Source organism: Rhodococcus sp. 5A-K4, assembly GCF_046097995.1.
Lineage (GTDB): Bacteria > Actinomycetota > Actinomycetes > Mycobacteriales > Mycobacteriaceae > Rhodococcus_F > Rhodococcus_F erythropolis.
Genome location: NZ_JBJURM010000011.1, coordinates 1 through 57,671 on the forward strand (window position 1 = coordinate 1; position 57,671 = coordinate 57,671).

Below are 57,671 nucleotides of genomic sequence, written 5' to 3' on the forward strand. Positions count from 1 at the left end.
ACTGCAACTCGTGCCGGACACGCACCAGATCGAGAACCTCACCCTTGAGGCCCTCACCATCCAGCTGCCATGCTTCCCGACTGTCCATGCCCAAAGTCTAATCGAACATACTTTCGATAACCAGAGACATAACGGACAGGTTTCAAGAAACATCGAACTCGAGACCGGTTGATATGTAACTACTTTCAGAAAATCTCAAAACCTGATCATCGACCACCGAGCGGCAGAACTCCCCCGCCGACGGGATAGGGCGGCAGCGTTCCCACAAGCGTCGGTGTCAATGTGGTCGCAGACGGATCTGCACGACCGAGAGTGAATTTCCGAACTTCGGCACCCGTTCCGTTGCTGCCGCTGACGAGGAGATCCGCGCCGGCAGTCGTGCTCGTCGTGGCCACTCCCACACCCGACCCTGGAGCGGTGAACGGGTCGAACGCTGCAACCTCCCGAAACGCCACGTCCGTCGAATGGTGATCTGGACTCTCGAGGTACATCTCGGGTGCACCGTCGAGCCTGGATCCACTCGAAAAGACGCGGATTGATCCTTCTCCTCCGAGCATGCCTGCCACTATCGACTTTGCGCCACCCTCGGCGCCGGCCACCCAACCCGTCGACAGAGACACCCCGTCGCGGTAGCCCTGGCCGAATGCCAAGAACTGTGATGTCGTTACAGGACCATTCGTATGACCTGCGTGTTCATCGGAGTCGCCCTCCGCAGCCGCAGTCGGTTCGTACAGGTCGTAGCGGAACGTCTTGATCAACGACTCCTCGCCCGGACCCGGTGCGGTCACGATGCTCGCTCGACCGGAGTGACTGTCAACCATTCCGGTTGCGAACGTGACTCCGCTACTCGATCCCGGGTACGGCGAGAACGAACCGAATTCTGCGGGTGCGGACCTCTTGTCCGCCGGAAGGTCGGTGGAGTAAATCTTGACCTGCGACTCCATCCCTGGGCCCGAGGCAACGATGATGTTGTCCGCCAGTGCGTTTCCGTCGATATCGACGCCGCCGATGTTCACTCCGCCACGAAAACCCACATCGAAGGGGGCGAATCTTGCCAACTCGTCGGTGAACGGCACGCCGCCGACTGCGTTGTACGCCACCACTTCCGGAGCCGAGCCTGCCCCTGTTCCAGCGACCAGATCAAGCACCATGTCTCCGTTCACGTCCGCCATCGCAACACTCGGGGTGCCTTCGAACGACGGGAAGGGCGTCACAGCGGTGATCAGTTTGTCGCCGTTGGCATCGAATATCTGCACCTTGGCGGGCACGCCGGCCGAACCAGGTACCGCGACGGCATACGTCGATACCTCGGGAATCACGCTGACGGTAGCCATCAAACCGTTGTCCTCGTGGTTGAGTCGGTGGCAGTGAATCACAAAGGTTCCGGTGTACTCGGTGAACTTCGTTCGCAACGTCACTGACGCAGGCTCGAGAGCATTCTCATTCTCGTCAGTCACCGGAGCAGGCACGTTCACATTGTCGATCCCCCAGGGCTGAACCCCTGTAGTCGTCCCTGCGACGGGATCAACTACTTCCATCACTTGGAAGTCGTTCACGTGAATATGCATCGGGTGTTCGTCGTTGTTGAGGTTCGTGATCTTCCATTCTTCAACGGAATTCAGCCGTGGTTGAATCAGCGGGATGTTGGGGAACGTGTTGTCGGCGAATTCGTAGGTGAAGGCCTTCGGATCGCTGTTGCTGGCCTTCTCGTTTCCGAACCCACCGGACACTGTGAGGTTGCGGGTCACGTCGGGCGTCATCGCTGCTGTATCCACGAACGAGGTGTAGGTATCGAGCTTCTGTCCGAACTCGAAGGGAGTCGTCTTCCCTTCGCCCTCGTCTGGCGTCGCGCGGATCAACTGCTGAGTCGGGAACGTGAAGAATCCGTCCGCGTAACTGATCACCGACGGGTCGACGGTGACGGTTCCGAGTTCGGCGCGCGGATTGTCGGTACCGTTGTTGGTATAGAGAATGCCCGGATTGCTCACCGGTTTCGCACCTTCCAGCGGTGGCATCTCCAGCACCAGATCGCCGGACTCCGGCATCGTCACGGCGATTGCATAGCGCGAGGCCGGCGGAATCACCAGCCTGGTTCCGTCCCCGTCCACGGGTGGCCTGACCTCGTCGAACGGGTTTCCGTCCTGCCCCACGATTGCGAACTTCGGATGGGTGCCGGTTGCGGTTTCCGTCAACGTAACCGGCATGTAGGCAAAGTCGCTGATGTTGGCAAGCACCCAGATCTCGGTCTGCCCCGGCTTCAGTTTCAGCGACGGCTGGAACTGACCGTTCACGGTGTACTGCACATCGCGTTGGTTGTCCGGTAGTGAGGGATCGGCCGGAACACTCGTCGATTCACCCACGAAGCTCTGCAGATTGCCTGGAACGAATTGATTCTGTCCACGATGATTGGCCGGGGACAACGGTCCCGCGTACCAGTTGGTGAAATACTGCGCGCCCTCGGTCGTGTCCGAGAAATTCACCGGAGCAAGGCTCGGACGGTACGTCCCGTCGGCTAATTCCGTACCGGCGGGTGGCGTCAACGTACTGACGAATTGGGGCCAGTTCGCGTCGTTGAGCTGTCGGCCCTTTCCTTTGCGGTCGAATACGAAGTTGTACTGCAGTGCCATATCGCGAATCGGAACGTCGTTTGCCGTCACGACAGGCAAATTCCCGTCCGGCCGGCCGATTTCCAGTAGCCCGGCCAAGCCCATGTACGTCTGCTGGGCGGTGAGGGTGTGCCGGTGACTGTGGTACCAGTAGAGACCGTTCGGCATCGTCCCCGGAATCGCGTAGTCGTACACGTTTCCCTGGCCGGCGGGAATGTTGAGCAACACGTTGTCCGCATTGCCGTCCGGACTCACGTGCACTCCGTGCGTGTGCAGATTCAGCGGAGCCGACGTCAGCGCCGGCGGATAGATCGGCACGTCCCCGCCCGCCGGTGTGAATGCCGGATCGTAGAAGTCCTCGATCGTGAGATCCTGCAAATCGTTGTCGTAATGAATGATCAATCGCTCTCCGGGATTGACGCGGAGAGTCGGCGCCGGATAGACGTCACTCGCCGAGGTCGATCCGTCCGACGCCGTACCGCGGATGACCTCGTACCCGAAGAGCAGAAAATTCGACACGGGCGCCGAAGCGGTATCGAGCGGAATCACTCCCTGATGAGCGGACAAGCGCACCTCGAGAACACCATCTCGGCTACTCAGTTTCACCGGCTCCCGGTAGTCGACGGCGGTTCCGTCCGAGCCGTAGTTGGCGCCCACCTCGGGCGCCGATTCAGCGGACGTACACGCGGCCAACGCCATCGTCATGGACACCACTACTGCTGCGGCTAACGACTTTCCTCGCAGTGCGATCACTGGTTTCCCCGTTCCATGGTGGCGTGAGATACGTCCGATCAGCGCTCATCAGCCTATCGAGAAAACATCGGCTGAACAGTACATTCACGACAAATTGCCCGCTTGAGCGCTGCACCTTGCAAGCAGTCTCAGCAAACCGATCAGAAATCGAGAAGCACAGCCAAGGGACCCGCAATTACGTTGAAACACATGAACACACCACAGAAGTCCACTTCCGACCACACGTCGTCAATCCACACATCAGCAGGGAGCGCCCAGATAACCACCGCGCAATCCGTGATCCTCGACGTTCCCGACCTCGTCGCAGCCGAAGCCTTCTACAACGCTCTCGGCGTCGGAGATCGAATCCAGCTACGCGAATCGAACGAACCGACAACCGGGTTTCGTGGGTACACCCTTTCGCTCGTCGTCTCCCAACCGAACATCGTCGACGCCTTCGTCGGCGCCGCACTCGCAGCCGGTGCCGCCGTCTTGAAGCCGGTGAAGAAATCCCTCTGGGGATACGGCGGAGTCGTTCAGGCTCCAGACGGTTCGATCTGGAAGATCGCCACGTCGTCGAAGAAGAACAATGGACCCGCCACCCGCACAATCGACAGCCTCGTGCTGCTGCTCGGCGCCGAAGACGTCAAGGCCAGCAAGCAGTTCTACCTCGACCACGGCCTCGAGGTGTCGAAGAGCTTCGGCCGCAAGTACGTCGAATTCACCAGCGCAGCAAACAATGTCACGCTGGCACTGTACGGCCGAGGCGCCCTGGCAAAGGACGCCGGGCTCGCTCCCGAGGGCACCGGATCGCACCGAATCACCATCACCGGTGCGTCCGAACCCTTCGCGGATCCTGACGGTTTCGCCTGGGAAGTCGCGTCCGCTTGACATCAGGCACAGATCACCGGGAAGGCGATCGGTATCCGACCTCGGAGTTCGGCGCGTCATGCGCCGGGTACGCATGCACCAAGGCGGTACCGAGTTTGGGTACCGCGTGAGTGAGCGAATGCTCGGCGCTGTGTGCAATCGCGTGAGCTTCGGCAAGCGTTGCCCGGGGATCGATGTCGAGTTCTGCATCGGCATGCAGTCGGTGTCCGATCCACCGCATCTTCAGATCACGAACACCGAGGACTCCGGGTTCGTGCATCAATGCATGCTCGGCGCCGTCCACCAACTCCGGTTCGACGCCGTCCATCAACCGCCGGAAGACGTCTCGCGCTGCAGTCCTCAGCACCGCCACGATGGCCACGGTGATGACAAGGCCGATGATCGGATCTGCCAACGGGAAACCCAGCGCAACTCCCCCGGCACCCAGAAGAACTGCGAGCGAGGTGAATCCGTCTGTCCGAGCATGCAATCCATCGGCCACCAGGGCCGCTGAACCGATTTGCCTGCCGACCCTGATCCGATACAACGCCACCAATTCGTTTCCGATGAAACCGATCAAACCTGCCGCCGCTACCCAACCGAGGTGCTCGATCTCGACCGGGTTGATCAATCGCCTCACCGCCTCGACACCGGCGATCACTGCCGACAGTGCGATCATGGCGAGCACGAACAGTCCGGCCAAATCCTCCGCACGCCCGAAACCATAGGTATAGCGCCTGGTTGCAGCGCGCCGACCGAGCGCAAAGGCAATCCAGAGTGGGACTGCCGTGAGCGCGTCGGAGAAGTTGTGAATGGTGTCCGCCAGCAGCGCCACCGAACCCGAGATCGCCACGATCGCAACCTGAGCAACTGCGGTGACTCCGAGCGCGACAAGACTGATCTTGACCGCCCGGATGCCGATTGCGCTCGATTCCAATGCGTCGTCGACACTGTCGGCAGCGTCGTGACTGTGCGGGGAGAACACTTCGCGAACTGCCGATCGAAACCCCTTCGGGCCGTGGACATGGCCGTGACTGTGGCCGTGGCCGTGGCCGTGGCCGTGGGACATCTTTGGTTCGTGCGTCATGACGCACCTTCTTCTTGATCGCTACGATCGACCTTCGCCGAGCGCTCCGGGTGTATCTCCCGAAGTTCACCTTCACTACGGTGATGCCCCGGCAATCCGGGTCCGGCATGCTCCGCATTGAAGACCGCGTCCGTAACCAGTTGGCGCACATGGTCGTTCTCCAGGCGATAGAACACCGTCGTACCATCGCGGCGCGTTCGTACCAACCTTGCCATGCGCAATTTCGCCAGGTGCTGCGACACCGAGGGCGCCGGCTTGCCGACGCGTTCCGCCAGTTCGTTCACCGAGCACTCACGGTCTACCAATGCCCACAAAACCTGCACACGGGTTGCGTCGGCCAGCATGCGGAACACCTCGACTACGAGGTCGACTTGATCATCGGGAAGCTTGCGGCGACAAACACCACTATCTGCGTTCATACGTAGATAGTAGATCATGCTGGACGCCGAAGATGACCTCTCGTCGATTCACCAGTTGTGCAAAGCTTGGCGGCAGAGCCCTTCGCCACTCGCAGACCGGGAGACAACGATGAGTACCGACGATTGGAACGCAGGAATCATTGCGGAATTTCGGGAGAACGAGGGCAAGGTAGGTGGCCCCTTCGAAGGTGCGCCCATGGTGTTGGTCCACCACACAGGACGCAAATCCGGACGCGATTCCGTGAGTCCCATGATGTATCTGGCAGACGAGCAGGATCCGAAGACCATCTACGTTTTTGCATCCAAGGCCGGTGCCCCGACCAACCCCGACTGGTACTACAACCTCGTTGCCACCGACCAGGCAGAGGTCGAGATCGGCACCGAAACATACCCGGTCTCCGTCAGCGAAGTAACCGGCGAGAAGCGTGACCGCATCTACGACGAGCAGGCCAGTCGATACCCGGGATTTGCCGAATATGCGGAGAAGACAGCTGGGATCCGCACAATCCCGGTGGTGGCACTGACTCGCGCGTAAATCCAGGTAGCGCCTCCCTGTCGTTTCCATTCGGAAACGGCAGGGATCGTTTGTACGGAATTAGGTCGCTGAAGAGGCTTTGACCTCAGCCTTCGAATGCCGTCCGAGCAGCACGTATCCGACCCAGGATCCGACAACCACTGTCGCCGCGAGCGCCTGTACCAGGCCTTCGATACTCGCCGGATAGAACACGCCGGTGATGTAGTGCGAGATGAATCCGGTGGACGGCAACTCCGCGATACCGGCCATTCGGCGGGCCCAGTTCTCGAGATTGGTCAGCGGGCAGTCATATCCGACCGCTATCGAACCGGCTCCCCAGACGACTGCAAGAAGGTGAAAACCGATGGTACGACGCCACTTCCACGCCACGAACCCACCCAGCACCACATAGAGGACAAACGCGAAGTGGACGAACACCGTCACTACTTCGATGAGCCGATACACCATCGTCGTCTCCGCTCGTGGCGCGGAAGTCCCGCAACAACCAGACTAATCCGATGTTAGTCCTCGTAGAGGTGATCTACCCGGTGTATGCAGCGGTCGTGCGAGCAGCGGCGGCTGCAGCCGCATCCGGGTCGTCGCCCGATGCGATCGCAGCTTCGGCCCACAGTTCACTGCTTCCCGCGATGAATGCCCTGGCCTCGTCGCTCGCCGACCACTCAGGTGTCTCGAGTGGCGTCGCGATCCCCAGTTCCATGTGGCGAGCCAGCCCGAGCAGTCCCATGTCCCACCCGACACCGACGGCACCTGGACCGTACTCGGCCCACCGATCCGGCGCCACGTCCGCGGCGTGTTCGAAGTCGAACAGCGTTGCACCACTGCCTTTTTCGGCGAGATTCACGGTCACGTAGCTCACATCGCCGCCGTATTCCCAGGTGATGCGAAGTGTTCGAGGAGCATCGCACGCCAAAATTTCGCCGCCGGCGTTGCCCTCGAGCTGATAGTGGCCGCCGATCCTGGCTTCTCCCCCGACCGGCATGAACCATTGGGGAATGCGGTCGAACTCGGTGATCGCCGCCCAGACCGTGCCGATGGGCGCCGCGAGGGTCCGCGACATGCGCAACGTGCGTGTTTTCGACTCGTCACCGCCGAACGGGCTCAGCTCTCGCGCTACCACCTGCAACGAATCAACCGCTCTGTCGACCACGACGCTCCTTGGTTCGGGAAAACTTCAGCTCAGTCGCTGCTGTAGATGTACCGATACTTCTTCTCCAGCGGCGCTCTTGCCGATCGCCTTGCAGAGCGCCACGCGCAGCGGAAGCCAGTGTGGACCGTCACCGGACGGCATCAGCGTCGCCTCGAAGGGATGTTCACCATCGAGAGTCCCGACCACCTTCACAGCGCGCCTGGTTCCCAGAAGTTCCGCCGAACCAGGCACCGTCAGAAATGTCGCGAACGCCCCGTCTTTCTCGATGGGAGCGGTGAAGGCGTAATCGAGCGGTTGTGGAGTCTTGTCAGCGGCCATCTCGTGTCACTGTTCCGCAGCGAGTAGGACGTCGGTGTCGAAACAGGTGTGAGTGCCGGTGTGGCACGCGGCGCCCTCCTGATCGACGATCAGCAAGACCGAATCGCCGTCACAGTCGAGTCGCACTTCGTGGACGTACTGAGTGTGCCCCGACGTCTCACCCTTGACCCAGTACTGCTGGCGCGAGCGCGAATAGTACGTCCCCTTACGGGTTTCCAGTGTTCGCGCGAGCGCTTCGTCGTCCATCCACGCGACCATCAGCACATCACCGGTCGACTTCTCCTGAGCAACCGCGCTGAACAGTCCGGCGTCGTTTCGCTTCAGCTTCGCCGCGATTGCGGGATCAAGACTCATATGACGTTTATACCTTCCACCTGTGACTTCCGTGGAATTCCCCTGCTTGGTCGCCGTAGAATGGAAGTTTCTTCGCTTCTCGCTCTGGAAGAGGATCCGACATGAACCATCAACGTCATGACGGCCCACACCCGGAGTACACCTGCCACCTCGTGAACGCGAGCACCGATCGCGTCCCGGCCCGCCACGTCGTTGTCGGGATCGGCACAGGCCTGAGCAGCAAGAATGTCGTCAGCTACGGATTGACGCTTGCCGCCAAGGAGGATTCAGCACTCCACGTCGTTCACTGCATCACGTCCGAGGACTTGCCTGTCGAAACCGACTCACCACAGTTCGAAACGCGTCTGCACGACGAGATGGTGTCGCAACGCGAACAGACAACCTCGACACTTGCCTCGCACACGGACACCTGGACATACGACTGTACCTACGGCGACCCGGCCGGTGTCATCCTCGCGACCGCGGACAAGTACGACGCCTTCACCATCGTGATCGGCTCACCGCGAAAGGGCGCTGCCTCCGCGGTGAGCCAACTGATACACAGCTCGGTCTCTTCCCGACTGAACCGGCAGAACCGCTATCCCGTGATATCGGTTCCGAGCGGAGTCAGATCGGCGAGATAGCCGAACACGGGGCATGCCCGCCTAGCTGATCGAATAATCCTCGAGCGGAAAGCGTTTCGCTTCGACAAACGCATTGCGTGTAGACGTGGGCCGCAGGATCGCAGCCTCCCCGTGCTGATTGAAGTAGTAGCTCCGCGCAGTCTGGCAACTGCCGCCGTAAAAGACGGAGTCCGCGAGGTTCTCCGTCATCCGGTCCAGGAACTCGGCGTTGGCGGTTTCGGTGACCTCGAACGTCTCCGCGCCACGCCGCTTCACCTCGCCGAACAGTCGATCCATGTGCTGCATCTGGGATTCGATAGTCGTGAAGTAGGACAACCCGCTGTACGAGTACGGACTGGCGAGCGTGAGGAAATTGGGGAAGTAGGGAACCGTGACCCCCTCATAGGCCTGGAAACGGTTGTCGCGCCACCACTTACCGAGGTTTCGGCCCTCACGGCCGATAACCTCGATGGCCGGAAAGTTCACATCCCAGAGGTTGAATCCCGTTGCCAGCACCAGCGTGTCGATCTCGGTCTTGCGGCCGTCGGCCGTGACGATTCCGTCGGCAGCAATGTGGTCGATCGACGTGGTTTCGAGGTGCACGTTGTCTTTGGTGAAGGTACGGAAATAGCTGTTCGAGAATGTGGGTCGCTTGCACCCGAAGTCGTAGTCCGGTGTGAGTTGCTCGCGGAGATGCGCGTCACGGACCTGCGATCGCAGAAACGCTCGTGATGCGGCTGCAGCGCCCTTGTTCAACAGTTTGACCTGCTTGTAATGCAGGACCGCACTGACCATGATCATTTCGAGTATCGACGAACTGACAGCGCGGGCGATTCGCTGGGTGAGCGGAATGCGCGAGAACAGCTTCTGCACTGCGCTCGGAATGGGGACGTCGATCTTGGGAACGACCCAGATCGGGGTGCGTTGGTAGACGGTCAACTCTGCGGCCTGCCGCGCCACCTCGGGGATCAACTGCACGGCGGTGGCGCCGGTTCCGATGATTGCAGTCTTGGTGCCCGACAAGTCGTAGGAATCGTCCCAGGCGGTGGTGTGGATGATCTTGCCCGCAAATTCGTCGATACCGGAGATGTCCGGTCGATGGGGCTGCGAGAGGAAACCCGTCGCAGTCAGGAGGTACTTGGCAGTGATGTCCGGTGCCCCCTCCACGGAGACCACCCAGTGCGAGGAATCTTCGTCCCAGCGGGCTCCGTTGACCACGGCACCGAACGTCATGTGCTTCCGCAGGTCGTACTTGTCCGCGACATGATCGGCGTACTTCTTGAGTTCGGCACCCGGTGCGAAGAGCCTGGACCAGTTCGGATTGGGCTCGAACGAATACGAGTAGGTGACCGACGCGATGTCGACAGCCAAACCGGGATAGCGGTTGACGTGCCAGGTTCCACCCAGATCGTCCTCACGCTCGAGGATCGCCAGGTTGTCCAGGCCCATCCGCTTGAGTTGAATGGCCGCACCCATTCCGCCGAAGCCCGCCCCCACCACTACTGCGTCGTACTGCACTGCCATCGGAGAATCCCTCTCATGAACTGCACACCCATGAACCACGCACCCGTGAACTGCACATCAGAAACTGACACGTCATTCCGTTATTGAGAACGGTATCATTCCAGACGTGACGAAGGCCATGACCCGAGCGGAACGAAAAAAAGCGGAATTGCGCCGCGAGATCATCGACGCATCATTCGAGTGCTTCGCGGAACGCGGCTACCACGCGACCGGAATTGCCGATATCGCAACAACTCTCGGAATCGGTCACGGCACGTTCTACCGATACTTCGAGAACAAGCGCGACATCATCGACCACGTCATCGACGATCTGATCGCAAAGATCATCAGCGCACTCGCCGTCGAAAATGCCCCTGACGCAGCAAATACATTGGACGAGTACCGCGCCCAGGTCGGTCGCATCGCCGAAGCGCTCCCCCGCATCTTCTTCGACGACCCGCGCATTCCGCGGGTTCTGCTCTTCGAGACGACAGGCGTCGACGCCGATCTCACTGGCCGGATGCTCGATCTACTCGACCAGTCGGCATCCTTGACCGCGGCGTACCTGCATCACGGAGTCGAATGCGGCTATCTACGCGCCGACCTCGACGTCGACAACACTGCGCAGGCCGTCAACGGCATGATGCTGGCAAGTGCGATTCAAGGATTGCGAGCCGATTCGTCCGTCGACTGCACCACGCTGAACCAAGCCATCAGCCGCCTCATGTTCGACGGAATCCGCGCCGAGAACGCCTAGCGAACGACGATTCCCTCGGCACGCATCGCATCCTTGACCTCCGGGATGCTCAGATCGCCGAAGTGGAAGACGCTCGCTGCGAGAACTGCGTCTGCGCCCGCTTCGACTGCCGGGGCAAAGTGCTCGACCACGCCGGCACCGCCACTGGCGATCACCGGTACGTGGACTGCCGCCCGGACAGCGCGGATCATCAGAAGGTCGAAGCCCGCTTTGGTGCCGTCGGCGTCCATCGAGTTGAGCAGGATCTCCCCCACTCCCAACTCGGCACCACGCTCGGCCCACTCGACAGCGTCGATGCCCGTGCCGCGCTTGCCCCCGTGCGTGGTGACCTCCCACCCCGACGGTGTGTCCGGCTGCCCCTGGGGAACGGTGCGGGCGTCGACCGAGAGGACGATGCACTGCGAGCCGAAACGCTCACTCAGTTCCTTGAGCAGTTCCGGGCGCGCAATCGCCGCGGTGTTGACGCTGACCTTGTCGGCACCGGCACGCAGCAGACGATCGACGTCCGCGACCGTGCGCACTCCACCGCCGACGGTCAGAGGAATGAAAACCTGCTCGGCAGTACGACTTACGACGTCGAGCATCGTGCCACGATCCGACGTGGAGGCGGTGACGTCCAGGAAGGTCAGTTCGTCGGCGCCCTGAGCGTCGTACGCTGCCGCGAGTTCCACCGGATCTCCGGCGTCGCGAAGATTCTCGAAGTTGACACCCTTGACCACTCGTCCGGCGTCGACGTCGAGGCACGGAATCACACGAACTGCGAGGGTCATGACTGTGGTCCTCCTGAGGACGAAGCGCGCGGATCACCGAGCGCGTTGAGGATATCGAGAATCTCACCGTGGATGCCCGGGGCGGCAGCGAGCACCGACTCCGATTCTACGGTCCACGGGTTGCCGGCCAGATCGGTGACCACCCCACCCGCACCGCGAACGAGAGCGACCCCGGCCGCGTTGTCCCACGCGTTGCGGCCGTAGACGATCGCTCCGCCCAGGATGCCGGCCGCCGTGAAAGCGAGATCGACTCCGGTGGAGCCGTGTATCCGGATCCGCGAGGACACTTTGCTGATCTCGGCGAGGAGGTCGAGACGGAAACTGCCGGGGATCCGGCCGCGACTGTTGACGTTGAGGGCACCCAATCCGACGATCGACGACGCCAGATCGGTTGGCTCCAGCGGCGGTACGGCGATTCCGTTGACCAACAACGGACCGCCGGCACGAGTGGCGTACGTGTGACCGATCAACGGAAGCCAGGTCAATCCGAGCACCGGGACACCATCGTCGAGAAGCGCCAACAGTGTTCCGGCAGTAGGCAATCCGGCCGAATAGTTGAAAGTACCGTCGACGGGGTCGAGAACCCAGACGAGCCCCGAACCGACGTCTGGGCCGCCGAATTCCTCGCCGTGCACCTCGATGCCGGTCTGCTCGAACAACTCCGCGGTCAACCGCTTCTCGAGCGCAAGATCGACCTCGGTGGCAAAATCACCCCAGCCCTTGCGGACCGCACTCGGGGCGCCGACACCGGCGACGAACTGATCGTGGACGCCATCGAGAAGCCGACCCGCAATCGCGAGAAGTTCGTCGAGGTCACGCGTCGGAGTCATCTGGAAAATCTATCCGGAAACTGCTGCCAGCGCTTCGGGGAGAGTGAAGCGACCGGCATACAGCGCCTTGCCCACGATCGCGCCCTCGACACCCTGATCAACCAGGCTGGAAATGGCGAGCAGATCCTCGATGGTCGACACACCACCGGAGGCGACGACGTGAGCGTCGGTGACAGCGCAGACCTGACTGAGAAGTTCGAGGTTGGGACCGGTGAGTGTGCCGTCTTTGGAGACGTCGGTGACGACGTAACGGGTGCAGCCGTCGCGATCGAGACGGGCCAGGGTCTCCCACAGATCGCCGCCGTCGGTGACCCAGCCGCGCCCACGGGTGCGGTACTGGCCGTCGACCAGACGAACGTCGAGTCCGACGGCGATCTTGTCGCCGTACTTGGCCAATGCACGGGCACACCACTCGGGATCTTCGATAGCGGCGGTTCCGAGATTGACGCGGGCACAGCCTGTGGCCAGTGCAGCTTCCAGGGAAGCGTCGTCGCGGATTCCTCCGGAGAGTTCCACCTTGACCGTCAGGTCGCCGATGACGCCTGCCAGCAGTTCGCTGTTGGACCCACGCCCGAAAGCGGCGTCGAGGTCGACAAGATGCACCCATTCGGCACCGTCGTTCTGCCACGCAAGAGCAGCGTCGCGGGGCGACCCGTAACCGGTCTCACTTCCCGCCTCTCCTTGCACGAGGCGAACAGCTTCACCGTTGACAACATCTACAGCAGGCAAAAGGACCAGGCTCACGTGCGGTAACCCTAGTAGGTCAGGACCTCGAACCGTCTTCCGGGTCACCGAACGCTTTTCGGGTCATCCGCTTGGATACGACGCCCATTGCCGCGATCGCAGCAACGACCCCCACGAGACCGATCGCGAGACCGACACCCGGCGAGGGTTTGAGCACGACGATGACGACGGTGGCGACCGCCAACGCAGCCACAGCGGCGCCGAGCGAGAACAACGCCAGACGAGCGAGGGAAAAGTCGTCGCCGCGGTTCGGGCCGGAACTCCCGGTCACAAACTCTGCACCCAGTTGCTCAGCAACTCGGCGCCTGCGTCGCCGGATTTCTCGGGGTGGAACTGCGTTGCCGACAACGCACCGTTCTCGACGGCAGCGAGGAACTTTCCGCCGTGATCTGCCCACGTCAGCTTCGGAGGTGCGATGTGCTCGGACGGCGCGAGTTCCCAACTCTGCACACCGTACGAGTGAACGAAGTAGAAGCGGGTGTCGGCGTCGATACCCTTGAACAGCGTGCTCGACTCCGGAGCCTCCACGGTGTTCCAGCCCATGTGCGGCAAAACCTCTGCTTGCAGCCTCTCGACGGTGCCAGGCCATTCGCCGCAGCCCTCCGCCTCGACACCGAATTCGACTCCGCGGTCGAACAGAATCTGCATGCCGACGCAGATACCCAGCACCGGTCGGCCACCGGCCAAGCGTCTACCGATGATTCGGTCACCCTGAACTGCGCGCAGACCTTCCATGCAGGCCGCGAACGCGCCGACACCGGGCACCACCAGACCGTCCGCCGCTAATGCAACCTTCATATCGTTGGTCACCTCCACCTGCGCCCCGGTGCGCGCCAGTGCGCGAGTAGCCGAATGCAGGTTGCCGGAGCCGTAATCGAGTACAGCAATCGTGGAAGCGCTCATGCCCCAACTCTATCGGGCAACCCTGCTGCCGATCACTTTGCCGCCCGCGGCCAGTGCCGGGAGCAGAGCGACAACGACCGCGGAGACCGCGAAGACCCACGCATAGCCGGCAGTCGTGGCCACGAATCCCAACGCCAGTGCACCGATTCCGGTGCCGGCGTCGTAGCCGATGTTCCAGATCGCGCTGGCGGATCCGAGTTGCCTCGGGCCGGCAGCCTGAAACGCCATGACCAAGGATTCGTTCTGCACCGCCCCGAACCCGAGCCCGAAAAGGACCGCCGCGCAGAACAAGACCGGCGTCGACCCGCCGTCGACGTTGATCGCGAACAGCACCAATCCGATGGTCGACGACGCCAATGCCGGCGCGAGTGTCCGACCACTGCCGAGACGATCGGCGATCAGGCCCGCCGAGTACCGGCCGATCAACATCGATCCACTGGCGGTCGCCAACACCACACCTGCAACGGCCGCGCGCTCCGAGATTGCGATCGGCAGTAGAGACGACAGCCCGCCGAACGACGCGGACACACACGCCAGAGCGAGCACCGGGACCAAGACGACGAACACACTCAACCGGGCGGATTCGCCGGTGGGCTGGGCGAAGATCTTCGGCAACCCGGCAATGGCCACCAGCGCGAGTGCCGGGATCAGCGCACCGAGAACGAACACCGGTGTCGCCGACCACCGTTCCATGATCGCAAGCCCCAGCGGAAGCCCCGCCATTTGTGACGCTGCGATCGCGATTCCCTGAGCGCCGGTGGCACGGCCCAGAATTCGTTTGGGCGCCAACTCCGCCACGAGCGCGCTGCCGGCAACCGTCAGCATGCCGAAACCGATTCCTCGCACCGCGGAAACCGCCAGGACGGGGCCGGCGTCGGCCGAGATCAACAGCACCAACGACGGTGGACCGAGGAGCAGACATCCGACCGCCAGCACGCGCCGGTAGCCCTGCGTCCGCAACAACCGAGGCACGAGCAGTTGCGTCACGACCGTGGCCGCCATGAAGACACCGGTCACCGATCCGGCAAGCGCATCCGATCCGCCGGAATGCGCAACCAGCAACGGCACCACCGGCAACAGCAACGACCAGCCACCGAAAGCTGCCGCCGCCATGATCAGGACACCGATCATGCCCGGAGTGCGAAGCAACCCCGGCGATGGAGCAGGATCTTGCGTCTCAGACACAGTCACTTTTCGCGTCACAGACGCAGTGCGCCCGCTACCGCCGCCAGAACCGCCAACGCCAGAAGGATTCCCGACGCAAGCTTGTTGACCTTGAACATCGAGTAGGCGCCGCCCACGGCAATACCCGCGCCGATGAACAGCAGGTAGGTGAAGAGGACGCTCACAGTGTGCCCTTCGTCGACGGCACGCCACTCACGCGCGGATCCGGCTCGACCGCCTCACGCAGAGCGCGCGCAACGGCCTTGTACTCGGCTTCGGTGATGTGATGCTGATCGCGGCCGTACAGAACCCGAACGTGCAGTGCGATACGTGCATTCAATGCGATCGACTCGAACACGTGGCGGTTGATCACCGCGTGATACGGAACGCCCGGGTACCCGCCGATGACGGAATGCACCATGTAGTCGGGCTCACCGGTGTGCACGCAGTAAGGGCGACCGGAGACGTCGACCGACGCGTGCGCCAGCGTTTCGTCCATCGGGATGAAAGCGTCGCCGAAACGACGGATGCCCTTCTTGTCGCCGAGAGCCTGGCCGAGCGCCTGGCCGAAAACGATCGCGGTGTCCTCGACGGTGTGGTGAGCGTCGATCTCGACGTCACCCTTCGCCTTGACGTCGAGATCGAAGCTGGCGTGCGTACCCAAGGCATTGAGCATGTGGTCGAAGAACGGAACGCCGGTGGAGACGTCGACGATGCCGGTCCCGTCCAGATTCAGTTCGACGACGATGCTTGATTCCCGAGTTGTTCGTTCGATCCGCGCGATGCGATCGCTCATGCCGTCTCTCCTGAATTCGTGTCGACCAGCTGGGTGCCTGCGATTTCGTCACTGGCCTTGATGAACGCGTCGTTCTCGGCTTCGAGTCCCACTGTGGCCCGCAGGTATCCGGGGATGCCGATGTCGCGGATGAGAACCCCGCGGTCGAGGTATTCCTTCCACGCCTGTGCACTGTCGGTGAACTGACCGAACAAGATGAAGTTCGCGTCACTGGGAATCACTCGGAAACCGGTGTCCGCCAGCGCCTTCGACACCCGATCACGCTCGGCAGACAAGGCGTGGACACTGCCGAGGGTCTCGTCGGCGTGACGCAGTGCGGCACGTGCCGCAGCTTGCGTGACCACCGAGAGGTGATATGGCAAGCGCACCAACAACAGTGCGTCGATGAATGCGGGAGCTGCGGCGAGGTAGCCGAGTCGGCCACCGGCAAACGCGAACGCCTTGCTCATGGTGCGGGTGACAACCAGCTTGGCCGGGAACTCGTCGATCAGCGTCATCGCGCTGGGGGCAGCGGAGAACTCCGCGTACGCCTCGTCGACGATCACGATGCCCGGCGCCACGTCGAGAATGCGTCGCAGTTCCGCAATACCGACGCTGTGTCCGGTCGGGTTGTTGGGGCTGGTCACGAACACGACGTCCGGTCGACGCTCCTCGATCACTGTGACGGCAGCATCCACGTCGAGTGCGAAATCGTCCCGACGGAAGACCTCGACCCACTCGGTATCGGTACCGTCGGCGATGATCGGGTGCATCGAGTACGAGGGCACAAAACCCATCGCGCTGCGCCCCGGACCTGCGAACGCCTGCAACAACTGCTGCAGAATCTCGTTCGATCCGTTTGCCGCCCAGAGATTGTCGACGGTGACCGGCACCCCGGTCTGCTTCGACAGGTACGCCGCCAGATCCGTCCGCAACGCGACAGCGTCACGGTCGGGGTAGCGGTGCAGTTCCTTCGCGGCTTCGCGCACGGATTCGGCGACATCGTCGATGAGCGCCTGCGTCGGCGGATGCGGGTTCTCGTTCGTGTTGAGCTGAACCGGCACCGTCAACTGCGGTGCGCCGTATGCCGACTTTCCACGCAGGTTCTCGCGAACCGGAAGGGCGTCGACCGAAATCGATTCTCCAGGAGCACTACTCATCGCAGAGCCTCGAATCGTAGACGCACAGCCTCGCCGTGAGCCGGCAGGTCCTCCGCGTTGGCGAGCGTGATGACGTGTCCGGCAACGTCTTTCAGAGCCGACTCGGAGTAGTCGATCACGTGGATCCCACGCAAGAAGGTCTGCACGCTCAGACCGGAGGAGTGACGTGCACACCCGGCCGTCGGCAGAACGTGGTTGGAGCCGGCGCAGTAGTCGCCGAGGCTGACCGGCGCCCATGGGCCGACGAACACGGCACCAGCGCTGGTGACCTGAGCTGCGACACCGGTTGCGTCCTCGGTCTGAATCTCGAGGTGCTCGGCCGCATAAGCGTTGACGACGCGCAGACCAGCGGAAACATCAGAAACCAGTACCGTGCCCGACTGGCTGCCGGTCAGTGCCGTGGTGACGCGTTCGCGGTGCTTGGTGATCTCGAGCTGCGCAGCCAGAGCTTTGTCGACCGCGTCGGCCAATTCGACGCTGGTCGTGACAAGAACGCTGGCGGCCATCACGTCGTGCTCGGCCTGACTGATGAGGTCGGCGGCAACGTGGACCGGGTCAGCGGTGTGGTCGGCGAGGATCGCGATCTCGGTGGGACCGGCTTCCGCGTCGATGCCGACCAGTCCGCGGCACAGACGCTTTGCGGCAGTGACATAAATGTTGCCGGGACCGGTGATGAGGTCGACCGGGACAAGCTCGGTTCCATCGGTGTCGGTTCCGCCGTAGGTAAGGAGGGCGACTCCCTGCCCGCCGCCGACGGCCCACACCTCGTCGACGCCGAGCATGGCTGCGGCGGCAAGAATGGTCGGGTGCGGCAATCCGCCGAAGTCGGCTTGGGGCGGCGAGGCGACAACAAGCGACCCGACGCCGGCCGTCTGAGCCGGCACGACGTTCATGACAACGCTCGACGGGTACACGGCATTCCCGCCGGGTACGTACAGCCCGACGCGCTCGACCGGAACCCAACGCTCGGTGACCGTGCCACCCGGAACGACCTCGGTGACGGTGTCCTTGCGACGCTGATCGGCGTGCACCTTGCGGGTGCGCTCGATCGCAACCTCGAGTGCTTCCTTGACTGCGGGGTCGAGTTCACGAAGTGCACGCTCGAGCTCGGCTGCGGGTACACGAACCGAAGCCGGACGAACGCCGTCGAACTTCTCGCCGAACTCGAGGGCGGCTTCTGCCCCGCGATCACGAACAGCTTCGACCATCGGGCGAACCTGATGCAGCACCGCGTCCACATCCACTCCACCTCGGGGAAGCGCGGCGCGAAGTTCGGCCGTGGATGGGGTACGACCACGCAGGTCGGTGCGGGCAAGCATGAGAGTTCCTCTCGTACGCAAACGGGGTGCCTGTGCAAGCGGCAGCAAACCGGTCCGGCATTACAGGCCGAAACAATGCGCCTGAAACACAGAACTGATGTCAATTATCCAGGATAGGCGCACCCCATTTTTCACCGGTCCACCTGCGACGCTCACTGCAGGTCCGGCGCCCGCCGCCGGGCGAGTTCGATCAGCTCGTCCCTTCGGTCGGTCGCCACCGAGATTTCGCGTCCGTCGTGCAGACGAAAGCGGACCCCGGCGCCGGGTGACGCGAGAATTACCCGCATACCTGGGCCGGTCATTCGATAACCGATTCCGGAGCCCATCCCGATATGTACTGCAGTTGCAGACACAACTTCGTCCCCCGAAATACCTGACGCAGCCCCGGAGACAGCGCGATCGACACTCGTTCGACGTCTGTGGTGATGATCACGCGCACCTTCCACATGTACGCGGCCAACCCGAAGGACAGGACCGCGGACAACGCGGCGCCGACGTAGCCCGCCGGGTCGTGTTCCACGATCGCCGCGAACCCGCAGACAATCACCAGGACAATTCCGAGGACGACGCACAATGAGGCCGTCGAACGCCGCAGTAGTGGGCTCAACGAAATGGACTCGTGAACTTCGTGCACAGCACCCCGCCTCGATCGCCGACAACCCCCGCACCGCGGAACGGCACCGGGAACACGACCATCCCATTACTCGCGCTTTTATAACAAACACGTCACGCACAGCTAGGGTCCAAAGTCGTGACAGACAGTGACGTGGCCACGACCGCACCTCCGGCCTTGCCGACCCCTCAGCGATCCAGCGGACCGAACCGAGCACGGATCGTTGCGATTGTCGCATCGATCCTCGGCATAGTTTTGTGCGGATCAGTGCCGTTCCTGCCGATCGAGCAGGACACAGCCGTCGTCAACTGGCCGCAGGCCGGGTCGACGACAAGCGTCGAGGCGCCATTGGTCTCGTACACACCGCTGCGCATGGAGGCATCGATCCCGTGCGCGTCGATCAGCGAGTTGGCCGCCACCGGCGGAACACTCGTCTCGACGGCTCCCCCGGGTGCCGCCGATGCGCGCCGCTACGGATTTGTTGCCACTGTCTCCCCCGAATCCGCCGACGCTCCCGCTCGGGTCGACGTTGTCCTGCGCGATCAAGTGCTGCTCTCGACACCCGTTGCTGATCTGCAAACTGGATGCGCACTCACGCTCGCCGCCGAGCCGACCCGAACCACCTTCAGCGCCACCGGTTCCGAACCGCGCGTCATCGAGGGCGACAGCCGACCACAGGTAGTCGGCGTCTTCAGCGACCTCGATTCGGCATCAGCCGGTTTGAACGTCTCGATCGAGGCGGACTCTCGCTTCACGTCGAGCCCGTCGGTGATCAAGACTCTCGCCATGATTCTCGGGGCACTCACGGCTGTCGTGTCCCTCTTCGCGCTGCACCGCCTCGACAACCGCGACGGCCGGGGCACACGCAAATTTCTGCCCGCCCGATGGTGGAAGTTCACCGTCCTCGACGGCGTCGTCGTCGGAACTCTGGTGCTGTGGCACTTCATCGGCGCTACCACCACCGATGACGGCTACCAGTTCACGATGGCCAGGGCCTCCGAGCAATCGGGCTACATGTCCAACTATTTCCGGTGGTTCGCGGTCCCCGAGACCCCGTTCGGAACGCCGTACTACAACATCCTCGGACTCCTGGCGCACGTCAGCACTGCAAGCCCCTGGGTTCGTCTGCCTGCTCTGTTGGCAGGCATCATCACCTGGCTCGTCATCAGCCGCGAGGTCGCGCCTCGACTGGGAGCCGCAATTCGCGGAAACCGGCTCGCCCTGTGGACCGGCGCGCTTGTCTTCCTCGCGTTCTGGCTTCCGTTCAACAACGGACTGCGCCCCGAACCGATCGTTGCTCTCGGCGTCCTGCTGACGTGGTGCTCGATCGAACGCGCAGTCGCGACGAGACGACTTCTGCCGGTCGCAGTCGCGATTCTGATCGCCGGATTCACCTTGACCGCCGGGCCTTCCGGCCTCATCTGCTTCGCCGCACTGATCGCCGGAATCCGCCCGATCATGCGCATCATCATCGAACGTGCCCGCACCACCGGTTACGTCGCGGCCGTCGGGCCACTGCTAGCTGCCGGACTGTCGATCCTCATCCCCGCGTTCGGCGATCAGAGCCTCGCCGCCGTCATCGAGATGCAACGCGTCCACTCGATCTCACCGAACCAGCCCTGGTTCGACGAGTACCTCCGCTACCAATACCTCTTCAACATCTCCGTCGACGGTTCTCTGACTCGCAGATTCGGTGTGTTCGTCATGGTTCTGTGCCTTGGCGTCTGCACCGCGATGATGCTGCGCAAGGGCGGCCGGATTCCCGGTTTGGCCGCCGGTCCGTCACGCCGCGTCGTGGGGCTGACGATCGGCGCACTGCCACTGCTGATGTTCTCGCCGACCAAGTGGACGCACCACTTCGGAATCTTTGCCGGACTCGCCGCCGTTCTGGCGATGATGACGGCGGTCGCCGTGGGTACAAAACTCCTGCGCTCGCCGCGCAATCGGGCCCTCTTCGCGGCAGCCGTACTGTTTCTCCTGGCTGTCGCATTCACCGGCAGCAACAGCTATTACTACGTGTCCAGCTACAGCGTTCCGTGGTGGGACAAGCCGGTGTCCATCAGCGGACTCGGCGCGAGCACCGTCCTCCTCGGGCTGACGGTGCTGATGCTCGGCGTCGCCGCGTGGTACTTCTTCCGTGAGCCGTACACCGCCGGGAAGGAACCGTCCGCGAAGCACGCTCGACTGCTTGCCATCTCGCCACTGACGATTGCCGCAGGTGCCATGGTCCTCTTCGAGGTGCTGTCCATGGCCAAGGGCGCGATCACCCAATACCCGGCCTATTCGGTGGGCCGTGCAAACGTCGACGCCGTTCTCGGCCAACACTGCGGACTCGCCAACGACGTTCTGCTCGAGACCGATCCGAACGCCTCGATGCTGACGCCCCTCTCGGGCAGCGTCGCCACAGCACTCTCCGCCGGTGGGGCTACAGGATTCGATCCGAATGGCGTCGCCTCCGACCTTCGAGCAGACAAGGAAGCCACGGCTACCGGCGGCGCGAACACCGTCGACACCTCCGAGGACACCGCCGGTAACTCGGCCGGAACCGGCGGAGGCGCCGGACAGACCGGGGTCAACGGCAGTTCGGTCGCGTTACCGTTCGGTCTCGACCCGGCGACAACACCCGTCATGGGTAGTTACGGTCAGCCCTCCCCCGGCACGCTGACCAGCGACTGGTACCAACTCCCCGACGTGGGCGAGAACGCCACACGCGGAGACATCATCTCGATTGCAACCGCTGGTCGTGTTCGGTCGGTCGACAAGGACGGAATCGTCACCTACGGCCAGAACGTCGAGGTCGAATACGGAACAGCGCGTGGCGTCGACGATGCCGAAACAGACGCTGTGGAAACACTCGGAAAGATCGCGCCCCTCGACATCGGTCCGGCACCGTCATGGCGGAACCTGCGTGTGCCGCTGGACCAGATTCCCGTCGAAGCCAACAGCATTCGACTTGTCGTCAGCGACTACGACAGCAAGCCCGACCAATGGGTGGCCGTCACCCCGCCGCGGGTTCCGAATACCCAGAAGCTCAACGACGTCGTCGGTTCGCAGGCGCCCGTCATGCTGGATTGGGCTGTCGGACTGGCATTCCCGTGCCAACGCCCCTTCGATCATCGGGTCGGTATCGCCGAGGTCCCCGAGTATCGGATCCTTCCCGACCATTCCGGCGCGCTCGTGACCAGTGCCTGGCAGGACCACTACGGCGGTGGACCGTTGGGGTGGATCGATCTGCTCCTGACCGCTCAGACCATTCCGTCGTATCTCGACAACGACTGGGCTCGCGACTGGGGTTCGATCGAGAAGTACACACCGATCGATCCGAGTGCAGTGCCTGCCCAGGTCGACGAAGCGACCGTTCAGCGCTCCGGGACGTGGAATCCGGGATCGATGACCATGGTTTTCTGAGCGGAATTTCTGAGAGGCTGGGTCACTGAGTGACACGGTCCAGTCGCGGGCGGATCGGACGAAACGCCTGCGACTGGACACTTGTATGACTTAGTCTCCCAGGCATGGGAGCCCTGTCACGGTCTATTACGCCTGCACTCATGGCACTGACGTGCCTGCTCGGGGCGCTCGCCTTTCCCGCTCGCGCCTCAGCGGAGGTACCGGATGACTTCCTCTGGGGCGTTGCCACCTCCGGATTCCAATCGGAAGGTTCGTCGCCGGACAGCAACTGGTCTCGATACTCCGATTCTGGACGAACGCACGACAAAATCGGTGATTCGGTCGACTTCCGGCATCGCTACGCCGAGGACATCGACCGGGCGGCCGATCTGGGATCGAAGGTTTTCCGATTCGGCGTCGAGTGGGCGCGAGTTCAGCCCGCCGCCGGGAGCTGGAACGAGACCGAATTCGCGTACTACGACGACGTGGTGGCTCACATCCGCGCGCGGGGCATGACTCCGATGATCACGCTCGACCACTGGGTGTATCCGGGATGGGTTGTCGATCAAGGCGGCTGGACAAATCCGAAGACGGAAGCCGATTGGCTGGTCAACGCAGAGAAGGTAGTCGAGCGGTACTCCGGAATCGGGGCGCTGTGGATCACGATCAACGAGCCGACTGTGTATGTTCAGCGTGAATTGACCTACGGCGGAATCGCACTCACCCAGGCACCGTCGATGTTCGATTCATTGGTCCGAGTCCACCGGGCGATCTACGACCGCATCCATGTTCTCGATCCCGGTGCCCGCGTGAGCAGTAATTTCTCCTTCATTCCCGGCGTGTCCGAGGCGATCGATTCGGTATTCACGGATCGGGTGCGCGACAAGCTCGACTTTCTCGGGATCGACTACTACTACGGTGTGGCCCTGAACAATCCGACTGCCGCGTACGCCGCACTCGACGAGTTCTACAACGTCACACCACAACCCGAAGGCCTCTACGACGCATTGATGCGGTACTCGGGCAAGTATCCAGAACTCCCCCTCTACATCGTCGAGAACGGCATGCCCACCGACAACGGAGCGCCGCGCGCCGACGGTTACACACGCTCGAATCACCTACGCGATCACATCTATTGGATGGAACGCGCCCGAGAAGACGGTGCCGACGTGATCGGCTACAACTACTGGTCCATCACCGACAACTACGAATGGGGTTCGTACCGACCTCGATTCGGCCTCTACACGGTCGATGTTCTCGGCGATCCCACTGCAGCGCGAATCCCGACCGACGGCGTCGACACCTACCGCCGGATCATTCACGAGAACGGCGTCGGAGCCGACTACGTGCCCGTCATGGCCCCGGCTTTCTGCTCGCTCGTCGATCCTCCCCGCAGTTGTACGGCTACTCGATGACGGCCGTTTTCCGAATTCCTCCACACCTCGTCGTTAGGATGTCCCATGCGAACACTGCGAAATATCGCCGGAACTGCCGCTGCCACGGCTGCCCTGATCCTGGTTGCCGGAGGCGCTGCGACAGCAGCCCCCAACCCGGCCGATTCACCCCGCGAGGCGCAAGCACGCGCCTACATCGACGCCCTGGTCTCCCATGACGTTTCCGATGTTCATTTCGCCCCGGATGCGACGCGCGTCGAAGCCGGACTCAAGACGGGGTTCTCCGGACCACAGATGTCCGCCGACCTCGAAAACGGTATCCAATACCGCGTTATCCAGGGCGTACGAGACCTAGAGATGTCGGAAGCCGGGGACATCGTCTCGACCACCTATCTGCTCGACGCGGGAATCGGTGGCACTCGCCTCATGACCGTGGAGATTCGTGAAACCTTCGAAGTCCGTGACGGTCTCATCCACGACGTCGTCGCCGACATCATCCCGGTGTCTGTGTCGTGACGCGCGCCCGATAGCTACTGGGCGGTGCACCCGAGACTCGGGTGCACATCGCTGCGAAGGCAGCCGGCGTCGAGTATCCGAGTTCAGCCGCAACGGCTGTCACACTGGCACCGGCAGAGAGTTTCGGGAGCGAGTGAAGAATGCAGGCACGCTGCATCCACGACGACGCGCTCATCCCCGTTTCCGAGATCAGCAAGCGGTGCAGTGTTCGTTCACTGATGTGGAGTTGCTCGGCCCACCGCGTGGGCGAGTCGTGGATCGACGGGCCGGCGAGATACCGCGTGCACAACGCCCGCAATCCCGGGTGCCGAGGCAGCGGAAGTTCCACAGGCAGGGGCGCAAGATCGCGAAGTTCGTGCAGGATCAGCTGAAATACCGCGGCGCCGCGTCCGTGTGCCGGGAAGTCGTCCTCCACGTTCAACTCGACATCCATGTCGACTGCAGCGACGAGCAGCTCACGCAGGAGCGACGACACCGCGACGACTCGGCACCTGACCGGGAACCACGGCGCTGCGGACGGTTCGATGTAGAGGCTTCGCGTGCTGACACCGTCTATCGTCACCGCATGAGCGACACCGGCGGGAATCATGACCGCATTGGACGGCAGAACCGTCCACTCACCGTCATCGGTTTCGACGTTCATCGCACCGTTCACCGCGAAGAGAAACTGGGCTCGTCGATGTTCGTGGGCGGCCAGCACGTGACCGGGTGGGTAGTCGGTTCCGATTGCGAGAACACCGCGAGGTGAGTGATCGACGTCGTTGATCGAGATGTTGCGCACCGGAGGAACCTACCGAGTCCGTGTCTGATTGACAATGGAACGTGGCGAACCTTCGAATGTGCGCCAGCGTAGAAATCGCTACCGTTCATCAAGTGCTTCACTACGCCCTCATCCTTCTCGCTTTCGGCGCCTTGACCGGAGTCACCACCGTTCTGTTCGGATTCGGTGGCGGGTTTGTCACCGTCCCAGTCGTTTACGCTGCATCCACACTTCGGGCGGACGTCATCGATCCGATGCATGTCGCCGTCGCATCCTCGGCGGCAGTGATGGTGGTCAATTCACTCAGTGCCACAATCGCATTCAGGAAGTCAGGACGGCTTCGGGCGGAGTACATCAGACCACTGATCGGCCCCGTCGCAGCCGGAGCAGGCCTCGGAGCGGTTGCGGCAGGTCACGTCGACGACGGCGCCGTTCGAATTCTGTTCGTCCTCTACCTCGTGGTCACAATCCTCGACAGCCTTCTGCGACAGGGGTTTCTGACACCACCTGAACCTCGAGAACATCTTGACCGTCACGGCGTCCGCGCTGTCGGGATAGGCATCGGCGCCGTCGCAAGTTTCCTCGGAGTCGGCGGGAGCGTCATGACGGTTCCGATGATGCGTCGCGGCGGAGTTCCGATGGCCGACGCCGCCGCGAGCGCCAACCCGTTGAGCTTGCCTGTCGCCGTCGTCGCGACTGCGGTGTACGCGGCCTCATCAGGGCACAGCACCGCCTCGGATCTGTCAGCGGGCAGGGTCGGCGCAATCGACCTTCTCGCCGTTTGCGCGTTACTGGCCGGCTCTCTACCTGCGATTGCACTGAGCCGGCGAATTGTCGGCGCCATCCCGGACCGGATCCATGCCGCCGCCTACATCGCTCTACTCGCAGTAGTCACGGCGGTGATGATCGCGGCTTAGCGGACGGCGTACCGCAGATAGATGACGCCGCCGTCGAAGGTTTTCTCTTCGAGCAGCCGCAGGTCCAGTCGCCCGCGCGGAAGGGCAGGCAATCCGCCTCCTACGCTGACCGGGCAGACGAACAGTCGGCATTCATCGACCAGCCCCGCCGCGAATGCACTTGCAGCGATCGTCGGCCCGCCGATCGAGATATCTTGTACCGCTTCGCTCTCGAGCGCACGAACGGCGTCGGCGTCGAAGTCCCGGGCAATCGTTGTGCGCGCCGTCGACACCTCGTTCAGCGTCGTGGAGTACACGATTTTATCGATGCCACCCCAGATCTGAGCGAACTCGACTGTCGCCGACTCGATTCCGGCAAACTCGTCCGGCACCGAAGAACCTACCGACACGGAAGTACCTTGAAGGTCCTCGTGTGCCATTGTCTCCCAGGGAATCATTGTCTCCCAGGGAAGCATCGTCTCGTACATCCGGCGCCCGAGCAGGTACGTGCCGACTCCCCTCTCGAGCTCGTTGACGAACGAATGGACCTGCGCGTCGGGAACCGCCCAGTCGAAGTTCCCCTGCTCATCAGCCACATACCCGTCGATCGAGCAGATCGCCGAGTAGATCAGGCTCACCATCGGTCCACGTGCAGCACGTTGTCGACCGGTTCACGGGCGGCGGGTTTGAACGTCTCGCCGGTGAAGTACGCCGTCGGGATAAGCGCCGCCTGATGGAATCCGGCCGGAATACCCAGCAGCTCGGCAACTTCCGCTTCACGCTGCAGGTGCAATGTCGTCCACGCCGTACCGAGTCCACGTGCCCGTGCGGCCAGAGCGTAACTCCACGCGGCCGGGAGTAGAGAACCCCACAGACCGGCCTGGTTCCCCTCCGGCAACGTCTTACCCGCCTTGATGCACGGAATGAGAAGAACCGGCACCTCGCCCATGTGCTCACCGAGCCACGCGACGCTGGTGCCTACTCGCTGTTGGATCGGCGCGCGATCGGGATCATCGGCGAAGAGTTTTGCCGCCGAACCGTGAGAAGCAAGGTACTCGTCGGTGACTTCCTTGTAGATCTGCCCGACTGCTGCACGCAGTGCCGGATCGGTCACCACCATCCACTGCCACCCCTGGCGATTCGAACCGGAGGGCGCTTGCAGGGCGATCTGGAGGCATTCCTTCACCAGGTCCAACGGCACGGGACGGGTCAGATCCAGACGCTTTCGAACCGTCCGCGTTGTGGTCAGTAATTCGTCGGGTGTCAGGTCGAGTACGGGATACGACGTCATCTCCCGATCATTGCACTGTCGCGAGCAGTGAGCAGGACAGTCCGTCTACACTTTTCTGATCCCGTGCGTGCTGGTTGTCGGGAGTATTCCCCGATCAAAGGACTTTCGACATGAGTTGGCACGTCTGGTTGGCGTTCTTCGGAGCAAGTTGGGTGATCAGCCTGTCACCGGGGGCCGGCGCCATTGCGTCGATGTCGTCAGGGCTTGCCTACGGCTTGCGGCGCGGATACTGGAACATCTTCGGGCTGCAGTTGGGATTGCTGCTGCAGATCGGAATTGTCGCGGCCGGGGTCGGTGCAGTTCTCGCCAGTTCGACCGTGGCCTTTTCCTTGATCAAGTGGTTCGGTGTGGCATACCTCGTCTACCTGGGAATCAGGCAGTGGCGATCGGCGCCCACCGAGGTGGAGACCGACGAGGCAACCGCGAGCAGTTCAGGCCCGATGATGATGCTTCGCGGTTTTCTCGTGAACGCGAGCAACCCGAAGGCTGTCGTTTTCATGCTCGCAGTGCTCCCACAATTCCTGGACCCGTCGGCACCGCTGCTTCCGCAGTATCTGATCATCGCCGCCACGATGTGCGCAGTCGACGTGATCGTGATGACCGGATACACCGGGCTGGCCGCACGGGTGCTCACCTTGATGCGATCCCCCAAACAGCAGAGAACCACCAATCGAGTGTTCGCCGGCCTGTTCTTCGGAGCCGCCGGCTTCCTCTCGAGCATCGGACGTGCAGCGGCTTGATCGGTCACAGGCCTGCAATCAAGTTGACGACGGACGCCACGATCACCGAACCGAACAGGTACGAGAGCAATGCGTGGCCGAGCGCCATCGCGCGCATGTCCGACGACTTCAAGTTGGTGTCGGAAATCGCGAAGCTCATCCCGACTGTGTAGGCCACGTAGGCGAAATCGCTGTACCGCGGCGGTTCTTCCTGATTGAAATCGATTCCGCCGTCGGGGCCGGAGTAGTACAGCCGCGCATAGCCGAGGGCGAAGAGCGTGTGGACCGCCAGCCACGAGATCACGACACTGCCGACTGCAACCGATGCCGCCACGACTTGGTAGTGATGTCCGTCGGGTGCCGCCAAGAGCAGGAACGCGATACCGACCAGGCTCGCGACGGCAGCGCCGAGAATCAGCAGGTGTGCGACGTTGCGAGCCGGTTCTTCCCGCGTTGCGTGGCTCGCGGTGAGCGTCGCATCGAAGGGCCAGACCAGAATCCACGTCCACACCGTGAACACCATCGCCGCGACATCCCAGCCGATCAGGAAAGCGAACCGGGGGTAGCCGACCAACGCCGTGACGACGCCTGCAGCGACACCGAGCACCAGACCTGTCGACACTCTCAGCGCTGGCCCGGCACCCAGCTCACTCCGCGGAACCGGGTTGATCGGAAGGTCATGCGATCGATCGTTCACGGGCTCAGTCAACCACCGTTCGCAATGAGACGGTGGTTACGCCGCAAGGTAATCGAGAAGCAGGCGTGTCAGGCGTTGCAGGTGTCGACCAAAGGCTTGCCGTTGAATCTGTCCAGCACGTACTGCAATCCGACACCGAAGTCCGCTACGGCCGGCGCGAGGTGATTGTTACCGCTCCCCGGATTCACTGCAGGCAGGGTGTCGGTGAACAACGTCGCCTCGGCCCCGCGCGCGCACCAGTCCTGAACCAGGCGCCGGGTTTGCTCGTACGGGATGAAATCGTCGTTGAGCGCTCCGTTGACCAGAATCGGCGAGGCCGGGGTTCGCCGCCCGATGCGTTGTTCCTCGATCACCTGCTGGATCTCCGGTACCGATTCCACCACGTCGGCAAGTGGCCGGCCGTCCGTGGTCCACGACGCCGTCGACTGCTTCCCGTACTTGGTTCGGGAATCGATGAGGCATTGCCCGGCGACGTCGGCGAGCACGGACCGGCCGTAGTCGTTGAGTCGAGATTCGATCGGCTCTCGGGCGGCGGGATATCGGTCGAGGACGCCGTTGATCGTGTAGCCGATCGCGGCCATCAGGCCGGTACCGTCGATATGACGCAGAACGCTTGCCAGGTCTGCCGGGGGCGCGCTCGCGTAACTCCCGACCAGATTCAACTCAGGCGCGTATTCGGGTGCCAGTTCGGTTGCAGCGGCAGTGGCGCCGCCGCCCTGCGAATGGCCCCACAGCGCTATCGGATCGTCCTCTCCTGCCTTCGCCAAGGCTCGGGCAGCGCGTGCACCGTCCAACATCGCATGGGCTTCCTCGGCGCGATTGACGTAGGTATGGATGCCGGGTGTTCCGAGTCCGATGTAGTCGGTGACAAACACGCGAACGCCCTGGGCTAGGAATGCGAAAGCAAATGCGGACTCGTAGTTGACACCGACACTGTCCACACCGGCACCGTAGTTCGACGGATTCCCGGGTTCCGCCAGGCGGAGTTGACCGGCAGTGGGGAACATCCTCGACGGCGCGCACTGATCACCTTGGCCCTGAGTGCCCGGACCGATCACGACCGTCGGGCGCGGGCCCGCGCCTGACCACGGGGCGGCCGGCTCCAGGTACGAGCCCGACACAGCAACATTGGATCCGTGGGTGTCGGTACTCGAATACAGGATCCGGGTCCCCACACCAGGCACTCCGCCAACGGCACCGGCCAGCGGCAGCGGTTCCGTCCGAATCACCGAACCCGGATCACCGACGTCGCCCGGAATCGCGTCGTAGAAATCGTTCACAGGTTCGGCGTTCGATACCGGTGTGAACAGTAGCGAGGTCGACAACAGCGCCGATACCGCAACGGCCGAAACCTTCAGTGCCGCGAGGACAACCTTCCGGGTGCTCATGGAAATCCAACGTATAGGCCTCAGTCGACGCGCGGACCGGTTTCGATCTGCGGGACTTCAATCGATCGATACCAACTGCTACGCGAGCGGGCCATGCCACTGGCCCCCCGATCCCCTGGTTTCACGGCCAGGACCTGATGAATCGTAAGCCTGTGCGGCTCCTCGAAACCCAGGGCACTGGCAGCGAGATACAGCAACCAGGTACGCACGCGGGGAGCACCGACCTGTAGGACCGATGCGTCCCAGTTCTCGCGAAGGTTCTGTACCCACGCGCGCAGTGTCAAGGCGTAATGCTCGCGCAACGCCTCGCTGTCACGCGTCTCGAAGCCTGAAAGTTCGAGCGCATCAATGGTTTTGCTCAGCGGAAGGATCTCACCGTCCGGGAAGATGTACCTGTCGATGAAACTGCGTCCGTCATCGACGTTGTCCGACAAAGACTTCACCGCCGCGATGGCGTGATTGAGCAGACGACCCTGCGGCACGAGCAGGTCGTAGAGTTTTGCCGTGTACACCGGCAAATTGGCCAGGCCCACATGCTCGGACATGCCGATGCTCGAAATCGCGTCGTACGGGCCGTCGTCGACGTCGCGATAGTCCTGCACCCGAATCTCGATACGATCGGCCAAACCCGCGTCGGCAACTCGTCCCTTGGCGTACTCGACCTGCTCGTTGCTCAGTGACACTCCGACGACGTCGACGCCGTAGTTCTGGGCAGCGTGTAGTGCCATCGATCCCCAGCCACAACCGACGTCGAGCAGTCGCATTCCCGGCTTCAGATCGAGCTTGCGGCAAATCAGATCCAGCTTCGCGTACTGAGCAGCTTCGAGGGATTCGACCCCTTCCGGCCAGTACCCGCACGAATAGACCATGCTCGGCCCGAGAAACATTTCGTAGAAGCGGTTCCCGACGTCGTAGTGATGGGAGACCGTGGCCGAATCGCGTGATTTACTGTGCCGCTTGCCTCGCTTACGACGCATCTCGATCGACGGAGGCGATGGCGGTGGACCCACCGCCCCCAAGCCGGCGAAAGTACCGGCGGCGCGCACCAGCGAGCGCAACGGCAACGCCGACAAACGATTCTCACCGAGCCGCGTGACCAGATCCGGGACATCGAGGAGCGCAAAGATATCGCCGTCTACGTCCAGATCGCCGGACACGTATGCCCTCGCCAGCCCCAATTCGTTGGGAGAGTACAGGACTCGACGTAGGGCACGCCGATTCCGAAAATGTACCCGCGCAGCGGCGTCCGGCGGACCTGCCTCCGAACCGTCCCAACATCGCACGCGAACCGGAAGCGGAACCCCGATCACTTCCTCGAAAACCGTCAAAATTTTGGTCGCGGCACCAGTCACAGATCAACCCCTCCGACAAAGATGGTTAGCCGATGACAGAAAACTTACGCCCGATTCGCGAATCTTTCGCGCCATTTGTCCGAGTTTTGGGCAGTGTTCACCGCAGTTTCGGTATTCATCGAGGTTTCGGTATTCATAGCGGTGTCAGGGCTCCACCAGCCCGGCGAGGAATTCCACCAGCAGTCTCTTAGTCACCTCACGTGGCAACGATTCCACTGCCGCGAGGACGGCCGCCATGTCCAAGGGAGCATCAGCAGAACCCCGAGGATCCAGCCCCGCCGACCTCAAAGCTGCAGCGACAGCGTCACTGGGCAACGCAAGAACATCGGCGACGGTGACATCGCCACGTTCGAATGCTCCGGCCAATTCTGCCAGGGCCGGCGGCGCCTCGGCTGCCGCCAGGCCGCGAACGTCGTCGGCACCGAGGACGAGCGCATTGGTCAACTCGCCGAGCACCGACTCGGTCACCGGGGTGACGGTGAGGTGGGTTGTTCGAGGCAATACAGTTCCGTCAGGTTGCGTCGACGCCGGCTGCCCTTGAAGGACGAAGCCGCGGGCACCGACAGCGCTGACCCAGCGATGCGGATCGACTCGACGTTCGAGGGGCACCGAACCATCGGTGGCGACCGCGAACAGCGGCCCCACCGGCGAGCCCACGACGCGAAGCCCGTCGATGCTCTGGACCGTTTCGATCAGCGCACGGGTGGCCCGCTGCGCCCGGGACACCAGTTCGGCGTACCCCAATTGCCCGAGAACTTGCGAAATCGCCCACGCTCCGGCCAGTGCAGCAACGGATTTGGAACCGAGAAGAGTGGGATTGACCACCGGATACCCCGGCCAGTCCGTGAGCCCGAAATACTGCTTGCGATGCAGGTCACTCCCACGGTGCAGCAAGACCGAGACGCCCTTGGGCGAGTATCCGTACTTGTGGAAGTCGACCGACATGCTGGTGACACCGGGCACCTGGAAATCCCAGGGCGGCAGATCGCCCCACCACGGCAACGCAAGCCCACCGATGCAGGCGTCGACATGTAATGGAATCGAATGTGCACGAGCAACTTCCGCGACGTCGGCGATCGGGTCGAGCGCCGCGAACGGGTAATTGGGCGCCGAGACGACGATCAGAACCGTGTCCTTCCGAACTGCCGTCGCAATATCGTGTGCTCCCACGCGCCCCGACGTGGGATCTACGGGTACCAGGACGAGTTCCAGTCCGAGTAGGTGCGCTGCCTTGTGGAAAGCGGCGTGCGCGGTGGTCGGAAGAACCAGCGAACCCTCACCCGGCGGGAGGCCGCGGAAGTCGCGAGCTGCCTTGACGGCCAACACACAACTCTCCGTTCCGCCGCTGGTGACATTTCCGACGACTATGCCTCCGGTGTCTGTGTCTGTATCTGTGTCTGTATCAGCGGCTGGGTCTGAAGCTCCATGGAGGAACTCGCGAGCGAACGCAACCAACTCACGCTCCATCACCGCCGTGGACGGGAACACCGTCGGGTCGAGACCGTTGACCGGCTGAACCAATCGAGCTGCGTCCGCTGCCAACTCGTCGAGGGTTGCGAGACCGCTGTCGTACACGTACGACAGAACCCGGCCTCCGTGCGTCGGGGCGTCCTGCTCACGAAGCGAACGCAGCCGAGTCAAGATGTCGGCCGCCCTCTTCTCGAGGTTCGTGCTCTCGACGATCTTGCCCTGAAGTTCCTCGGCCTGAGTGGAACTCATCGTTCACCTACGTTCTCGTGAGTGGATTCTTGTTCGGTGCGGTAGTTCCGCAGTACGACCAGGCTGATCGCAACCAGGATCGCCGGGACGACCGAGAAGCCAAGGGCTATTCCGGTCAGCGCTGATTCCGGTTGCACGACAGTTTCGCCCGCAGTTTTCGAAACGAAGCCGGTCACCGCGAGTACACCCAAGAACACCGCGGGCCCCAGGGCAAGGCCTGCGGTTTCCGAGGCTGTCCAGATACCACTGAGCGAACCACCACGTTGGCGTCCACCGATTCGCGCGTCGTCCTCGATGACGTCAGGAAGCATCGCCAACGGGAAAACCTGCATGCCGGCATATCCGACGCCGGCAAGGGCGACGGCACCGTAGATCCACGAACCGGCGTTGACAGCCGCAAGGGTCAACAACGCCGTCGCGACGACAAACAGAACCGAGGACACGACGTAGCCGCGAAGCTTTCCGTACCGATGCGAGAACCGGTACCACAGCGGCATGACGACGAGAGCTGGTCCGACGAGTGCAACGAACAGACCGGTGAGCGCGCCTTCGCTGCCCATCACATAGGTCGCCAGATATTGCGCACCCGCCAACATCACAGCGGTGGCAAGTGCTTGGAGCACAAAGACGATGACCAGCAATCGGAACGCGCGGGTACGTCGTATCGCGTCGAACCCGTCCCGGTACTGCGAGAGCAACGAGCCGACCGGCGCGTCCGCGTGAGTCACCGTGTGGCGCGCCGCTCCGCGAACTGCCCAGATCATTGCCCCACACATCAGCGCCGACACCCCGATCGCCATGACCAGATAACCGCGTGCTCCGCCCCCGGCAGCGTCGCGGAGTTCCGGTCCACCGGCGCCGATGACCAGAATTGTCAGGGCCAACACCGCAATTCGAACCGATACCAAACGAGTGCGTTCGTGGTAATCGCCGGTCAACTCGGTCGGCAACGCGATGTACGGAACCTGAAAGAGGCTGTACGCACTCGCCGCGAGCAGGAAGAAGACGAGCACCCACAACGCCCCGACTCCGGGGCCCGCAGACACGGGGGCTGAGAACGTGAGAATGAAGAGCAACGGCAGTCCCAGAGCGCCTGCGAGCATGAGTGGCACTCGCGTACCAGTTCGATGGGAGCTTCGATCGCTGATCGACCCGATCAGCGGATCGATCAGGACGTCGGCGATTTTCGGGACAATGACCACAAGCGACGCGAGCGCCGCGGCCACGCCGAGCGTATCGGTCAGGTAGTACGCCAGTACCAGACCTGGAAGCACGCCGAATCCACCCGTGCCGACACTTCCCGCTGCGTATCCGGCCACCACACCACGCGAAAGCCTGTCAGGCGATCTACCTTCACGAAGACGTACCGGTTTGTCTGTAGTCACCGTCCACACACTAATGTCACGACTCCGTACCGCGAGGGCAAAAGAATCTCGATGACCAGAAGTCGCTCACTCGGACGGGCCGGGCATGCCAGACTGTGACCCGATTCGCACACGAACGAAAGCCTGAAGACGATGGTTGATCCACTGACAGAGATCTGGCCTCCGTACGGAGTCACGATCACGTGTGGGCGCATCACCTTGGTCCCTGTGCGCGACGACCATTTCCCCGAACTCGCTGCGCTGGTCCGAGCTGGCATTCACCCTGCCGAACAGATGCCGTTTCTCGTCCCCTGGACGGTGGGCACTCCCGAAGAAGTGTCGCGAAGATTCATCCAATACCACTGGTCGGTCCGCGGAGCGATGACCACGGCCGACTGGAAATTCGAAACAGCCATTGTCGTCGACGGAGAAATTGTCGGCTGCCAGGCGTTCGCCGCGACGGACTTTCCCAAAAGTCGTACCGGTGAAACCGGCTCGTGGATCGGGCGCGGGTTCCAAGGCCGGGGCATCGGCACTCTTGCCCGACAGGCAATCTGCGCATTCGCATTCGACTCTTTGGGCGCACGAAGCGTCGTGTCGTCGGCGTTCACGGACAACCCCGCCTCGATCACGGTGTCGACCAAAGTCGGCTACCGCGCCGACGGCACAGTAGAGGAGTTGGCTGCCGACGGCCGAATGACCGTGCGTCGACTCTTCACCCTCGGGCGCGAAGATTTTGTCGCACCGCCGTACCCCGTCGAAGTGACCGGCGCAGACGCGCTCAGGGCGATGCTGGGTATCGACTGAGCGAGCTACCCGTGCACCGTGACAGCCGGTAGAACAGACGCATGGAACCCTCCGACATGATGGCCGCAGTCACCTCGTCCATGCGCGACCGTACCGGACGCACTCTCGAAGAATGGGTTGAGGCTGTACGGACGTCGGGGGTCGACCCGCTCGATCAGAACGAAGTCCGCAAGTGGCTGAAAGCAGAGCACGGTGTACCGCAGAACTCGCAGTGGGCAATTGCATTCGAGACTGCCAAACAGTCCGGATGGGTGGAGCCGACCGTCGAGCAATACATCGACCAGCAGTACAGCGGCCCGAAGGCAGCACTGCGACCCATCTTCGATGCAGCCCGACGTCTGATCGAAGAGCTCGGAACCGATGTTCGAGTCGAAGGCCGCGGAACATACACGCCCTTTGTTCGCGCTCGCCAATTTGCTGCCATCGCAGCGGCCACCAAAGCCCGAGTCGACCTCGGACTACGTTTTGTCGAGGCCCCCGGTTCCGAACTTCTGGTGCCGGCCAAAGCTCCCGGGCAGTCGACTCACAAGATCGGGCTCACCAGCACCGAGGACGTGAACGACGAAGTCGGATCGCTGATAGCCATCGCGTATCTACAGAACGGCCGGTAGGACACTAACTCGCCGCCACGCAACCACTCACCGGCACGCTGCACGAAAGTCCCTGTTCTCCTTGTCGGAGAACAGGGACTTTCTTCACCGCGGGGGAAGGTCGCTGCGACGTGTCAGCTCAGGCCGAAGATCGCGCCGATGATGGTCCGAGCAGCCTCGAAGAGCGCATCAACGGACGGGACACCGATTTCAGAGCTGATGGAAAAAAGGGAACCCAACATACGATCCTCCGGAGATAGTTTCTGAATGGCTTACTGCCACAAGGAAAATGCTACGGGTTCTACTTGTGGAACGGAAGCATGGGGGACCCCGGGTGTGACAACTCCGGACCAAAGTCCCGGCACCGCAGATCTACTGCACCCCAGCATGATTGCTCTCCCCCGCCTCGGATTCGACGCCTTGAGAATTGTCGACGAGGACTTTCGCAACACTCGCCAAAGCCTCCATGCTCGACATTTCCGCGTGAGAGCAGTCGACCAAGTACGGCCGCAGCGGCCCCACCAGTTGGGACCATTTTTCGACCAGGTGACGATGTTCAGGCAGATCATGCTGCGCCACAAACAATTCCACTGAACCGAAATAGCGCCGCGGCGTGTGGTCCCGGACGATTCGCGACAGTTTTTCAACCCGCCCCACCACGGATTCGAGAACCGTATCGGAAAGGAAATCCATACCGGTCTGCCTTCGGATCTCTGCCGCAACGTCTACGAAAGTCAATGCTGCAGTTTCAGTTTCAACCTCAGCTAGTCCGATCTGTGCAAACAGTTCGGAAGGTTTCGGAGCCGCTTGTACCGATGGCATCATCTCCGGCAACAGCGCGTCGAGCATGACAACCGAACCGACCAGATCGCCCGTCTCTTCGAGTTGGCTCGCCATCTCGAGCGCGATCGTTCCACCGGCAGACCAACCCAGTAGATGGTATTCACCCGACGGCTGCACATTCCGTACGGCATCGACATACCCCGACGCCAACTCCGCCACCGTGCCGGGTAGCTCACCTGCACCCGTTGCCTGGATGCCGTATACCCGTCGACCTTCGAGCTGACCGACGAGTCCGACGTAGCACCAGGCAATTCCGCTGACCGGATGCACACAGAACAACGGCGGCCTTAGGTCATCAGGATTGCCGCCCAACATGACGATCGTGTCCAGCGGATCCGAATGGAACGAATCACCCTCCACGACGTCGGCATGAACGAGATCCATCCGAGAGGCAAGCTCCGCCACAGTTCGATCGGTGAAAATCCATTGAACCGGGAAATCCCTGTTCAGGGTCTCACGCAAGCGCGAAGCCACTCGAACTGCACCCATGGATGTCCCGCCGAGCTCGAAGAAGTCGTCGTAGCGGCCCACCGATTTCGCGCCGGTCACGCCCTCGAATGCCTGTGCCACTTGACGTTCGGTATCCGAGACGGGTCGATCCACACTCGACCCTACCTGCGGCGAAGGAGCAGGAAGTGCCGCTACGTCTATCTTCCCCGAAGCGAGCAACGGGACCACTCCCATCACCGTCACCGAAGAAGGCAGCAGGTGCTTCGGCAGCAGGCCGGAGACAAACCCGCGAAGCTCCGATTCCGTCACCGAACCGTTTTCCGCCAGCGTTACGTACGACCGGAGTTCAGCGGATCCGTGCCCGTCGTCAGAGACGACGGTAACCGAGAAGATCACTGCTCCATGGCTTGACAGAGCCACGTCGACCTCCGCCGGTTCCACGCGGACACCCCGCACCTTCACCTGTGCGTCGTTGCGCCCCAGGTACTCGAGCGCTCGGTCGTGACGCCTACGACGCACGAGGTCACCCGTGCGATACATCCGAGTCCCCACCGCATAAGGATTGGCGACAAAACGCTCGGAAGTCAGACCCGGAGAGGCGACGTACCCCCGTGCCACATTCTCGCCGGCGAGGAATAGTTCTCCCGCAACGCCATCCGGAACCGGTCGGAGCCTCTGATCGAGAACAAACGCCGTCGTGCCAGGTACCGGGGTGCCGACGGTGACGTCCCCGTCAGTGATCCGCGCGGAAATCGATGCCGCGATCGTTGATTCGGTCGGTCCGTATCCGTTGACGATGCGATGTCGGGGTGACCACGCCGACGCAAGGCGGGCAGAGAGCGGCTCCCCCATCGATTCGACGATCAACGGTTGCACTGCATCCGGATCGACTGTGGCCAGGACCGTTGGCGTCACGATCAGATGTGTGACGTCGGCAGCGATCAGCAGATTCGTGAGTTCCTCTCCCCCGTAGACGAAGTCAGGAGCCAGAATCAACGTTCCACACCCTGCCGCCGCCAGAAGAATCTCGATCACCGACGCGTCGAAGGTCAACGACGCCAATTGCAGGACTCGGGGGCCACGATCGAGCTCGGCGATCTCGGCGTGCGCGGTGTAGACGTTCATGATGCCGCGGTGTGAAACCTCGACACCCTTGGGTCTTCCCGTGGAACCCGACGTGTAGATGACGTAGGCGAGGTTGTCGGGATGAGCCGGCGTTGCCGATACCTCGACAGCCCCACCAGCAGTGCAGGATTCATCCATCGCCACCCACTCGACGGAGTCCGGCAAACTCTCGGATGCACCTCGCGCTGTCAAACCGACAACCGAACCGCACTCCTCGACCATCGTCTGTCGGCGCGCTGTCGGCAGCGCCGGATCGAGCGACAGCCACGCTGCGCCTGCCCGCGCTACCGCCCACAGCGCAACGATCCACAGATGCCCGCGACCGAGCGCAACGGCCACCACGTCATCGGGTCCGATTCCTCGGACCGCCAACTCGCGAGTCCAGTGCGACGACTCCTCGTGCAGGTCGCGATAGGTCCAGCGCCTGCCGTTCTCTTCCAGCGCGATGCCGTCGGGTGCCTGCCGCAGCGCGCGTTCGAAAATGTCCGCAATCGTCAGCGGTTCGACGTGTCGAGGATTCGCAGCCGTCAGCGCCGAGCGTTCGAGACCGGACAGCAATTCGATCTCCCCGACCACGATCTCGGGTTCACCTGTCACTGCTTCGGCGATACGTGTCACCCGCTGCATGAACAGTTCCGCGGTCGACGCGCGGAATCTGTCTGTGGCATACAGCAATCGAATCGTCAGACTGTCACCGGTGTCGACCAGGTCCCACGTCAAGTCGTAACCGGTCGACGACCCTGTCTTGTCGATGTCGAAGACGGTGATGCCGTCGATCTGCGGCACGTCGAGCGCTCGCCGATATGCCAGCATGACGGTGAACAGGGGATGCTCGTTCATCCTGCGCGGCGGATCGACCTTCGCAACTACATCGTCGAACGAGACGTCCGCGTTCGCCATTGCTTCCAGATCGACACGGCGAACCTCGTCCAGGACAGCAGCGAAGCGGTCGGAGGAGTTGATCCTCGTGCGCAATGCGACAGTACCCACCATCATGCCGGCCACGCTCAGCAGCGCCGGATCGTTCCGCAGACTCACAGCTGCTCCCACCACGACGTCGTCCGTGACGCACTCGCGAGCGAGCAGCACGGCAATCACGCTGTGGACAACCATGAATACCGTGACGCCATGCGAACGAGCCAACGCCGACAACGCGTCATAGGTGGCACCATCGAGGACTTCCGTCACCATCTCGTCGGATCGTGAAGACACCGGACTCCGGGGGTTGTCGACGGGTAGAGCCAACACATCCTCGACGCCACCAAGTGCGTTCGACCAGTAGTCGAGTTGCCGATGCGCCACGCTCAGAAGATCCTCCGGATCGCCCAAGCTCTCTCTCGCCCAGAGACTGTAGTCGCCGTAGCTGATCCCGCCGGCGGAGCGATCCCATTCCCTTCCGAGCACCCTCGCCTCGAAGGCTGCCGCGAAATCGGCAAGGATCGGGCCCATCGACGCACCGTCGATTGCGATGTGGTGAACAACCAGTACCAGGACAGTCAATCCTGCAGAATCGGCTCCTGCATTTTCGCTGAACACACGCACACGGAACGGAACATCTCGTTCGAGATCGAACGGCACAGTCGCGAAGGCCGAAGCGCTCGCACGGATATCGTCGACGCACTCAGCGGTGAGATCGACTGCAACAGAGTCTATTTCAACCTGTTGTGGACCGAACTCACCCGGAACAAACACAGTTCGCAACACGGCATGGTGATCGACGACGTCACCGAGGGCGCTGCTCAAAACCGAACGATCGATGTCGTCTGCCAGGACCGCTGCAAACGTCAGGTTGTACGCAGTCGATTCCGGCTGAAGCTGATTGATCAGCCAAAGTCGTTGTTGCGAGGGCGCCAGTGGGGCCGGCATGCCGGAATCACGTCGAGTCAGTTCGCGGCGCTTGCCATCGGACGCGCTCGCCGACAGCCACTGAGACATCGCTCGCGGCGACGGATTGTCGAAGACGGCGCGAACAGGCACATCCCGCGCGAAGATCGAGGCGAGTCGACCTGCCACCGCTGCTGCGGCCAACGAATCACCACCTGATTCGAACAGGTTGTGCAGAGCGCCGAAACTTCCGGACACGTGTTCCGACATGACAGCGGTGACGAGTTCCTCCGAAACCGTCACTGCTGCATCGGGCGCCTGGCTCTCGAACACATGGCGCCGCAACGCATCTGCGTCCAGTTTTCCGTTTGTCGTCAGCGGGATCGACTCCAACACGACCACGCGGCCGGGCATCAGATACGCAGGCAACATCGCGGCCAACTCGATTGTCAGCTGATCCGCCTCCACACCATCGCCAACCGCGCACGCAACGGCGATCTCGTCGACGAGGACAACCGCCGCAGCCTCGACGCCCGTGCACCGCCGCAGAGCTGATTCGATTTCGGCGGGCTCGACGCGGATTCCTCGCACGCTCATCTGACGGTCGGAGCGTCCGACGAATCCGAGCGTGTCATCGGTGCGGCGGTGAACCAGATCACCGGTCCGATAACGGCGGCGTCCACCTGGTGCTGCGACGAACGAGCTGGCGGTGCCGGCGGGATCTCCGGCATAGCCCATCGCAAGCCCGGGCCCGCTGACGTACAACTCACCGATCCCGGCCCACGGCACCGGACGCAGTCGCGTATCCAGTACCTCTGCACCGATTCCGGCGAGCGGAACTCCGATGGTGACCCGATGATCCACCTCGGCGACGGTCGTGACCACCGTGCATTCCGTCGGTCCGTATGCGTTGAGCATTCGCGCGCGGCGACTCCATGCACGCGCGGTGGAAGGTGAGAGCACATCGCCACCGACTGCCACCACCTCCAACGAGTCGAACCGCTCCGGAGCCATGGTGTCGAGTACGGCCGGAGTGGACAACATGTGAGTGACGCCGCGTTCTGCGACGAATTCTTCGAGTGCCCTTCCGCCGAAAGCCTCCCGAGGAGCGACCGCCAAGGTAGCCCCGGCGCCGATCGCCAACATCATCTCGAGAATCGCCGCATCGAACGTCGGTTTGTAACCGTGCAGCACAACCGAGTCCGAAGTCACGCCGTACTTCCGGATTGCGTCGTCGGTAAGAAGGCCCAGACCTCGGTGGGTGACTGCAACGCCTTTCGGTTCACCAGTCGACCCGGACGTGTGAACGACGTACGCGACTGAATCCGGATACTGCCGACCGGGAACGGGGCTGCGGTCGGAGAGCACTGTGCGCAGTTGCTTCAGCCGTGCCGGCGGCAGGTCGGGGTCGATCGGCACGAATGCCGCGCCCGTTTTCGAGATCGCCAACATTCGGACCAGGTACGCGATAGTCCGTACCGCCGGAATCTCGTACACGGCACCCGGTCCTGCGCCCCGAGCCACCAGTTCCCAGGCTTGGGCATCCGAGGCAGAGTCGAGTTCGGCATACGTCACCGTGCGCTGCCCGTCGTCGAGAGCAATGTTGTCAGGGAATCGCGCCGCTGTGGCGGCGAAAATCTGGGTCAGCGTCCGGGACGAATCGACCTCGACAGCAGTCCAACTGGGCGCCGCGCCCACCGCGAGATCCGAAACGAGTACTGGCACATCCTCGGCCATCGAGGTGAGCACTCTCGACAGTTGTCGAGCAACCGCGTCGGCGCTCGAAGGATCGAACGCGCTCGCGGCATAGATGAGCGCTCCGGTCAATGATCCGTCGACAGCGGGTGCGAGCGAGACGTGCATGGGGAACTTCGTTGTCGCGGTCTCGATTTCGCGAGCCTCAATCGTGAGACCGGCCACCTCCACGGCAGGGATCGCGAAGTTCTGCAGACCCAGCGCAATCTGGGGAGTTCGTCCGCCGAGCAGCTCACCAACCAATTCGGCAGGAACAGAGCTATTTTCGAATGCTGCCACATCAGCATGGAAAGCTGCACCCAACAGAAGGTCGATCGGCACGTCCCCGTCGATCCGAAGGCGAAGAGGCACCGTATCCACGAACATGCCGACCACGCCGTCGAGCTCAGGCGTACGCCGTCCGTCGACAGCTGTCGCGATCACGACATCGGGATTTCCACTCAGCTTGGCAAGCACCACGGACAACGCCGCATGAACCACCGCAAACAGCGAGACCTTCAATCGATCGGCTCGCGCCTGCAGTGACAAGGTGATGACGGCTGGAATCACGAAGTTCACTCGCTGCGCTACGGAATCCGGCCCGCCATCAGAATGATCCACCGTCAGCGGCGACACAGATGTCACACCGTCGAGCGTTCGGCGCCAGAACTCCTCGACGACAGGGGAAACGTCACGTGCTGCCTCCCACGCGGCAAAATCCCCGTACTGGATCGGCAGCGGAGACCATTGCGGATCCAGTCCAGCTCGTCGCTTGCCGTAAGCGGTCAGCAGGTCGCCGACCACCGTTCGCATCGACACCCCGTCGACTGCGATGTGATGAAAGCTCACTGCCAGAACGTGCCTGACCGGTGACACCTGGAGCAGCATCCAGCGCACCGGCAGGTCTGCCGCTACATCGAAACCGCGCGAGCCGAACTCTCGCAGCAGCACCTCGACCTCGATGTCGGCGACCAGTCGCGTTTCAATTGTCAGGGGGGTCGGAGGATCCACGACCTGAACCGGTGGAGTGCCCGGATACCGGGTTCTGAGGACGTCATGACGGCCGACAAGATCCGTCGCTGCGTGCCGCAGCGCGGGCACGTCGAGTTCACCGTCGATCTCGATGCAGATCGGCAGGTTGTACGCACCGCTCGACGTGTTCCGCTGGTTCAGTACCCACATCGCACGCTGGTTCCGTGACAGAGGTGCGGGCGTGGGGTCGCGCCGCGGTTCCAGTCGGACAACATCGGTCGCCGGGCCACTCTGCTCGAGCGAATCGATCCGGGCCGCCAACGCCGCAACTGTTGGATGCTCGAATACGGTCCGGAGCGGAACAACCAGCCCAAGGGAACTACTCAAGAGCGAGGTAACCTCTGCGGCCGACAGCGAGTTGCCGCCGAGCGAGAAGAAGTCTGCGTCGCGGTCGTCCTCATTCCCGCCGAGCACCGAAGTAAAAGCTTCGGCAACAAGGCGTTCTGTGGCGGTGGCCGGCCCCTGTGCACGGGAAGCATCCAGTGTCGGCGCCGGGAGACGGGCGAAGTCGACCTTGCCGTTCCGCATCGGAAGCGCGCCCTCGATTTCGACGATGACATGCGGAACCATGTACGTCGGAAGGACTTCTGCGACAGCGGCGCGAAGTTGACCCGTGTCAACTCTTTCGGCATCCGAGCTTCGCACGTAGGCGACCAACAGAGGACTTCCACCCTGGGCCGACCGAACCCCGGCGACGCAGAAATCGACGTTCGCGACAGACTGAATGACTGCCTCGATCTCACCCGGTTCGATCCGGACACCGTTGACCTTCACCTGCACGTCGGTTCGCCCGAGATAATGCAGGCGATACATATTGCCTTCAGATTTGGGGCTTTCCGGCTTCCACATCACCAGATCGCCGGTCCGGTACATCCGGGCTCCTGAACTGGTTGCCACGAATCGTTCCGCGGTTCGGGCCGGTTGGCCGGCGTAACCGCGCGCGAGCATTCGACCGGAGAGATACAGTTCGCCGGCGACTCCCGGCGGCACCGGTTCGAGTCGATCATCGAGCACGACGGCGTCGACCCCGGCCAGTGGATACCCGACGGATCCGTCGTGAGTGTCAGCTGACAGATGTTCGATCGACAGTGGTTCGGTAGCAAGCGAATACATCGCGGACTCGGCAGGTCCGTATCCGTTGATCACTCTGCGTCCGGCTTGCCAGCGCTTCGCCAACGCACCGCCGAGTCGCTCGCCCCCGAACATCACCGTTGCAAGGTCCGGCAGCGACGGATCACCGATCGAGGCGACGACAGTAGGTGTGGCGCACAGATGAGTAATTCGCTCGCGCCTCAGTGCTGATGCAAGTCCCGAGCCGAACAGTTGGTCGTCCTTCGCCAGAACGAGCGTCGCCCCGGACGCACTCGCGATGAGCACCTCGAGCAACGTCATGTCGAACCCTGGCGCTCCGCGATGGAATACGCGCGAACCTGGACCAGCCGAGAATCGACCGGGCAGGTCCAGGGCGATCACACCGAGCCCGCCGTTGGTCACCACCACGGCCTTCGGGGTTCCAGTCGTTCCTGACGTGAAAACTACGTAGGCCGCAAGGTTCTCGGAATGACGTCTGGCCCAGTCTGCGTCCTGCTCACCACCGGCGTCGAGGCCGCAGACCGCGCCGTCGCCCAGCGCTTCGAGGACATCGCGTACTCGCGCCTGCGGCTGTTCCGGGTCCACCAATGCCGGAGCTGCACCGACCTTCGCGATCGCCCACAATCGCACGATCGACGCTATGGTCCGATCGGGAGTCCAGGCAACGACGTGGTCCACTCCGACTCCCCCGGAACGCAACTCGTCGGCTGCGACGTCCGACTGTGCATCGAGGTCTCGGTAAGTGAGTGTGTTGCCCTCAGCTTCGACCGCCACGGCGTCCGGAGCGAATTCGACGCCGTATCGCAGCATCGAGGCAAGCGTCGTACCGGAACACCGAGATGCATCGGGCCGGTCGACCGCGCCGTGTGCGGGGACGAGAAGAGCTCGCTCCGCACTCGTCAACAGGTCGATTCGCCCTACCGCGACATTGGGGTCGACAGACACTTGATTCAGGAGGTGCTCGAACCGACCCGCAAAGCTCGATACCGTCAGATCATCGAATAGATCAGCGTTATACACGAATTCGAGACCGAGACCACCCCCGATCCCCTCGTCCGTGACGTTGAGCTGCAGATCGAAATTTGCTTGCCTGACATCGGGCGAGATCTGAGTGACGGACAACCCCGGTATGGACCACGCGGCGGAATGAGTTGTCTGGAACGAGAGCGCCACCTGGAAGAACGGATGTCGCGAACGCGATCGCGGTGGGTCGATCAGATCAACCAGCGATTCGAAAGGCATCTCTGCGTGTGCGAACGCCGCTACGTCTCGCTGACGAACCTGCTCGACCAACCGGCCGAACGACTTCGACGGATCGACTTCGGTCCGAAGAACAATCGTGCCGGCAAACATGCCGACCAGCTCGTCGAGTTCGGGTGTGACGCGTCCGGACACAACAGTGCCGACAGCTACGTCATTGCTGCCGTTGTACCTCGCCAGCAGCGCCGCGAGTGCAGCGTGGACAACCATGAACATGGTTCCGTTGTTCGATCGTGCGAGTGCTTGAAGGCCCGTCCGTACCGAACCCCAGATCTCTACCCGGCAGCTCGACGCGCGGGCGGACGTCGAACGCGGACGGTCCAGGGGTAGCGTCACCTGCTCGGGAAGGCCTTCGAGAGCCTGCTTCCAGTAGCTGGATACCGTCTCGGGAATCCCCGATTCCCGTTGCCATGCGCTGTAATCGGAGTATTCGAGCGCGAGCGGCGACCACGTCGGAGCTTGCTGGGCCGAGCGAGCGATGTACGCCGCCGTGAAGTCACGTACCAACAACTCGAGCGATCGAGCATCGGCGGCAATGTGATGGATAACAACAGCCAGGATGAACTCGTCAGGCGAAAGCTGGAGAAGTGCCGCACGTACGGGCGGATCCACGGTGACATCGAAGCCCGAACCCACCAGTTCTGCAACACGATTCTCGGTGTCGTCGCCGGCGAGTGCCTCGAGTTGAAACAGCGGAAGCGCATCCTCGGCGACGAGCACCGTCTGAACCGGACGCTCGCCGACAACCGGATATACGGTCCGCAGAGTGCGATGACGGTCGATCAGGTCGTGAATTGCCAGTCCGGCTGCAGCTACGTCCAATTCACCCGTCAGGCGCAACACGATCGGAATGTTGTAGCCGGAGGATTCTGTATCCAACTGATTCAGAATCCACATTCGGTGTTGGGAAGCCGACAGCTGCACCTCCGCAGTGCCTGGGCGCGGTACCAAAGTCAGACGAGGTACCAAAGACAACGGAGACGCTTGCCCCGCGCCGATTCGGGCAGCAGCGATGCCGGCGAGCTGATCGACGAATGGGTGCTCGAACACATCGCGGACGTCGAGGTTGCAGCCCAAAGCGGAGTTCAGGCGCGACGAAAGACGAGTGGCGATCAAGGAATTGGCCCCTTGATCGAAGAGATTCCGGACCGGATCTATATGCGGAACTTCCATCAAATCGCTCAGAATGGCTGCAACTGTCTGAGCGAAGAAGTCTCGCGACTGCCGAGACGGCTGCACTTGCGACGTCGGGTCCGGCAGTGATGCTCGGTCGATCTTGCCGTTGATCGTGACCGGCAATGACGCAAGCGGCATCAAAGCCGACGGGACCATATGTGCGGGCAACAACGAACGAGCAGTCCGCAACACACCGTCGAGGTCGTGTCCGTTCTCAGGGGTGATGTAACCGACCAAAGTCGGCCCACTGTCGAGTTCTCTCACCACCACCGTGGCCTGCTCCACCGACGTGTGAGCCAACAGCGCGGATTCGACCTCGCCCGGTTCGACGCGGTAACCGCGCAGGGCCATCTGACCGTCGGCGCGGCGAACATATTCGAGTCGACCGGCTCGCCGACGGACCAGATCGCCGCTGCGGTACATCCGCGATCCTTCGAATCCGGGTTCAGACACAAATCGGGAAGACGTCATCCCTGGTTGACCCAAGTAGCCTTCGGCCACCTGCGGACCGGCAACGTACAGTTCGCCGACAGATCCCGGCGGGACGGGCTTCAACGACGCGTCGAGCACGTAGCTGCGAAACCCTGGTAGTGGGGACCCGATCGGCGAGACAGTCTCGTTACCGGAGATGAGATCGAAATTGGTTACATGGACCGTGGTTTCGGTGATTCCGAACATATTGACACCCCGCACGTCCGGGTGCCGATCGAACCAACCCTGCACGCGCCCGACGTCGAGGCGATCGCCGCCGAAAACAATCGTCCGGAGCGGAAGCAGCATTTCCGGCGTAACTTCCGCCAACGCATAGAAGGCGGCCGGGGTCTGATTCAGAACGGTGACTTTCTCCCGCACAATCAGATCCGCGAATCTTTCGGGAGAGCGCGCGACGTCACCGTCTACGATCACCAGGGATCCGCCAGTGGTCAACGCACCCCACATCTCCCAGACCGAGAAGTCGAATGAGTGCGAATGAAACATCGACCACACGTCTTCGTCGCCGAAGTCGAAGATCTCGCGAGTCGAGGCCAGCAGAGCCAACACGTTGTCGTGAGTCACCACCACACCTTTGGGCGCTCCGGTCGATCCGGACGTGTAGATCACGTAGGCGGCGGCCTCCGACTGTGGAACAGGCCAACCGGCCGTCGCTTCAGTCGTCTCGTTGACGAGGACGACAGCTTGCTCGGACCCAACGAACCGCCCAGCTGATTCGTCCGTCGACACAATCGCTTTCGGGCCTGCATCGGCAAGTACGTAGTGGATGCGAGCGTCGGGATACTGCAAGTCGATCGGGACGTACGCAGCGCCCGCGCGAACGACGGCGATGATGGCTACGACGAGGTCGACCGATCGAGGCAGGGCGACCGCCACGCGATCCCCGACTCCAATTCCTCGATCGATCAATACGGCGGCAAGGCCCTCCGAACGAACTCGCACCTCTTCATAGGTGACGCGAGTATCGCCACTCGACACCGCGATTGCATTCGGATGCCGGGCTGCGACGGCCCCGAAGAGGTCGGGCAGCGACTGCGCGACAATCGAAGGCCCCGGCACCCAAGCCAGCAATTCTTCGCGCTCCGCAACGCTGAGAACATCGATGTCGCGCAGCATGATTGACGAGTTCTCGGTAATCGAGTCACATACTCGACGCAGTCGCTCGACCCAGCTCTGCACGGTGCCCGCATCGAACAGATCGGCGGCATATCGGAAAGTGCCGCGAATACCGCTCGCGTCGCCGTCAATCGTACGATCTTCGCGCACAGTCACTTCGAGGTCGAAGCGAGGGTGCGCGGGAGGTAGCGGAGTGCCGTGGGCCGTCAAAGTTCCCACCGCGATCTCGGAATCCGGTGCTACCGGATCGACAGCGAGAACCACTCTGAGGAAGGAATTCTTGTCGCCTGCGGCCCCACCGACCGCGCGGTCGACCACCCAGTCGAACGGGACGTCGGCATTGGACAAAGCTGCCACGTCAGCCTCGCGTACCCGACTCAAGAACTCACCGAAGGTGTCTCCGCCGCGAAGGAGCGTTCGCAGCGCCACGGTCCCGACGAACATACCGACGGCGCCGTCGAACGAAGGGTGTGTTCGGCCGGACGTCGGGGTTCCGATGACCACATCGGACGCACCGGTGATCTTGCTCAGCGCAATCGCAAGGCAGGCGTGCAACACCATGAAGGTTGTGCAGTGATGCGCTCGAGCGATCTCGTTGAGCGCCGCGTGGACGGGCGAGGGCAATTCGAAAGTCACGTCCCGAGCCGACGACGCTAGGTCCGGCCGGCGGGATCTGTCCACGGGAAGCGCAAGAGCCGGATCAACGCCGGCGAGTGCGTCGGACCAGAATTCCAGCTGGCGACCTGCCAAGCTCTGTGGATCTGCAGGATCACCGAGAACGGTTCTGTGCCAAGCGGAATAGTCACGGTAGTCGAGCGCGGGCGAAGGCCAGATCGGCGACCGCCCGTCGGCGCGAGCGTCGTACGCGGAGATCAGGTCAGAAACGATCGTGGCGAACGAAAGGCCGTCCAAGGCTATGTGATGCGCAACCACGGTCAAGCGGTGGTCGGCATCGCTGCCGGAGGTGAGGATCAAACGAAGCGGTGCATCGGTCTCCAGGTCGAAACCTGCCGCAACCAATTCCGCTGACGCAGTATCGTATTCCTCGGACGGAACCTCGATCAGAGTCACCGGAGTCGCGGTCGCAACTTGGATCGGCCACGTGTCGTGATTCTGTTCGAACGAGAACACGGTACGCAAGACGAGATGGCGATCGGTCAGGTCGGCTACCGCCGCCCTCATCGCCTCTGTATCCAGTGCACCACTGAACGCGACCTCGAACGCGATGTTGTACGCCGACGACTGGGGATCGCGACGGTTGAGCAGCCATAGACGTTGTTGCGCCGGAGCGATTTCGACGGTGACCTCGTCCGAAATGCGCTCGGGCTCCACCACCCATTCCGCCCGGTCCTCACGAATCTTCTGGGCCAGACGCGCCGGAGTCGGGGCGCCGAACACGTCCCTGACACCAACTCGTCTACCGAGTGCAGAACTCACGCGCGCTGCAACATACACGGCGTCGAGGGAACTACCGCCCCAGGCGAACAAGTCGGAGTGCGGTCCGAGAACTCCGACGCCCAGGACCTCGGCCATCACCGAGGCAATCAATTCCTCGTCGTACTCGATCGGACGGTGCACGGTCGAGTGCTGCTCGGCGACCGCGGACCATGTCGGTTCAGGAAGCGCTGAACGGTCCGTCTTTCCATGGCTCGTGACGGGCAACGCTGCCAGAATCGTCACCGAACCCGGAAGCATCGAACGTGGAAGTAGTGAAGCCAGATGTTCGCGGACCGCCTTCTGACTCAATAGATGAGCAGTGCCGTCCTCACCTTCGGCCGCAGTCACGTACGCCGCAAGCGACCCGGATCGCTCGACCACCGCTGCTTGCGCAACACCGGGAGTCGACAGGAGCACAGCCTCGATCTCGCCCAGTTCAACGCGTACTCCACGGATCTTGACTTGTTGATCAGAGCGGCCCAAGAACTCGAGCTGACCGGCATCGTTCCATCGCACGACGTCCCCGGTGCGGTACATGCGCTCGCCGGCACCAGTGGCACCAAAGGGCGCCGCTACGAAACGCTCCGAGGTCAGCGTCGGGGAAAGGTACCCGCGCGCCAGTCCTGGTCCCATCACGTACAGCTCGCCCGCGGCGCCGACCGGAGTCGGTCGCAACCACGAATCCAACACCACAGCGGCAACGCCGTCGATCGGACGCCCGATCGGAGTATCACCGCCAGGCTCGAGTGGCTCGCTCATGAATGCCGCGACGGTCGCTTCACTGGGTCCGTACGAATTCACGATGTCGACATGACTCGACCACACATCCACGAGCGCCACCGGCGGTCGCTCGCCGCCGACGTTCAACACTCGAAGATCCGGCAGTTTCCGAGGATCCATCGTCAGCGGAACCGATGGTGTCGAGATCAGGTGCGTGACACCCTCGAGCCGCAGATAGTCTTCGAGGTCCACTCCGCCGATCAATCCGGGAGGAACGATCACGGCGGTCGCGCCGCAGCCGTGAGCAAGCAGAATCTCGAGGATCGACACGTCGAACGAGGTAGCTGCCAGGAGCGCGACGCGGGAGGAACTATCGATGTTCAGTCGCCTGGCGTGAGAACGCAGCAACGGCGCAATGCCTCGGTGCGTGACCGCGACGCCCTTCGGCCGTCCGGTCGACCCCGACGTGTAGACCACGTAGGCGGTGTCGTCCAGAGACAGGTCGGCGATAGATGAACCCGCCCCCACGCGTCGATTCGCCGGCCCTTCGACGGTCTCGTCTTCCCTGGGGTCGACGACGCAGACCCAAGCCGGCACGTTCACGAGTTCGCCACCGACCACAACGGACACGTCGGCGTCGTCGAGAATGAAAGCGACACGCTCGGAGGGTGTTTGAGGATCCACGAAAAGAAGGGCAGCACCAGCCCGCACTACTGCATGAAATGCAACTACGGAATCGGTCGAGCGCTCGGTGAGGATCCCGACGACGTCACCTCGTCCGACGCCGTTCTCCACGAGCAAGGCGCACAGTGCATCCGCGCGAGCGCCGAGCTGGTCGTAAGTGACGTCCACACCTTGCTCGCGGATCGCGACGGCGCTCCCCTGCCCTGCGCCGCCTCTGACGACCGAATCGAGCGTCGCGAATCCGTCCGTCCGCGGACCTAGCGCGGGGACCAGATCCTTCGCTTCGTCCGTCGAGAGGATGCGGAGGTCACCGAGCGCACGGGTAGCCGAGTCGAGGAATCCCTCGAGAAACCGAACGAACTGACGATGATGCATCGCCAGGTCACGTTCGCTGTAGAGGCGTGGATTGGCTTCGAAGGACAGGCGAACGTTCTCCCCCGCGATCGACGGATAAATGCTGAAGAACAGATCTTCGGTGGGTCCGGATGTGAGGACGTGAAATTCGCCGACGACGTCGCCGAGCCGAATGGCTTCGTGAAACATCATGACGTTCACGGCCGGGCCCGCCGCCTCACGGGATCTGCCCTGACCCTCCTGGAAGCCCATGTCCTCGTAGCGGAATCGCTGGTGGCGTAGTGCACCGGTCATCTGAACCGAGATCTGACGCACCAGTTCTTGTGGCGACAGATCCCGTTCGAGTTGCGCACGAACAGGCACGATGTTGGACAGCATCCCACCTGAACGTTTCGACGTCGCCGTGGTGCGGCCGGACACCGGCAAGCTGAGGACTACGTCATCGGAATCAGTCATGCGACCGAGATAGGACGCGAATGCACCGACGAGGACCGCCACCTCGGACGTAGTCCACTCGGTCGCTACATTCGAAAGATGTTTTGCAAGAGTTGGATTCAGTGTCCGCACCATCATGTGCTGCGGCATGGACGTCAGGCCGGCACCGTCGGTGAGGCGAACCGGGCGGGGCAGGCCTTCGGACATCTCCGTCCAGTACTGCTTGTCCGATCGATACCGCGACGAGGATCGGTAGTCGACGTCGAGGTCGTGCAGTGCACGTACCCCGACACCACCGAATGGAGTCAGCGTCTTGCCATGAACCAGATGCGAATAGCGCTCGGCCACCCGCGCGGTGAGTGTCATCGCCGCGTGTCCGTCGAGCACGAGATGATGGGCGTGCGAGTACCAGAAATAGTGATCGTCTGCCAGATGAAGCAAAGTCGCCGAGATCAGGCGGTCAGACATCACGTCAAGTGGCCGTGAGCATTCCGCTGTCATCCACTCGTTCGCGCGCTGAACCGGGTCGTCGTCGCTGCGTAAGTCGAGGTATGCGAGATCGTCGACGATCGAGTGATCGACAATCTGCGCCGGCTCGGCATCAGTGGCGACGAGGCGAACGAACGGCGACTCCAATTCATGACATGCCGTGTTCGTTGCCGCGATCAGAGCGTCGACGTCAACCGGTCCTCGTAGCTCCACGTACTGAGCCACCACGAACGGAGTTGACGGACTCAGTTGCTGCGCAAACCACAGCGCGAGCTGAGCCCGAGACAACGGAAAAGCACTCAACCCGTCACCTCACATTTCACCAGCCTTGTTTTTCACGAACATTCGATGGCTGATCACGTGAATCCATGGGAGCGAACACCACGAACGGCCGAACCGAACCCTACTGTCTCGTCTAAGTTTTCACCACTGGGCCAACACTGCTAGACATGTCGACGCAGCTTTCACGCACTCAAACGTCAGGAGCTTCAGCGGATGAACAACGACACGGTGGGACCAAAGTCCGACGACGATTCCGGGGCTGAACCGAGCGGCTCCAACACCATCCCACCGAGGGGCCCGGAGCGCGAACCGAAGAGGACGGTCACACTGCCGGGAGGCCGTCGAACTGTAGCCGTAATCACGGGAACGGCACTGGTCGTGGGCGGTTTCGTGGCCTGGCTCGGGTACACGGCATACGAGGCGAAAGACAACCTTGAAGCAGCTCGCGACCATGCACAATCGGCGAAGAGTGCACTTCTGGCCGGGGATACCGGGGTCGCAGAGTCCGCCGCGGTGGAAGCCGATCGAAATGCATCCGCAGCGTACGACAACACCCATTCACTCCCCTGGAACATCGCCACCGCAATTCCGGTCATCGGGTCGCCCTTCGACACGACGCGTCAGATGACCGAGGTCGTTCAGGGACTCACGCGTGACGTTCTCGGTCCCGCTGTCACTGTCGGAACTTCACTCGCACCAACGGAATTGGTCCAGCCTGGTGGACGCTTGGCACTCGCACCGTTACGCGAAGCGGAACCGAAATTGGCCGAAACAGCTATCGCCGCGGAATTGCTGTCGTCGCAGGCACAGGAAGTTCGCGAATCGAAGTACCTGGGCCGAGTTAACGATGCCAGAGCAGAATTGCAGTCGCAGACAAGCGAACTGGCTACCCTCCTGACGAACACCGCCACCGCGGCGCGCATCGCACCCGCGATGCTCGGCACCGACGGACCGCGCAATTACTTCATCGGTTTCCAGACCAATGCCGAAGCCCGAGGAACCGGCGGCCTGTTGGGTGGATACGGCATCGTCCGAGTCGACAACGGCGCCGCTCGGGTGGACACGCTCTCCCCCAACTCCGAACTAACACTGGATAATCAACCGATAGACCTTGGTCCTGACTTCAACCAGCTCTACGGAACCAGTCGCCCGACCACCGATTCTCGCAACAGCAACCTCAGCTCGCACTTTCCCTACGCAGCGCAGATCTGGCAGTCCCTGTGGTCACAGGAGTCCGGGGGTGAGATGGTCGACGGTGCGATAGCGACCGATCCGATCGCCCTGAGTTACATCCTCGAAGCGGTGGGACCGATCAAGATGCCCGACGGAGAGTCGGTCACCGCCGACAACGTCGTGGAACTGACCGAGTCGACTGCGTACGCTCGCTTCCCTTCCGACAACAAGGCACGAAAGCAGTATCTGCAGACAATCGCAGCTCGTGTCGTGGAGAAGATGACCGGGAACATCAAGTCGCCGAGCGCACTGCTGGAAGCTCTGGGCAAGGGCGTCAGCGAGGGCAGAATCGCCGTGTGGAGCTCTCACCCCGACGAACAATCGGTTCTCGCCGACACCGTCCTCGGGCACACCATTCCCGATGATGCCGCTCCGTACGCCGGTGTGGTGATCAACAACCAAGCCGGCAACAAGCTCGACTACTACCTCACACGAGAAATCGCCTACACAGCCCAGACGTGCACCGGCGACACCCGAAAGACAACGGTCACCGTTCGACTGACAAACAACGCGCCCGACGCCGACCTGACCGAATATGTCAGCGGGATCGTCGACAACCCCGGACGACTACCCAAGGGCACCAACGTGGCTGCAGTCACACTGCTGGCAACGACCGGCGCCAAACTCGACGCAGTCTCCGTGGGCGGGCAGATTTCGTTTGCCGTCAACGGAACCGAACAGGGCCACCCGGCATTCATGACAAGGGCCGTCATTCCGCGAGGACAGACCGTTGAGCTGAAGTTCGATCTGACCGAGCCCACAGCCGAGGGCGAAGCCCGTGTCCCTGTCCAGCCGCTGGTCGACGAGCCGAAGATCACGGTCGACGTGCCTACCTGCTGAGCCTGACCGGCAAACGCCGACGGATCCCCCTGTCATGTCGGCGTTTGCCGCCTCGTGAACTTTCAAGAGATTTGAAACTTTGGCAAAGGCTAGCCTATGCTTCCTGACGCGCCTGGAACCGGCCGTCGGCTGCGATCCGTCGGAGTCTCACTCCTCGGCGCATCGACAACGGAAGGTTCCCCATGCGATACGCCCGTGTGCGCTCACTTCGCCGAACTGTGGCCCTGAGCGGATTGGTCATTGCCGCCCTGGTAATCGGCGGATGCAGTAACAACGACACCGCAACCGAATCGAGCAGCAGCGACTTCGAAACCGTCACCATCGAAAGTGCGCTCGGAAACGCCGTCATCACCGAAAAGCCCGAGCGAATCGTGACCCTCGGCATGGGGTCGGCGGAGACCGTGATCGCGCTCGGCACAATTCCCGTCGGCGTCGAAAAGTACGCATGGGGCAGCGACGACACCGGATATCTGCCGTGGGTGCACGAAGCGGTCACGAAGCAGGGTGGCGAACTGCCAGAGCAGTTCACCGGCGGCACCGACCTCAACATCGAAGCGATCATCGCTCTCGAGCCCGACCTGATCCTCGCCCCCTGGTCCGGCATCACCCAGCAGCAGTTCGACTCACTGAACGCGTTCGCGCCGACCGTCGCCTACGCCGAAAGCCCGTGGACCATCACGTGGGAAGAGCAAATCAACGTCATCGGCAAAGCCATGGGCGAATCCGAGAAGGCGACAGCCGAAATCGACAAGATCAAGTCGCAGTTCGCGGAATCGACTGCAGCACATCCGAACTACGCCGACGTCAGCTTTTCCTTCATCTACAACACGGGCCCAGGAACCCTCGGCGTCTTCTTCGCCGAAGAGCAGCGCGTGGCCATGGTCCGCGCACTCGGCTTGCAGGTGGATCCCGTCGTATACACCTTGACGGAATCTGAAGGAACAGACTCCGCCGTCATCGGCCTCGAGAACGCAAACCTCCTCGACAAGTCCGACCTACTCTTCACCTTCTACTCGGACCCGGCCAATCGAGCCGAGATCGAAGCGCAGCCCGCCTACCAGGCCATCCCCGCTGTGACTCGGGGAACTGTCATCGCTCCGACCGAGCAGCCCTTCGTCACCGGTTCCTCGATGATCAACCCGCTGACCGTGCCCTGGTCGCTCGAGCGCTACGCGCCGATGATCGACGAGGCAATCGCAAAGCTGAACAAGTGATGTAGATCAGCATCGCGCGATCGAGAAGCCCGCGTCCTATTCGGATGCGGGCTTCTTGCCGTCGCGTTGGGCTTTGAATCGCATCCACTCGCTACTCAACATTCGATTGTCGATGATCCACCCCATGTAATCGCGCATGTTGAGGACACGAATGTAGGCGGGGCCGTTGGGATTTGCGTACTGCAGTGCTTCAGTCGCGAGTTTGCGTTGATTCTCGAGATACACGTGCTCTGTTTCGAGGAATCCGCCCCACACGTCGGAATCCATGACGTAGTAGTGAGTCCGATCCCGAGGCTTGCGCGTGAGCTTGACGAACCCCCGGTCGATCAACCGGCGAATGTAAGTGGACACCGATCCGCGACTGGCGCCCAGTGCCTGCGCCAACTCTTCGGCACTGACCCCTGGCGACTCGCTGATCAACAAATAGCCCGCAATGCGTCCCTCGATGCGAGCTCCACCACCGGACTGCCAGTACACGGAGAACTGGTCAATGAACCACGTGGAGAAGTCGTCACCGCGAGCAGGGCTGGCATCGCCCATTCGTTGAGCCTCCGACGTCACTCGACAACAAGAACATTGACTTCCGATTCTGCCAGCTGATGCCTACACCCACGCATTCCGCGTCGCCGCAGGGTCGCCCGAGAAGTCGTGCGCTGTGAAGTCGGCACACGTCACCGTCGTCGCCGACCCATTCGGCTCGCGGACTTGGACGACCATCGAGCTCACCGAATCACCAAGAGGCGAAGCCTGAATGGCCCGGGCGGTCAACGAAGCCGAGTCGCGCGGGTCGGTATCCACGACGCACAGATCGAGGCGGACATTTCGCGATTCACTATCAAACGATCCGCCGCCGACTGTCAATCCAGTAGGTAACTCGGATGCTCGTGAGCGCAGTGCGTCAGCCAATGCCGCCTCCACAATGGGGTCGCCTGGGCACTCTGAACCTGCAGAAAGACCACCGACTGGTGTCTCCCGCGAGGGTGACGATTGCTCCAAATCGACTGTGCATCCCACGAGCCCGATCGAGGAAGCCATGCCTACTACGCAAATCAACAGACGCCACCGACCAATTTCTCCTGCCATTCGCGACACGGTAACCGAGACGCGTCCACTACTACCGCGAAATCACCAGCCCTGGAGTCGTTGCGATGAACTCGAGCTGTTCGATCGTCAAAGGCGACGCCGATGTGGAGCCAGCCGATGTCACGAACTGGGTCACCACTACTGTTTCGCCGGAGGGGTGAACAACCCGGACCGTGTCATCGCCCGAGCCATCGGGATCGACCAGGCGAGTCACCGTGGTGGCGTTGGGCAACGTCAGGATCGCGCCTGGTTCCGGGACGGCCGTACCAATCGATATCTCGACATCACCGCGGCCGTCCGATGTCGAGACGACGATTTGTTCGCACGCCCCTCCCCGTCCGTAGTCATCCGGAACCAGCGAACCGAGCGAGCGTTCCAAAGTGACCTCTTCTGCGCCGAGATCCTTCCAACGTGCATCGAGCAACTGATTCAGTCGGTCGATATCCATGCGCGTCGCAGGTGGACCGGCATTCATGGAATCGGTGTAGCAGGATGCCATCGGTGGCGGCGTCGAGTCTGGGACCGGCTCAGTCACAGCGAGCCCGGGCGCTGTCGCGACCGCGATCAGTTCGTCCATCGTCAAAAGCGGACCAGTATCCGTCGAAGTCCCGGTCGATGTGTCGATGCTCGCAACAACTCTGGATCCGTCACCGAGATAAGCGACTACA

General features: G+C 62.2%; 44 protein-coding genes (1 of these 44 running past the window's edge). 13 read left to right on the forward strand and 31 right to left on the reverse strand.

Annotated features, from left to right (window positions below):
- Window positions 1–206 precede the first annotated feature (206 nt).
- Window positions 207–3,311, reverse strand: coding sequence for a multicopper oxidase family protein (locus tag ACKAMS_RS15970; protein ID WP_408989284.1), 3,105 nt, complete (start codon window positions 3,309–3,311; stop codon window positions 207–209).
- Window positions 3,312–3,617: 306 nt separating this feature from the next.
- Between ACKAMS_RS15970 and ACKAMS_RS15975 the strand changes: the two genes are divergently transcribed.
- Window positions 3,618–4,229 (forward strand): glyoxalase, encoded by a 612-nt coding sequence (locus ACKAMS_RS15975; protein WP_046379926.1) that lies wholly within the window; start codon window positions 3,618–3,620, stop codon window positions 4,227–4,229.
- A 13-nt stretch (window positions 4,230–4,242) separates the two neighbouring features.
- On the opposite strand, the gene ACKAMS_RS15980 is transcribed toward ACKAMS_RS15975, so the two are convergent.
- Window positions 4,243–5,295, reverse strand: coding sequence for a cation diffusion facilitator family transporter (locus tag ACKAMS_RS15980; RefSeq protein WP_408989233.1), 1,053 nt, complete (start codon window positions 5,293–5,295; stop codon window positions 4,243–4,245).
- Window positions 5,292–5,714, reverse strand: coding sequence for a metalloregulator ArsR/SmtB family transcription factor (locus tag ACKAMS_RS15985; protein WP_020907992.1), 423 nt, complete (start codon window positions 5,712–5,714; stop codon window positions 5,292–5,294). Before ACKAMS_RS15985 ends, ACKAMS_RS15980 begins: the two co-directional genes overlap by 4 nt.
- Before the next feature lie 109 nt (window positions 5,715–5,823).
- Here ACKAMS_RS15985 and ACKAMS_RS15990 point away from each other — a divergent pair, with 109 nt between their 5' ends.
- Entirely contained in the window at window positions 5,824–6,249 is a 426-nt protein-coding gene (locus ACKAMS_RS15990; RefSeq protein ID WP_047889955.1) for a nitroreductase/quinone reductase family protein, read from the forward strand.
- Between the two features lie 60 nt (window positions 6,250–6,309).
- On the opposite strand, the gene ACKAMS_RS15995 is transcribed toward ACKAMS_RS15990, so the two are convergent.
- The 4 genes from ACKAMS_RS15995 to hisI all read right to left on the reverse strand — a co-directional run bounded on the left by ACKAMS_RS15995 (window position 6,310) and on the right by hisI (window position 8,068).
- Window positions 6,310–6,696, reverse strand: a complete 387-nt coding sequence (locus tag ACKAMS_RS15995) for a DUF2784 domain-containing protein (RefSeq protein WP_046378658.1) — start codon at window positions 6,694–6,696, stop codon at window positions 6,310–6,312.
- 73 nt (window positions 6,697–6,769) lie between these two features.
- The gene (locus ACKAMS_RS16000) at window positions 6,770–7,396 is read right to left on the reverse strand and encodes an SRPBCC family protein (protein WP_408989234.1); all 627 of its coding nucleotides are present in this window, start codon (window positions 7,394–7,396) and stop codon (window positions 6,770–6,772) included.
- Window positions 7,397–7,420: 24 nt separating this feature from the next.
- Window positions 7,421–7,714 carry a DUF1905 domain-containing protein gene (locus ACKAMS_RS16005; RefSeq protein ID WP_019748768.1) on the reverse strand — a complete coding sequence of 98 codons (294 nt, stop codon included), beginning with the start codon at window positions 7,712–7,714 and terminating at the stop codon, window positions 7,421–7,423.
- Between the two features lie 6 nt (window positions 7,715–7,720).
- Window positions 7,721–8,068, reverse strand: coding sequence for a phosphoribosyl-AMP cyclohydrolase (gene hisI / locus ACKAMS_RS16010; protein ID WP_003942390.1), 348 nt, complete (start codon window positions 8,066–8,068; stop codon window positions 7,721–7,723).
- A gap of 101 nt (window positions 8,069–8,169) precedes the next feature.
- Between hisI and ACKAMS_RS16015 the strand changes: the two genes are divergently transcribed.
- Window positions 8,170–8,691: a universal stress protein gene (locus ACKAMS_RS16015; RefSeq protein ID WP_408989235.1), complete on the forward strand. Its 522-nt coding sequence runs from the start codon at window positions 8,170–8,172 to the stop codon at window positions 8,689–8,691.
- Window positions 8,692–8,712: 21 nt separating this feature from the next.
- Here ACKAMS_RS16015 and ACKAMS_RS16020 read toward each other — a convergent pair whose 3' ends face one another.
- Window positions 8,713–10,194: a flavin-containing monooxygenase gene (locus ACKAMS_RS16020; protein ID WP_408989236.1), complete on the reverse strand. Its 1,482-nt coding sequence runs from the start codon at window positions 10,192–10,194 to the stop codon at window positions 8,713–8,715.
- Window positions 10,195–10,312: 118 nt separating this feature from the next.
- Here ACKAMS_RS16020 and ACKAMS_RS16025 point away from each other — a divergent pair, with 118 nt between their 5' ends.
- Entirely contained in the window at window positions 10,313–10,930 is a 618-nt protein-coding gene (locus ACKAMS_RS16025) for a TetR/AcrR family transcriptional regulator (protein WP_029255504.1), read from the forward strand.
- On the opposite strand, the gene hisF is transcribed toward ACKAMS_RS16025, so the two are convergent.
- The 12 genes from hisF to ACKAMS_RS16085 form a co-directional block, all read right to left on the reverse strand.
- Window positions 10,927–11,700, reverse strand: a complete 774-nt coding sequence (gene hisF / locus ACKAMS_RS16030; protein WP_021344485.1) for an imidazole glycerol phosphate synthase subunit HisF — start codon at window positions 11,698–11,700, stop codon at window positions 10,927–10,929. The genes ACKAMS_RS16025 and hisF overlap by 4 nt on opposite strands.
- Window positions 11,697–12,530 carry an inositol monophosphatase family protein gene (locus ACKAMS_RS16035; protein ID WP_021333657.1) on the reverse strand — a complete coding sequence of 278 codons (834 nt, stop codon included), beginning with the start codon at window positions 12,528–12,530 and terminating at the stop codon, window positions 11,697–11,699. The genes hisF and ACKAMS_RS16035 overlap by 4 nt, the downstream gene beginning before the upstream one ends.
- A 9-nt stretch (window positions 12,531–12,539) precedes the next feature.
- Entirely contained in the window at window positions 12,540–13,274 is a 735-nt protein-coding gene (priA, locus tag ACKAMS_RS16040; protein ID WP_003942371.1) for a bifunctional 1-(5-phosphoribosyl)-5-((5-phosphoribosylamino)methylideneamino)imidazole-4-carboxamide isomerase/phosphoribosylanthranilate isomerase PriA, read from the reverse strand.
- Between the two features lie 19 nt (window positions 13,275–13,293).
- Entirely contained in the window at window positions 13,294–13,545 is a 252-nt protein-coding gene (locus tag ACKAMS_RS16045) for a hypothetical protein (RefSeq protein WP_019748773.1), read from the reverse strand.
- A complete protein-coding gene (gene hisH, locus ACKAMS_RS16050) occupies window positions 13,542–14,177 on the reverse strand; it encodes an imidazole glycerol phosphate synthase subunit HisH (protein ID WP_003942389.1) in 636 nt (211 codons plus the stop codon). The genes ACKAMS_RS16045 and hisH overlap by 4 nt, the downstream gene beginning before the upstream one ends.
- Window positions 14,178–14,186: 9 nt before the next feature.
- Complete coding sequence (locus ACKAMS_RS16055) at window positions 14,187–15,308, reverse strand: MFS transporter (RefSeq protein ID WP_024487482.1); 1,122 nt, start codon at window positions 15,306–15,308, stop codon at window positions 14,187–14,189.
- A gap of 68 nt (window positions 15,309–15,376) precedes the next feature.
- Window positions 15,377–15,526 carry a hypothetical protein gene (locus tag ACKAMS_RS16060; RefSeq protein ID WP_007732248.1) on the reverse strand — a complete coding sequence of 50 codons (150 nt, stop codon included), beginning with the start codon at window positions 15,524–15,526 and terminating at the stop codon, window positions 15,377–15,379.
- Window positions 15,523–16,137 (reverse strand): imidazoleglycerol-phosphate dehydratase HisB, encoded by a 615-nt coding sequence (hisB, locus tag ACKAMS_RS16065; RefSeq protein ID WP_003942383.1) that lies wholly within the window; start codon window positions 16,135–16,137, stop codon window positions 15,523–15,525. The genes ACKAMS_RS16060 and hisB overlap by 4 nt, the downstream gene beginning before the upstream one ends.
- Entirely contained in the window at window positions 16,134–17,276 is a 1,143-nt protein-coding gene (locus tag ACKAMS_RS16070; RefSeq protein WP_046378665.1) for a histidinol-phosphate transaminase, read from the reverse strand. Before ACKAMS_RS16070 ends, hisB begins: the two co-directional genes overlap by 4 nt.
- Window positions 17,273–18,595 carry a histidinol dehydrogenase gene (gene hisD, locus ACKAMS_RS16075; protein WP_020908000.1) on the reverse strand — a complete coding sequence of 441 codons (1,323 nt, stop codon included), beginning with the start codon at window positions 18,593–18,595 and terminating at the stop codon, window positions 17,273–17,275. Before hisD ends, ACKAMS_RS16070 begins: the two co-directional genes overlap by 4 nt.
- 152 nt (window positions 18,596–18,747) lie before the next feature.
- A complete protein-coding gene (locus tag ACKAMS_RS16080; RefSeq protein ID WP_408989237.1) occupies window positions 18,748–18,897 on the reverse strand; it encodes a hypothetical protein in 150 nt (49 codons plus the stop codon).
- Window positions 18,894–19,229, reverse strand: coding sequence for a hypothetical protein (locus tag ACKAMS_RS16085; RefSeq protein WP_408989238.1), 336 nt, complete (start codon window positions 19,227–19,229; stop codon window positions 18,894–18,896). The genes ACKAMS_RS16080 and ACKAMS_RS16085 overlap by 4 nt, the downstream gene beginning before the upstream one ends.
- A gap of 117 nt (window positions 19,230–19,346) precedes the next feature.
- Between ACKAMS_RS16085 and ACKAMS_RS16090 the strand changes: the two genes are divergently transcribed.
- The 3 genes from ACKAMS_RS16090 (at window position 19,347) to ACKAMS_RS16100 (ending at window position 24,505) form a co-directional block, all read left to right on the forward strand.
- Window positions 19,347–22,616, forward strand: a complete 3,270-nt coding sequence (locus ACKAMS_RS16090; RefSeq protein ID WP_408989239.1) for an arabinosyltransferase domain-containing protein — start codon at window positions 19,347–19,349, stop codon at window positions 22,614–22,616.
- Between the two features lie 140 nt (window positions 22,617–22,756).
- The gene (locus ACKAMS_RS16095; RefSeq protein ID WP_021333662.1) at window positions 22,757–24,010 is read left to right on the forward strand and encodes a glycoside hydrolase family 1 protein; all 1,254 of its coding nucleotides are present in this window, start codon (window positions 22,757–22,759) and stop codon (window positions 24,008–24,010) included.
- A 45-nt stretch (window positions 24,011–24,055) separates the two neighbouring features.
- A complete protein-coding gene (locus ACKAMS_RS16100; RefSeq protein WP_003942394.1) occupies window positions 24,056–24,505 on the forward strand; it encodes a hypothetical protein in 450 nt (149 codons plus the stop codon).
- On the opposite strand, the gene ACKAMS_RS16105 is transcribed toward ACKAMS_RS16100, so the two are convergent.
- Window positions 24,483–25,286, reverse strand: a complete 804-nt coding sequence (locus ACKAMS_RS16105; protein WP_408989240.1) for an AraC family transcriptional regulator — start codon at window positions 25,284–25,286, stop codon at window positions 24,483–24,485. The genes ACKAMS_RS16100 and ACKAMS_RS16105 overlap by 23 nt on opposite strands.
- 92 nt (window positions 25,287–25,378) lie before the next feature.
- On the opposite strand from ACKAMS_RS16105, the gene ACKAMS_RS16110 reads away from it, so the two are divergent.
- Window positions 25,379–26,182 carry a sulfite exporter TauE/SafE family protein gene (locus ACKAMS_RS16110; protein WP_019748782.1) on the forward strand — a complete coding sequence of 268 codons (804 nt, stop codon included), beginning with the start codon at window positions 25,379–25,381 and terminating at the stop codon, window positions 26,180–26,182.
- Here the strand turns inward: ACKAMS_RS16110 and ACKAMS_RS16115 are convergent.
- Both ACKAMS_RS16115 and ACKAMS_RS16120 read right to left on the reverse strand, forming a co-directional pair.
- A complete protein-coding gene (locus ACKAMS_RS16115) occupies window positions 26,179–26,802 on the reverse strand; it encodes a dihydrofolate reductase family protein (RefSeq protein WP_408989241.1) in 624 nt (207 codons plus the stop codon). The genes ACKAMS_RS16110 and ACKAMS_RS16115 overlap by 4 nt on opposite strands.
- Window positions 26,796–27,452, reverse strand: a complete 657-nt coding sequence (locus ACKAMS_RS16120) for a nitroreductase family protein (protein WP_003942413.1) — start codon at window positions 27,450–27,452, stop codon at window positions 26,796–26,798. The genes ACKAMS_RS16115 and ACKAMS_RS16120 overlap by 7 nt, the downstream gene beginning before the upstream one ends.
- Before the next feature lie 110 nt (window positions 27,453–27,562).
- Between ACKAMS_RS16120 and ACKAMS_RS16125 the strand changes: the two genes are divergently transcribed.
- Window positions 27,563–28,192 carry a LysE family transporter gene (locus ACKAMS_RS16125; protein WP_070796813.1) on the forward strand — a complete coding sequence of 210 codons (630 nt, stop codon included), beginning with the start codon at window positions 27,563–27,565 and terminating at the stop codon, window positions 28,190–28,192.
- Between the two features lie 4 nt (window positions 28,193–28,196).
- Here ACKAMS_RS16125 and ACKAMS_RS16130 read toward each other — a convergent pair whose 3' ends face one another.
- The 5 genes from ACKAMS_RS16130 to ACKAMS_RS16150 all read right to left on the reverse strand — a co-directional run bounded on the left by ACKAMS_RS16130 (window position 28,197) and on the right by ACKAMS_RS16150 (window position 34,721).
- Window positions 28,197–28,868, reverse strand: a complete 672-nt coding sequence (locus ACKAMS_RS16130) for a DUF1345 domain-containing protein (RefSeq protein ID WP_020908009.1) — start codon at window positions 28,866–28,868, stop codon at window positions 28,197–28,199.
- Between the two features lie 68 nt (window positions 28,869–28,936).
- Window positions 28,937–30,256, reverse strand: a complete 1,320-nt coding sequence (locus ACKAMS_RS16135; protein WP_084326985.1) for a lipase family protein — start codon at window positions 30,254–30,256, stop codon at window positions 28,937–28,939.
- Window positions 30,257–30,276: 20 nt separating this feature from the next.
- Window positions 30,277–31,608, reverse strand: coding sequence for a class I SAM-dependent methyltransferase (locus tag ACKAMS_RS16140; protein WP_019748788.1), 1,332 nt, complete (start codon window positions 31,606–31,608; stop codon window positions 30,277–30,279).
- A 144-nt stretch (window positions 31,609–31,752) separates the two neighbouring features.
- Window positions 31,753–33,327 (reverse strand): pyridoxal phosphate-dependent decarboxylase family protein, encoded by a 1,575-nt coding sequence (locus tag ACKAMS_RS16145; protein WP_408989242.1) that lies wholly within the window; start codon window positions 33,325–33,327, stop codon window positions 31,753–31,755.
- On the reverse strand, window positions 33,324–34,721 hold the full coding sequence (locus tag ACKAMS_RS16150; protein ID WP_020969800.1) for an MFS transporter: 1,398 nt from the start codon (window positions 34,719–34,721) through the stop codon (window positions 33,324–33,326). Before ACKAMS_RS16150 ends, ACKAMS_RS16145 begins: the two co-directional genes overlap by 4 nt.
- A 123-nt stretch (window positions 34,722–34,844) precedes the next feature.
- On the opposite strand from ACKAMS_RS16150, the gene ACKAMS_RS16155 reads away from it, so the two are divergent.
- Together ACKAMS_RS16155 and ACKAMS_RS16160 are read left to right on the forward strand one after the other, a co-directional pair.
- Window positions 34,845–35,498 (forward strand): GNAT family N-acetyltransferase, encoded by a 654-nt coding sequence (locus ACKAMS_RS16155; RefSeq protein WP_283568189.1) that lies wholly within the window; start codon window positions 34,845–34,847, stop codon window positions 35,496–35,498.
- Between the two features lie 41 nt (window positions 35,499–35,539).
- Window positions 35,540–36,109 carry a DUF5655 domain-containing protein gene (locus ACKAMS_RS16160; RefSeq protein WP_019748792.1) on the forward strand — a complete coding sequence of 190 codons (570 nt, stop codon included), beginning with the start codon at window positions 35,540–35,542 and terminating at the stop codon, window positions 36,107–36,109.
- Between the two features lie 351 nt (window positions 36,110–36,460).
- Here ACKAMS_RS16160 and ACKAMS_RS16165 read toward each other — a convergent pair whose 3' ends face one another.
- Entirely contained in the window at window positions 36,461–52,654 is a 16,194-nt protein-coding gene (locus ACKAMS_RS16165; RefSeq protein ID WP_408989243.1) for an amino acid adenylation domain-containing protein, read from the reverse strand.
- Between the two features lie 192 nt (window positions 52,655–52,846).
- Between ACKAMS_RS16165 and ACKAMS_RS16170 the strand changes: the two genes are divergently transcribed.
- Both ACKAMS_RS16170 and ACKAMS_RS16175 read left to right on the forward strand, forming a co-directional pair.
- The gene (locus tag ACKAMS_RS16170; RefSeq protein WP_408989244.1) at window positions 52,847–54,706 is read left to right on the forward strand and encodes a DUF4012 domain-containing protein; all 1,860 of its coding nucleotides are present in this window, start codon (window positions 52,847–52,849) and stop codon (window positions 54,704–54,706) included.
- 182 nt (window positions 54,707–54,888) lie between these two features.
- Window positions 54,889–55,920 (forward strand): iron-siderophore ABC transporter substrate-binding protein, encoded by a 1,032-nt coding sequence (locus tag ACKAMS_RS16175; protein WP_269577773.1) that lies wholly within the window; start codon window positions 54,889–54,891, stop codon window positions 55,918–55,920.
- A gap of 36 nt (window positions 55,921–55,956) precedes the next feature.
- Here the strand turns inward: ACKAMS_RS16175 and ACKAMS_RS16180 are convergent, their stop codons facing one another.
- Together ACKAMS_RS16180 and ACKAMS_RS16185 are read right to left on the reverse strand one after the other, a co-directional pair.
- Window positions 55,957–56,460 carry a GbsR/MarR family transcriptional regulator gene (locus tag ACKAMS_RS16180; protein WP_020908019.1) on the reverse strand — a complete coding sequence of 168 codons (504 nt, stop codon included), beginning with the start codon at window positions 56,458–56,460 and terminating at the stop codon, window positions 55,957–55,959.
- A 574-nt stretch (window positions 56,461–57,034) separates the two neighbouring features.
- Window positions 57,035–57,671, reverse strand: the 3' portion of a protein-coding gene (locus tag ACKAMS_RS16185) for a hypothetical protein (RefSeq protein ID WP_408989245.1). It continues 617 nt past the right edge of the window; the window shows 637 of its 1,254 coding nt (coding positions 618–1,254); its start codon lies off the right edge, out of view; the stop codon is at window positions 57,035–57,037.

Bases quoted from the DNA above. Each gene is read 5' to 3' on its own strand.
- ACKAMS_RS15970 (WP_408989284.1), bottom strand. From the start codon at position 3,311: ATGACGATGGCGTTGGCCGCGTGTACGTCCGCTGAATCGGCGCCCGAG.
- ACKAMS_RS15980 (WP_408989233.1), bottom strand. From the start codon at position 5,295: ATGACGCACGAACCAAAGATGTCCCACGGCCACGGCCACGGCCACGGC.
- ACKAMS_RS15985 (WP_020907992.1), bottom strand. From the start codon at position 5,714: ATGAACGCAGATAGTGGTGTTTGTCGCCGCAAGCTTCCCGATGATCAA.
- ACKAMS_RS15990 (WP_047889955.1), top strand. From the start codon at position 5,824: ATGAGTACCGACGATTGGAACGCAGGAATCATTGCGGAATTTCGGGAG.
- ACKAMS_RS15995 (WP_046378658.1), bottom strand. From the start codon at position 6,696: ATGGTGTATCGGCTCATCGAAGTAGTGACGGTGTTCGTCCACTTCGCG.
- ACKAMS_RS16005 (WP_019748768.1), bottom strand. From the start codon at position 7,714: ATGGCCGCTGACAAGACTCCACAACCGCTCGATTACGCCTTCACCGCT.
- hisI (WP_003942390.1), bottom strand. From the start codon at position 8,068: ATGAGTCTTGATCCCGCAATCGCGGCGAAGCTGAAGCGAAACGACGCC.
- ACKAMS_RS16015 (WP_408989235.1), top strand. From the start codon at position 8,170: ATGAACCATCAACGTCATGACGGCCCACACCCGGAGTACACCTGCCAC.
- ACKAMS_RS16020 (WP_408989236.1), bottom strand. From the start codon at position 10,194: ATGGCAGTGCAGTACGACGCAGTAGTGGTGGGGGCGGGCTTCGGCGGA.
- ACKAMS_RS16025 (WP_029255504.1), top strand. From the start codon at position 10,313: ATGACCCGAGCGGAACGAAAAAAAGCGGAATTGCGCCGCGAGATCATC.
- hisF (WP_021344485.1), bottom strand. From the start codon at position 11,700: ATGACCCTCGCAGTTCGTGTGATTCCGTGCCTCGACGTCGACGCCGGA.
- ACKAMS_RS16035 (WP_021333657.1), bottom strand. From the start codon at position 12,530: ATGACTCCGACGCGTGACCTCGACGAACTTCTCGCGATTGCGGGTCGG.
- hisH (WP_003942389.1), bottom strand. From the start codon at position 14,177: ATGAGCGCTTCCACGATTGCTGTACTCGATTACGGCTCCGGCAACCTG.
- ACKAMS_RS16055 (WP_024487482.1), bottom strand. From the start codon at position 15,308: ATGATCGGTGTCCTGATCATGGCGGCGGCAGCTTTCGGTGGCTGGTCG.
- hisB (WP_003942383.1), bottom strand. From the start codon at position 16,137: ATGAGCGATCGCATCGCGCGGATCGAACGAACAACTCGGGAATCAAGC.
- ACKAMS_RS16070 (WP_046378665.1), bottom strand. From the start codon at position 17,276: ATGAGTAGTGCTCCTGGAGAATCGATTTCGGTCGACGCCCTTCCGGTT.
- hisD (WP_020908000.1), bottom strand. From the start codon at position 18,595: ATGCTTGCCCGCACCGACCTGCGTGGTCGTACCCCATCCACGGCCGAA.
- ACKAMS_RS16080 (WP_408989237.1), bottom strand. From the start codon at position 18,897: ATGACCGGCCCAGGTATGCGGGTAATTCTCGCGTCACCCGGCGCCGGG.
- ACKAMS_RS16095 (WP_021333662.1), top strand. From the start codon at position 22,757: ATGGCACTGACGTGCCTGCTCGGGGCGCTCGCCTTTCCCGCTCGCGCC.
- ACKAMS_RS16100 (WP_003942394.1), top strand. From the start codon at position 24,056: ATGCGAACACTGCGAAATATCGCCGGAACTGCCGCTGCCACGGCTGCC.
- ACKAMS_RS16115 (WP_408989241.1), bottom strand. From the start codon at position 26,802: ATGGTGAGCCTGATCTACTCGGCGATCTGCTCGATCGACGGGTATGTG.
- ACKAMS_RS16120 (WP_003942413.1), bottom strand. From the start codon at position 27,452: ATGACGTCGTATCCCGTACTCGACCTGACACCCGACGAATTACTGACC.
- ACKAMS_RS16125 (WP_070796813.1), top strand. From the start codon at position 27,563: ATGAGTTGGCACGTCTGGTTGGCGTTCTTCGGAGCAAGTTGGGTGATC.
- ACKAMS_RS16135 (WP_084326985.1), bottom strand. From the start codon at position 30,256: ATGAGCACCCGGAAGGTTGTCCTCGCGGCACTGAAGGTTTCGGCCGTT.
- ACKAMS_RS16145 (WP_408989242.1), bottom strand. From the start codon at position 33,327: ATGAGTTCCACTCAGGCCGAGGAACTTCAGGGCAAGATCGTCGAGAGC.
- ACKAMS_RS16155 (WP_283568189.1), top strand. From the start codon at position 34,845: ATGGTTGATCCACTGACAGAGATCTGGCCTCCGTACGGAGTCACGATC.
- ACKAMS_RS16160 (WP_019748792.1), top strand. From the start codon at position 35,540: ATGGAACCCTCCGACATGATGGCCGCAGTCACCTCGTCCATGCGCGAC.
- ACKAMS_RS16170 (WP_408989244.1), top strand. From the start codon at position 52,847: ATGAACAACGACACGGTGGGACCAAAGTCCGACGACGATTCCGGGGCT.
- ACKAMS_RS16175 (WP_269577773.1), top strand. From the start codon at position 54,889: ATGCGATACGCCCGTGTGCGCTCACTTCGCCGAACTGTGGCCCTGAGC.
- ACKAMS_RS16180 (WP_020908019.1), bottom strand. From the start codon at position 56,460: ATGGGCGATGCCAGCCCTGCTCGCGGTGACGACTTCTCCACGTGGTTC.